Genomic DNA, 43,537 nt, shown 5'->3' on the forward strand with positions numbered 1-43,537 from the left:
CCCTCTGGTACGGATCGACGCTCGTGGTCGCGGACCGCTGGTATCCAAGCTCGAAGACCTGTTCCGACTGCGGCTGGCGAAACCCAGGCCTCACCCTGTCGGACCGTATCTTCGCCTGCCAGTCCTGCGGGCTGGTAGGCGGCCGCGACCTGAACGCCGCGGTCAACCTGTCCAACCTCGTCGCCGCCAGTANGTCGGAGACGGTAAACGCCCGTGGAGCCGACCGTAGGACCCCGTCCGCGGGGCGGGCGGCTGGGAAACGGGAACCCGGCACGGCTCGGGCCGGTCGGACCGGGAGTGCTTCACCGCAAGGTGAGGCGGCATGAGCGCCGCTATCAGGCGCTCTTATGCAACGGAAGGCCGCTGGAGTCGTTCCACGGGACGTTGCGTCTGCCGTGAGCAGATATGCCGCCAGCAGATCAGCGTCGTGGGCGCGGATTTCTCGGCAACGCTGGTGACGCCGGCCCATCGTGCTCGCACCCATTCCCGACGGCCGGCGGGAGGACGCACCATGATCGAATCTTTTTCGCGCCTCACGCAGGCCGGGCCGGGGAGTCCGCGCCGGGCTACCGTGCAGGCCGCCGCATCCGGGCTCGGCTCCGCGGACGACCAGGTGTTCAGCCGGCTCCTCGAGAACCGGATCGTGTTCCTTGGTTCCGTGGTCGAGGACGCGGTGGCCAACGCGATCAGCGCCAAGCTGCTGCTGCTCGCCGCCGAGGATCCCGCGGCCGACATCTACCTCTACATCAATTCGCCGGGTGGCTCGGTGTCCGCCGGCATGGCGATTTATGACACGATGCAGTACGTCGGAAACGACGTGGCGACGGTCGCGCTGGGCCTCGCCGGTTCGATGGGGCAGTTCCTGCTCTGCGCCGGCACGGCGGGTAAGCGCTATGCGCTGCCCCNTGCCCGGATCATGATGCACCAGCCGCACGGTGGCATCGGCGGTACCGCTGCCGACATCTCCATCCAGGCCGAGCAGATGCTGTACACCAAGCGCACGCTGCAGGAGCGAATCGCCTTCCACACCGGGCAGACCGTCGAGCAGATCGAGACCGACTCCGACCGGGACCGGTGGTTCACGGCCGAGGAGGCCAAGGAGTACGGCCTCGTCGATCATGTGGTTGTCCGGGCGGATCAGGTACCCAGTGTGGTCAGTGGAGCGGGCATGGGTTTGCGGCGGGCGGGCCGCACCGGTTTCGGCCCCGGCGGCGGGAGCGGGCGATGACCGGGCGGCCTCCCGCCGCGAGCGGGATCATGCTGGGTGGCGGTGCGCCGAGGGCCCGTCACGTCCTGCCGAACATCGTGGAACGGACCTCCCGCGGCGAGTACTCGATGGATCCGTATTCGAAGCTGCTCAAGGAGCGGATCGTCTTTCTCGGTGTGCAGATCGATGATGTGTCGGCGAACGACGTGATGGCGCAGCTGCTGTTCCTGGAGTCCGAGGATCCCGACCGGGACATCTCGATCTACATCAACTCGCCGGGTGGGTCGTTCACGTCGTTGACGGCGATCTACGACACGATGCAGTTCGTGCGGCCGGACATCTCGACGATCTGCATGGGTCAGGCGGCGTCGGCGTCGGCGGTGCTGCTGGCGGCGGGCACGCCGGGGAAGCGGTTCGCGCTGGAGAACAGCCGGATCCTCATCCACCAGCCGTCGGCGCAGGGCGAGGGCCAGTCGAGCGACATCGAGATCCAGGCGCGGGAGATCCTGCGCGTACGGGCGCTGCAGGAGACGATGCTCGCCCGCCACACCGGTCGTACCGAGACGGAGATCCGTCGCGACACCGAACGCGATAAGATCTTCAGTGCCGATGAGGCCGAGGAGTACGGCCTCATCGACGAGGTCATCATGAGCCGTAAGGCCGCCCGGCTTCTATCGGCACGCAGCGCCTGACCGGGTGCGATCCGGCGGTTGGCCGCTCCGGTCGGCCTGCCACACGTCGACTGGCCACAGGCCGACCTGTCGACGAGCGTGCCCGCGGCCGCCTTCCGGCCGACTATGCTGCGGCCGGAAGGCGGCCGCGGGCCGGGACCACCTGCCCGGCCCCTCCGATCTCCCCGATCCCCGCGGACCGGGAGCGACGGCGGCTCGCCGCGGGCTGGGCACCACCACCCGGCCGGTATGGACGGCGGCCCGGAAGCTCGGCGAGAGTCCCAGGTTCGGCGACACGCCGAAGGGCGACGCCGCGCCGACCGTTGCGCCGACACCGGTTGTTTCGATGCCAGCCGAGCCCGTGATGCTGGCGGTGGCCGCGGTGCCGCTGGCGGCGTGCAGGTCAGCGGAGATGACGCGGGCCGTGATCGGTGGTGTCGCCTGCCCGTGGACGGCGGACAGCGGCCCAGGCGATGTCACGGGGGTGACCTCGGGTTCGAGCCGGGCGAGCTCCAGACGCACCTCGTCCAGCAGATCGGACAGCCGGATGTGCAGCGCCCGGCAGACCGCGGCGAGGATCTCCGAAGACGCCTCCTTCAGGCCGCGTTCGATCTCCGAGAGGTAGGGCGTCGACACCCGCGCCGCGTCCGCCACGTCCCGCAGGGTGCGGCCCTGAGCGAGGCGACGTCGGCGCAGCGCCTGCCCGACCAGCCGGCGCAGCAACGGCATCTCGGCATCATCCGTCATCGCCATCAGGAACCTCCGGGGGACTGGTGCCTTGAAGGGTCAGGGAATCGGAGGGGCGCTCGCGTCCTGATAGATACACGCGTCCCGGATACTGATCACGTGGGTGGGAAGGCGACCGCTGCCGCAGCCACCCCCGGGTAAGTCGATGGAGGGCTAAGGCACCGAGCGTATCCGCTGCGCCCTCGCCGGAACCGCAAGTACCGCACCCGGCATTCCGCCCACACCTTTGCCGCGAAGTCGCCGACGGCCGCCGGAGTTGCCGACGGCCGCCGGAGTTGCCGACGGCGGACGAACCGTGCGGCGCCGATGCATACGGCGACAACGTGTGAGGAGACGGACGCCGAAAGTGGCACGAAGATGCACCAAAGGTCGGTATTTCTACATCATCCGCGCACTTAGCGTCGTTTCCNTCGTGATTCATCCTGACCGTCCGGTCTCCGGAACGGTCGTCGCGGTGGCCCGCTTAGCCGGGGCCGCCAGGGACAGGAGATCCGTGGAGGCTCCCACACACGTGCCCCGTGCCGTTGCCACGCCGATGGCCATACCCATGTCCATGTCCTCGGCCGCGTCGGTGCCGATGGCGGTCCTCGGCACCCGTCCCCACGCCCACCTTGAGCCGCCCGGCGCATCCCCGCGGGCGACGGCGTCCGGGTCGTCTACCCCGGCTCCGGCCCTCGACATGACCGGAGACGACCGCGTAGCCCTGTGGCAGCAGCGCCTGCTCGAGGCGGAGTCGGGGATGACGACGTTCCTGCTGGAACACCACGCCGATCTGCGTCTACTCGACTGGCTGCATACCCAGGCCGNGATCTTCGCCGACTTCCCGACGCCCGACGATCGTGATCCGACGGCCTGGCAGCGGGTGTTCTTCCGCGCGCAGGCACTGATCGAACGGTTCATCGTGTCGCGCTGGGGCGAGGCGGAGCTCGTCGACTGGGCGAGGGCCAATGCCTCGGTCTTCGGCAAGGTGGAGCCCGAGCCGACCGGCCGGCCCGCCGACGTCGTCCACCGGCTCGCACGCCAGGCGGATCTCTACTCCTCCCGTTACGCGGTCGACACCGACGAGCCCATGCAAGCGACCCTGATCATCTCGCACTGTGGCATCTGGGACTACCGCGAGCAGGCCCGCGCCCGGGGCGTGCCCCTCACCCTGGCCTCCCCCTGTTCGTTCTGCACCACTGCCCTCTCGGCGAACATCCGGGCCAAGGGATACGAACCGGCCTTCCGCCTGCTGCATGACGACCCCTCGGTCCCGTCAGCCGGCGTGGCCGTGCCCGCTCCGGGCGGCCAGCCTGCCGTCGTGGCCGGGTCGGTCGCCGGACCGGGGCAGGTCGACCGTGGCTGCGTCTGGACCGCCACCGGCACCACCGGCACCACCGGCACCACCGGCACCACCGGCACCACCGGCACCACCGGCACCACCGGCACCACCGGCGCCACCGGCGCCACCGGCGCCACCGACATTGTCCACAGAGCGGAGATCAGGCCATGACCCTCGTGACCGACAGCGGTCATCCCGGCGCCATCGACGATCCGGGCCGACCAGCCGCCGGTGACCNCCCCGCCGGTGCGACGGCCGATCCCCCGGCCGACTCGCCGCTGGGAACCCCGCCGCCTGCCGCGCAGGGGCTGATGACCGGGGAGCGGTACCGGGCGAGCCTCAACGACGGCCGCGAGGTGTGGCTCGACGGGGAGAAGGTCGCGAACGTGGCGACGCATCCAGCCTTCCGGGGCGCCGTTGACGAGCTGGCCCGGCTGTTCGACCTGCAGCACGACCCGGATCTGCGCGACGTGCTCACCGTCCACGAACCCGAGGCGGGAACCCGCGTCGGCTGGTCCTACCAGCTGCCGCGCACGCTGGACGATCTGCGGGCCCGGCGGCGCAGCACGGCCGTGTGGATGCGCGAGTCCTGGGGTCAGCACGGCCGGTCGCCGTCGTTCATGGCGAACGTGGCGGTGGGTCTGCTCGACTTCCGGGAGCATCTGGAGTGCAACCAGGCCGGCTTCGGCGCCAACGCGGTGGCCTTCTACCGGCACTGTGCGGCCAATGACCTGGTCCTCGGCCACGCTTTGGGCGACCCGCAGATCGACCGGACCACCAGCCCCGTGGACGATCCCGATCTCGCGCTGCGCATCATCGCCGAGCGGGACGACGGCGTCGTCGTCCGGGGCGCCAAGCAGCTCACGACGCTGGCCCCACTGGCCCACGAGGTGCTCGTGTACCTCTCGGCGAGCTTCGCGCAGCGCGAGGCCGAGCAGTTCGTGATCTGGTTCGGCCTGCCGCTGGCTACCCCAGGCGTGAAGATCCTCTGTCGGGAGCCGCTGGGGGCCCGGCCGTACGGGCACGCCCACGCGCTCGCGTCCCGGTTCGACGAGCAGGACGCCATGCTGTTCTTCGACGACGTGCTGGTTCCGTGGGACCGGGTGTTCCTGCTGCGCGACGGCAACCTCGCCCGGGTCGGACTCGGACGGATCAACGCCTGGAGCGCGGCCGCCGGCCACATCCGCTACCAGGAACGGCTGCGGACCCTGCTCGCCGTCGGCACGCTGCTCGCCGACGCGATCGGAGCCTCGGGGCTGCGTCACGTCCAGGAGGACCTCGGGGAGTTGGCGAGCTACGTTGACCTCGTCGGGTACTTTCTCGACGCGGGGGAGGCCAGGGCCGAGACGACGGACGGCGGCCTGCTCGCGCCGGGTAACACCGACGCGAGCCGCGTGTGGTCGGCGCAGGTCGCCGGCCGGGCGGTGGAGATCGTGCGGCGGATCGGCTCGTCGGGTGTCCTCATGCAGCCCAGCGAGCGTGACCTCGCCGCCGCCGACCTGCGGCCCTATCTCGATCGGTACATGCGGGGCGCGAACCTCCCGGTCGAGGAGAAGTCACGGCTGTTCCGGCTGGCCTGGGAGCTCACGGCGGACAGCTTCGGGCAGCGTCAGGACCTCTATGAGTTCGTCCACCGCGGGGACATCACCCGCAACCGGATCAACCTGCTCCGCCGGGATGACCTGGGACCTGTCACCGACCAGATCCGGGAGCTGATCACCCGTCCGCTCTGAGGCTTGACGGCAGGTGGCTGTCGGACCGGTGGCTGTCGGACCGGGCGGAGGGGTCCGGGGACGGTGTGCGCGGAGGGTGTTAGCGATACCACCGCCTACCTGGTTGAGCTACCCGAAGGTGCCTACGGTCAGGCCAGCCCCCTGCACGCGGGACGACGGGGTGATACCGCCGGCCCGCGTTCGCTCCTCGTGGTAAGGACCCGGAGTCATGACGATCGGAGCCGCCTCGCCCCCTCCCGTCCGNGCCGAGGTCTCCGGGTCCTCTGCGTCCTCCGGGTCCTCCGGGTCCTCCGGGGGTCCGCCGTGGGTCAGGGTTTCGGCCTGTCCTGGGGTTCCCGTTCGCGCCGAGGCGTCCGCGCAGCCCGAGTGTCCCGCGTACGCCAAGGATCTCAGGCCCACGGGAATCGACGGCGGCGTGTCGGTGTTTCTGCTGCACGCCCATCCGGTGACCGGGGCGGGGCTGCACCTGCTGCTCTCGACGATCTGCCGGCTCGACGTCGTCGGCCGCGGCCATCGGCTGGATGCCGCGCTGCCGCAGATCCGCCGCTCGCGTCCCCGGGTCCTGCTGCTCGGGCTCGCGGGGGATCTCGCGACCGACCTCGCGGCGGTGCGCCGGCTGCGCGTGGAGGGCGACCGGATCCCCACCACGCGCGTTCTGCTGTTGCGGCCGCTGGCCACCTGCGCCGAACTGACCCAGATCCTCACCACCGGGGCGTCGGGGGCGGTGCTGCCGGACGCCCCGCCTGCCGACCTCGCCCACGCGGTCACCATCGCCGCGCTCGGCGGCGTGGTCTTCCTGCCCGCGCCGCCGCCGACGGGGGTGCCGGGGCCGCCGGTCCAGGCCGAGCTGCCACCGCAGGCCCTCGGGCTGACCTCCCGGGAACGCGCGGTGCTCGGCCAACTCGCCCGCGGTCTGTCGAACGCGGAGATCGCTTGCGAGCTCGCCCTGGCCGAGGCAACGGTCAAGCGGTACCTCACCGGTGCGATGCGCAAGATCGGCCAGCCGGACCGGCTACGCGCCGGCCTCTACGCCTATCGGCACGGACTGCTGGACGGTCCGCATGCCGGCTGGACGGGCCGTGGGCGTGGGTCCGGCCGCGGATCGGCGCCGGACCGGATGATCGAATGATCGGGGTGGCCGCGGGCGCCATGGCGGGATGAACACGTTCCGCGAGTCGGTGTTTTCGATGATCCGGATTCCGGCTGATCATCACAGATCTATTACTTGTGGTTATTGATAGGTTGCTTCGGGTGTCGAAATTCGTGCTGACGTTATTCGATCATGTAAATGGCGCGATCTCTCCGGGTAAGCGCCGGACATGGCTGCCGGGCGATGCCACCATGGGGCTGTGTCCTCTTGCGTTGGACGGTCCGCTCGGCCGTTTCGGCCTGCGCTGATCCGGCGGCGGTGGCTGGATTTCAGCCATCACATGGGTGACTGCTGTTAGGCGTTGTTGGCGACTGAGGGTAGTAGCAGTCCTGCTGACCGCGTGTCCCTGTGTCGATGCTGTCCCGCCCGCCGGATGTGCCGGATGTGCCGGATGTGCCGGATCGGCGGTGTCGACCAGGCCGCCCGATCCGACTGGAACCGATGAGCGACGACGCCCGCCAGCGTGAGCTTGGATTCTTTCTTCGTGCCCACCGTGAGCGCCTGCGACCCGAGGACGTCGGGTTGCCCGCCACACCTCGCCGCCGCACCCCGGGGCTGCGCCGGGAGGAGGTCGCCGCGCTCTCCGGCCTCGGCCTCGCCTGGTACACCTGGCTGGAACAAGGCCGGGTCGCCGCGTCCCGGCAGGTCCTCGAGGCCGTCGCCCGGGCCCTGCGGCTCGACGACGACGGTCGTCGCCACGCCCTGGCGCTCGCCGGCCTGCACACGCCGCCAGCGGACCGCCACCACACCCTCGTCAAGGCGCTGCGTTCGGTGCTGGACAACTGGCCGAACTGTCCGGCGTTGCTGCTCGACCGGCGCTTCGACGTCACCGCCTGGAACGACGCCTACACCGTCCTGTGGGGGGATCCCGCCGACGTGCCCGAGCCCCAGCGCAACCTGCTGTGGCTGCTGGTGGCGCAGCCCCGGACCCGGGACGGGATGGGCGGGTCCGAGGACGTGGCCAAGGACCTGCTCGCCCAGTTCCGCGCCCAGATCGGTCATCATCCCGACGACCAGCGCGGCCGTGCCGTGCTGGAGCTGCTCGAACAGGCGCGCCCCGAGCTGCGTGCCTGGTGGCAGTGCCGGTCCGTGCGCGTGTTCACGGGCCGCACGGTCAGCGCGGCCACGCCGCTCGGCGACATTTCGCTGATGCTGTCGGTGCTGCGACCGGGTGATGATCCGGAGTCCACCATCTGGCTCCAGACGCCCGCGACGCCCGCGGACCGGGAGCTGCTCACCCGGCTGGCGGCCGAGACGCCGGGCGCGGCGGGGCGCCCGGACCCCGCCGCGCGGCAGCGGCTCTCGGCCTGACCGCGACCGGCGGCCCGGCCCGCCACCGGCGGCCGGCGGCCGGCGGCCGGCGCGCGATGGTGCTGCATCTGCACGGCGGCGGCCCTGCTGGCCGCACGGGACGCGGGGCTTCCGCCGCCGGGGGCCGTGTCACGTACCGCGCGTGGGCGGGCACCGGGCACTGCTGGCACATCGCGGTGCCTAGTTCGGGGGCTGCGAGGGAGGCGTTGGCGGAGGTCGTGGCGTTCCCGCGGGCGTATCTCGCCCGATGACGTCGTGGCGTGCCTGTGTATGTGTGACAGCTGCGCTGGCTGTGCCGACCGTGTCGGCCCTTCCTTCCTGCGGTCTACCTGGATCCACCAGCGCTGGTGGTGTGATCTTTCATAGCATGATCAGATATCTGTGATCTTCCCTGGTGCGCGGGTGAGTTGGCCTTTCGGCATGGTCCGCCGCCGGGATCGGGGGTCGGTGCAGATCTCCTCGGCGGGGACTTTAGTCCGCCGGATGGCCGGGGATGTGCCGGGCGGCCAGCCCGCCAGGGCGTAGTCGACCGCCATGACCTGGGGCCCGCATGTCGCGGGCATCGGTCCACGCCATCTCGGGTATCGGGGCGTCGCTACGACCGTTTGACCCCGCTCAGGTTACCTGAGGGTGCCTTTCGGCCGGGGTCGGTTCGGGCGGGGTCGGTTCGGGCGGGGCGGGCCGCGGGGCGACGCGCACGGGCTTGCGGCGATGTCTATGAGCCGCGATAACAGGATGAACCGCTGCCTGTCTGGGCTGGTACGGCAGTAGCACCATCGGCGACTACCTCCCCGTTCGTGCTGGTCCGTGCTCGTACGGCACGCGCCCGGGCCGCCGGCTGCGGCTCCCCGTGCCCCTCGGCCGCCGGGCCGCATGACCCGGTGAGGCCATCGTCGCGTCCGCCCTATCTGGAGCATCCATGAAACGCCCACGTCCCCGATTCCACCCCGCCGTCCGCGTCGCGGCCGTCGCGGCCGCCGCCGCCATGCTCGGCGCCTGCGCGTCCGATCCGGCACCCGCCGGCTCCACCAGCGCGAACGGGGCGGGCGGAACACCGCACCGGGGCGGCACGCTCACCTTCGCGGTGGCCACCGAGGGCGACTGCCTCGACCCGCACGTCAGCCCGGCCGACGTCACCGCCGTCATCCAGCGGGGTGTGTTCGACTCGCTCGTGACGCAGCAGCCGGGCGGCGGGGTCGGCCCGTGGCTGGCCACGTCGTGGACGGTCTCCGCCGACGCGAAGACGTTCACCTTCAAGCTCAAGGACGGCGTGACGTTCCACGACGGCACACCGTTCGACGCGGCGGCGGTGAAGGCGAACNTCGACCACATCGCGGCGAAGTCAACGAAGTCGCAGTACGCGGTGGCGCTGCTCGGCCCCTACGTCGGCACCGAGGTCGTCGACCCGCACACGGCCAAGGTCACCTTCTCCAAGCCGTACGCGGCATTCCTCGCCGCGGCCGCCACGACCTACCTCGGCATCGAGTCGTCGAAGAAGATCGCCGACGCGCCGGACACCCTCTGCTCGGGCGGGCCGAACTCGGTGGGTACCGGGCCGTTTCGCTTCACCCGTTATGTGAAGGGATCGGTCGCCGAGTTCACCCGCAACGACGGCTACACCTCGGCCCCCGGCGGCGCGAAGCACACCGGCGCCGCCTACCTCGACAAGCTGGCCATCCGCTTCCTGCCCGAGGACGCGACGAGGGTGAGCGCGCTGCGCAGTGGGGAGATCGACGCCGCCGACGGCGTGCCGGCGCAGAACGTCGCCGCGATCGAGGGCGATACCTCCCTGCGGCTACTCAAGGTGATTCCGCAGAACGCCAACTACTCGATCTACTTCAACACCAGGCGTGCGCCGTTCTCCGACGAGCGGGTCCGTAAGGNCGTCCAGCGCGCCGTCGACGTCGACACGATCGTGAAGACGGTCTACGCCGGCCAGTACGCCCGCGCGTGGAGCACGCTGACGCCAAAGAACATCGCCTACGATCGCAGCCTCGAGAAGGCCTTCCCCCATGACGTCACCGCGGCGAACAAGCTACTCGACGAGGCCGGCTACACCGGCCGCGACGCCGACGGCTACCGCACGAAGAACGGCGCGCGTCTCGTCCTCGACTGGCCCTACGTCGGCGCCTTCAACCGCGAGCAGCGCGACATCGTCAGCCAGGCGGTACAGGCCGACCTGAAGAAGGTCGGCATCGCCACCAAGCTCTACTCGATGGACTCGGGCGCCTACACCACCCAGCGCAACGCCGGCGGCTACGACCTGATCGCCTACAGCTGGGGCAAGTCCGACCCCGACCTGCTCCGTACACTGTTCGCCTCGAATCTGGCGTTCACCCAGGGCGGGGCGAACAGTTCCGGGATCGCGGTGCCGGAGGTCGACGACTGGCTCGCGACCGGCGCCGGCACGACGGATCTCGCCGCCCGCAAGAAGGCCTACGGGCAGGTGCAGAAATATGTGATCGACCACGCGTACACCCTGCCGATCTACGTGTTCACCCGGACCGTCGGCACGGCGTCGAAGGTCCACGACATCACCTTCGACGCGGACGCCTTCCCGCTGTTCTACGACAGCTGGGTGGGCTGATCTAGTGCGGGCTGTGGCGAGGTTCCTGCTGCGCCGGCTGGTCGTGGGCGCCGGGGTCCTATGGGGCGCGGCGACGTTGGCCTTCGTGACGCTGCACGTCGTACCGGGTGATCCTGTCGACACTTTGATCGGGCCTACGTTCGGGATCTCGCCGCAGCTTCGGGAGCAGATCAACGAGACGTACGGATTCCAGTCGCCGCTCGTCGTCCAGTACGGCACCTGGCTGCGCCGCCTGGTGACCGGCCATCTCGGCACCTCCTACCAGCTGCAGCGGCCGGTCGTGGAGGTGTTGTCCGGTCAGGTGTGGCCGACGGTGCAGCTGGCGCTCACGGCGTCCGCACTCGCCGCGCTGCTGGCGGTCGGACTCGCGGTGTCGACCGCCGGCCGGGGCGGCACCACCCACCGGCTCGGCCGGATGCTGGCGACCAGCGCCGAGCTGCTCGTCGTGTCGAGCCCGACGTTCTGGATCGGCATCCTGCTCATCACCCTCTTCTCCGCGCATCTCGGCTGGTTTCCCAGCGCCGGCGCCACTGGCCCGTCCGGACTGGTCCTCCCGGCGTCCGCGCTGGCCCTGCCGATCGCCGGGGTCCTTGCCCAGGTGCTGCGGGAGGGCCTTGACGCCGCGCTGGAGGCTCCGTTCGTCGTCTCGGTTCGCGCCCGCGGCATCGGCGCGGTGGGTGTGCTGACCCGCCATGCCCTGCGCCATGCCGCGCTCCCGCTCGTCACCCTGCTCGGCTGGGCGGTGGGCAGCCTGCTCGGCGGCGCCGTCGTCACCGAGGCGGTGTTCGCCCGGCCGGGGATCGGTCGGGTGACCCTCGTGGCGATCTCGGCCAAGGACATCCCGGTGGTCACCGCGGTGGTGCTGCTGTCCGCGGCGGTCTTCGTCGTCGTGAACAGCGTAGTCGACCTGCTCTACCTGCTCATCGACCCGCGACTGCGCGACGACGGATCCGGTGCCGGGAGGGCCACGGCGGTTGATCTGGCGGTGTCCCGGTGACCGCGGTCGGGGAAACCCGCCCCGGGACCGAGCCGCCCGCCGCCGGTGCCCTGGCCGGCACCGGCGGTGGCCGGCCGCGTCCCGGTTTGATCGCGGCCGGCCTGCTGATAGTCCTGCTTCTTGTCGCGACCGCCTGGCCGGGGCTGCTCAGCCGCCATCCCGCGGACGGGACGAACCTCGGCGAGGCGCTGCGCGGACCGAGCTGGGCACACTGGTTCGGCACCGACCAGCTGGGCCGGGACGTCTTCGCGCGGGTGGTCACCGGCGCCCGGCATTCGCTACTGCTCGGTGCCGGAGCGACCGCGCTCGGCGCGGGGATCGGGGCGACGGTCGGCCTCGCGGCGGCCCTCGGCGGCCGGTTCGCCGACGGGCTGCTCATGCGGCTCGTGGACCTGCTGCTTGCCTTCCCCGAACTGCTGCTCGCGCTGCTGGTCATCACCATCGTCGGTCCAGGATCGGTGAACGCGGCGGTGGCCATCGGCATCGCGGCGGTCCCCAGCTACGCGCGGGTTGTGCGGTCGCGTGCCCTCGTCGTCCGCCATGCCGGGTTCGTCGACGCCGGGGTGGCGCTCGGCCTGCCCCGGTCGGTGATCATGCTGCGCCACATCGTGCCGAACACGCTCGGACCGCTGCTCGTGCTGGCCACCGTCGGCATCGGGACGGCGATCATCTCCGGTTCGGCGTTGAGTTTCCTAGGCCTCGGTACGAAGCCGCCGGCCCCCGAGTGGGGGGCGATGCTCGCCGACGGCCGGGGCGTCATCGACACCGCCTGGTGGGTCGTGGTGTTCCCCGGGGCGGCGATCGCCGCCACGGTCGTCGCCGTGACCGTGCTCGGCCGCCATGCCCGCCTGCGGGTGGAGGGACGGACTCCGTGAACGACCAGCCGCAGGTCTCACCGCCGGCACCGCCGAACCTGGCACCGCCGAACCTGGCACTGCCAAACGTGGCATCGCCGAACCTGGCACCGCTGGGGTCGGAGCCCCCTGGTTCGATACCTCCGAGCGGGCGGGGGGCGAAGGAGCCGTCCGCGACCCTGCTGACCGTCGACGGGCTGCGGGTCTCCTTCGGCCGGGGCGCTCGGGCCGTCGAGGCGGTGCGGGGAATCTCCTTCGATGTCGGCGCGGGGGAGTGTGTGGCCCTCGTGGGCGAGTCCGGATCGGGTAAGAGCGTGACCGCCCGCGCCCTCGTCGGACTCGCCGGAGCGGGCGCGACGGTCCAGGCCCGGCGGCTGCGCCTGGGCGGGACCGACCTCATCGGGCTGCGGGACCGGGAATGGCGCGCCCTGCGTGGCCGCCGGATCGGCCTGGTGCTCCAGGACGCCCTCGGCTCCCTCGATCCGCTGCGGCGGGTCGAGCAGGAGGNCGACGAGGCGCTGCGGGCGCATGGCCCGGTCGCGCGAGCCGAACGTGGCCCCCGCGTCGTGACGCTGCTGGCGCGGGCCGGCATTCCTGATCCACAGGTCCGTGCCCGGCAGTACCCGCACCAGCTCTCCGGCGGGTTGCGCCAGCGGGTGCTGATCGCCGCGGCGCTGGCCGGCACCCCGGACCTGCTCATCGCCGACGAGCCGACCACCGCTCTCGACGTCTCGGTCCAGGCCCGGATCCTCGATCTGCTCGCCGGTCTGCGTGCGAGCGGGATGGGACTGCTGCTCATCAGCCATGACCTGGCGGTCGTTGCCCGGCTCGCCGATCGGGTCGCCGTGCTGCGCGACGGAGTGATCCTGGAAAGTGGCCCGACCGAGCGGGTGCTGGGCGATCCCACGCACGCCTATACCCGCGAGCTGCTTGCCGCCGTGCCCTCCGCACGGACCAGGGGCAGCCGGCTGGCCGGACCCGTCGNCGAAGCCGGGCTCGCGTCTGCCGGGCTCGACGCGGGCGGCTCGACCGGCGCCGAGATCCTTCTGCGGGCGACGGGACTGCGCAAGGCGTTCCGGACGACGGACGGAGAGCGACGCGAGGTGGTCCGGGACGTCTCCTTCGCGCTGCGCCGCGGGGAGACCCTCGGGCTCGTCGGCGAGTCCGGTTCGGGGAAGACGACGCTCGCCCGGATCATGCTGGGTCTGACCGAACCCGACGCGGGTGAGGTGCTGCTCGGCGGCGTTCCCTGGGTCGGTCCGTCGGATCCTGGGGGCGGCCGGGGCAGCTCGGTGTCGGAGCGTGAGCGCCGACCACGCCGTCGGCAGATCCAGGCGATCTTCCAGGACCCGCTGGGTTCCTTCGACCCACGACTGACGGTGGGCCGGATCCTGACGCAGGCGCTGCGGGTGGGTGGGGTCGCGCGGACCGAGCGCCGCGACGCCGCCGTCCGACGGCTGGAACAGGTGGGGCTCTCCGCGCGGGAACTACGGCGCAGACCGGTCGAGCTGTCCGGCGGCCAGCGGCAGCGGGTGGCCATCGCCCGGGCGCTGTCCGTGGAACCGCAGGTGCTGATCTGCGACGAACCGGTATCCGCGCTCGACGTGTCCATCCAGGCCCAGGTCTTGGACCTGCTTGTCGACCTGCGCCGGACCCACCGTCTGGCCATGGTCTTCGTCTCNCACGACCTCGGCGTCGTGCGGCACCTCAGCGACCGGGTCCTGGTGATGTACGACGGGCGGATCGTCGAGTCCGGGGAGGTGGAGACGGTCTTCACCGCCCCCCGGCACCCCTACACCGTACGGCTGCTCGCCGCGGTGCCCCGGCTCCCCGCACCGCCTACCCCCCTATCGGCTGCCGGGCCGTCTCCGCAGGCCGGGCCGTCTCCGCAGGCCGGGACGCCCGTGGCCGACAGCGCCACAGCCGTACCGGCATCTGGGTAATGTGCCCGTCGGTGTCGAGGCGGTGCTGCGCGACCTCCCCGATCGCCCGAAAATAGTCCTCCTGGCGATCCGCACCGACGAGCCGGCTGTAGTAGGTGCCAAAGGTCGCCGCGTGGAACCGCTGGTACTCTTCGCCGCTCGCGGCCCGCACGAGTGCCGGGCGTTCGTCGACGCCGTCGATGTCGAAGTACGCGTCGAGCAGGGTCGCGGTGTCGTCCACGGACAGGGTGCGTACGGCGATCGGAATGATCCCGGCCGCCGCCAGCAGCCTGGGTACGTCCTCGGCCGCATGGCCCAGGCGGACCAGGGCCTGCCGGGCGAGGTCGTCGCTGCCACCGAACCCGTACTCGTCGTGCTCGGGATGGTGGGTGGTGAGCAGGAAGGCGCCGCCGGGTCGCAGTCGCATGGAGATCCACCGCACCAGCTGCTCCTCGTCAGGGTGGATCCAGTGCAGGACCGCGGTGAGGGTGACCAGGTCGAACGCCGTGGAACCCGCATCGTCGGCCAGCTGCGGGGGCCGGCGCAGATCGGCCTGGACGAAGCGGAACCGTACCCGGGTCGCGTAGGGGGCGAGCTTGCGTCGAGCCTCGGCGAGCCGGGACTCCTCACGATCCAGGCCCAGGGCGTCGACGGCGTCGGGCAGGCGGTCGAGCGCCGCGGCGAGCAGGGAACCGATGCCGCAGCCGAGATCGGCGACGGACCGGGCGGTCGGATCGGCGAACCCGAGCACCCAGTCGGTGTCCTGAGCCTGCCGAAGCCGGCTGGCGTCGTCGTATCCGCCGAGTCGGGCCGCCTGTGCCGTGACGGTCTGCGTCATCTGCTTCTCCCCAGCCGAGGTATGTCAACCGATCCGACGTACTGACGGTCCGCCATCGTGCATCACGGGCTCGCGCCAAGCGCCGAGTTCCGTGCCATGAGTTTTGAAATTAGGCATCGTGTTCGTGTGGGGTCAAGGTAGCTTTCTGCGTCCATAGTCGACATCCTGTTAGTACTGGTAACAGCACCGTGATGCCTCTGGACCCGCCGCCGCGAGCCGACTGGAATGGGTCGCGGGCCGGGACGCGGAAACTGTTCGCGGCAGTGGAAGCCGCGACGGTGGAAACCAGGTACGACGGTGGAAACCAGGTACGACGGTGGAAACCAGGTACGACGGTGGAAACCGCACAGACATCGGTACCGCCGTGCCGGACCGGAGCTGGTCCGCAACCGGTCTGGGACTTGGCTGCGACCGCCCGGAGCCGGCCCAGAACCATGCCCAGGGGAGACGATGACCAGTACAACGGAATTCGATGCGGCTTTGGCGCCGGCGCGAGACGTGATCGCTGCACAGCGTTCCGAGCCCGACACGTCGGTCGGATACGTCCAGGGCATCCTCAGCCACGACATCTCCACGGAACTCGGTCGGCTGCAACTGCTGGAATCACAGGTGGACCCGGCCACGCACGCCGTTCTCGAGGCGCGGGGAATCGCAGACGGAGGGCGGTTCCTGGAAATCGGTGCCGGTGCGGGTTCGGTCGCCTACTGGCTGGCCGACCGGTTCCCCGGCGGGGAGGTGACCGCGGTCGACGTGAGCACGAGTTTCCTCGACGACACCGGCCGGTCGAACCTGCGGATCGTCCAAGCGGACGTGCGCACCCACGACTTCGAGCCGGGCTCCTTCGACCTCATCCATGCCCGCACCGTCCTCATGCACATCCCCGAACGTGAGGAGGTGCTGCGGCGGCTAGTCTCCTGGCTGGCCCCGGGCGGCTGGCTGGTCACTGAGGATCTCGTGCTGTCCCCGGTTGACTCGTCACCGCACGACGAATTCCGGCACGCCTTCGAGGCGATCGGCCAGGCAATGGCGTCGTCGATCGGGTCGGACCTGTGGTGGGGGCGAACGCTGCCGGCGCCGCTGACCCGAGCGGGCCTGGTCGACGCCGGTCTGCACGCCACGTACTACCCGGTTGGCGGCTCCAACGAGATCGGGCGCCTGTGGCGTGCGACGTTCAGCCAGTCCGCCGACTACCTTGTCGCCAGCGGCCTGCTCACCCGCGCCGATCTCGACTCGGCCCTGGCCCTGCTCGCCGATCCCGACTTCCTCGACCTCGGGCCCAGCATCATCGCGGCCTGGGGCCGGCGCCCCCCGGCCTGAGCTTACGGGCGCGGGAACTCCCGCCCTTCCGTCTCCGTCCTTCGTCCTCCGTCTCCGTCCTTCGTCCTTCGTCCTTCGTCCTTCGTCCTTCGTCCTCCGTCTCCGCGACGACCATCTGACCGAACACCGTCGACCACCCGTGAGGTACTCCCGTGACCACTCCGCGCTTCGGTGTCACCCTTCCTCTGCCCGGCATCCCGCTGCGGGACCATCGACGCATCGTCACGGGACTCGCTGACGCTGGCTACAGCGACGTGTGGACGGCCGAAGGCGGCGGCATCGACGCGTTCACCCCGCTCGCGGTCGCCGCCGCCTGGGATCCCCGGGTGCGCCTGGCGAGCGCGATCGTGCCCGTCCACACCCGCGGCCCGGCGGTGCTCGCCCAGACCGCGGCGACCCTGGCCGATCTGACGTTCGGCGGGCTTGTCCTTGGCATCGGTTCGTCGGTGCCCGCCCACGTGACCGACCTCAACGGCATCCCGTTCGACGAGCCCTTCCGCCGGACCCGGGACACGCTTCGTTTCCTCACCCGGGCGCTGCGCGGCGAGGTGGTCTCCGGCGCCTTCGACACGTTCGCGATCCGCGGCTTCGCCATACCGAATCCTCCGATCGAGACGCCGAAGGTCATCCTGGGAGCGCTGCGGCCCGGCATGCTCAAGCTCGGCTTCACCGAGGGGGATGGTGCCGTCACCAATCTGTTGTCCCCCGAAGATCTGATCAAGGTCCGCGCCGTCGTCGGACCGCAGCCAGCGGGCAAGGAGCTGGTGGTGAAGGTCTTCGTGAGCCCGAACGCCGATCCGGACGTCGCCCGCCGCGACAGCCGGCCGTTCCTCACCTGGATCCTCAACCAGACCCCCTACCATGCCTTCCACGAATGGCTCGGCAACGGCGAACGGCTCGCCGAGTCCCACGAGCGCTGGACCGCCGGGGACCAGCGTGGTGCCGCCCGGGCACTACCCGATGAGGTCATTGACGCCCTGTTCATCCACGGCACGCCCGAGCAGTGCCGCGACCAGATCGCCGCATATGTGCAGCCCGGGGTTACCGCGATCCAGCTCTACGTCCGCCTGACTCCGTCCTTCCTGCTCGGCTCGTGGGACACCGCCGGATCAGCTGGATCGGCCGGCGGGGGAGAGCAGGACCTGGCCGACCGGGTCCTCGGCCTGCTGAGCACGCTGCGCCCCCGCATCCCAACGCCGGCTGGCGTCGGCTGATCGATCTCGCCGGACGAACCGTGCCGGTTCCCCGACCACGGGCCGCGCCGCTACCTGACCACGGCCACCGGGCAGTGCGCGTGCAGGACGCACTGGTGGCTCACCGAACCGAGAAGCAGTTCGGCGAAGCCGCCGTGCCCGCGGCTGCCGACCACGAGCAGCTGCGCGTCAGCCGAGGCCCGCAGCAGCGCATGGGCGGGGCCATCGGCGACGGTCTCCTTCATAACGGGGATGGGTAGCCCGCCGGCGTGCTCGGTGACGATCGTGGAGACGGCCTGGTCGAGGGTCTGCTGGGCCTGCTCCGCCAGCACCGATCCGATATCGGCGTAGCTCCCCGGGTAGATCGGGATGTCCAGGTGCCAGGCATGCACGACGTGCAGGGCGCTCTTGCGGAGCATCGCCGCCTCGACGGCCCACCGTAGTGCCGTGAGCGAGAGGGCCGAGCCGTCCACGCCGACGACCACCGGCCGGTCGTCGACGCCGGCGGCCGGGGCGACCGGCCGTACCACGACGACCGGCAGGGAGGCATAGTGCACCACACCCTGGCTCACCGAGCCGCTCACCAGCCGGTGCAGGGCCCCGTGACCGCGCTCGCCGACGACGATCATCCGCGCGCCGACCGCGGCCCGCAGCAGCTCCGGGACGGGACTGCCCTCCTCGACCCGCCGGATGATCCGCACTGTCGGATCGCTGACCCGGGCGGCGGTCAGCGCGGTGTCCAGAACCCGCGTGGCGGCGTGCGCCAGACCCTCGCGGTCGGCGTTCGCCGCGGTCTCGAAGACCGGCCGCGGTTCGCCCATGACGTCCCATACCAGTACCGCGATCACCGGGACCAGGCGCCGGGCGGCCTCGTCACAGGCCCACCGGATCGCGGCGACGGACGCGGGTGAACCGTCGACCCCGACGACGATCCCACCGGCGGCGGACTCCGCGTCCGCCACCTCGACGGCCTGCCCGGCGGGGTTGCGGGCGTCCGCCGGCCCGGCGGGGCGCGCGTACCCCGCGCTGTTCGGCTGTGCCGCGCTGTTCGGCTGTGCCGCGCTGTCCGGCTGTGCCGTGGTGTCCGACATCGCCATCNCCCTCTCGCCGTGGTGTCCCCCGCCACCGCCATGGTTCCGCCTGAAGGTGACCCCCGCGACGTGACGCGCGGGGTGAGCCGGTGGGGCCTGCGGCCGGGTCATGACCCTGCCGGATGGCCCGCGGCCTGAGGTCGCAGAGGTGGTTGCTCGATGGAGCGCCGGGTGGTGTGCCGGCCGTCAGCGGCCGATGGTGCGGTGCAGAAACGCCAGAACGACGCCCATCCGTTCCCGGGTCGGGAAGGCACCGCCGTGGCCGGCGCCCGGCACGATCGTCACGTCCACTGCCGGCGCTCCGGCGGTGCGCAGCGCGTGGGCGAGTTCCAGCGACTGCTGGTGGGGGACCGTGCAGTCCGCGTCCCCGTGCTCGATCAGGAACGGCGGCAGCGGCCCGCGGCTCAGGTAGTTCAGGGGGCTCGCCACCCGTACCAGCTGGGGCACGGCTGTCACGGTGCGGCCGAGGAAGCGCGACTCCGGCGAGTGGGGCCGGTCGTGCTGGGCGTCGGCCACGGTGCACCGCTCGTTCGTGCGCAGCTGGGCGTCCATCGAGGCGAAGTTCACCGGGCCGTAGAAGTCGACAACGGCCTGGACGTCGCTGGACACCCCGGGGTTGCCGAGATCCGGGTCGTCGAACATCGCCACGCCGCTCGTCGTGCCCAGCATCACCGCGAGGTAGGCCCCGGCCGACGCGCCGGTCGCGGCGATGCGGGAGGGGTCCAGGCCATAGGTGCCCGCGTGGGCCCGCAGCCAGCGGACGGACGCCTTCACGTCCTGGACCGCGGCCGGGAACTTCGCCTCCCCGGACAGCCGGTAGTTCAGGCTGGCGACGGCGTATCCGGCGTGGACGAGTGCCCGGACCACCGGCAGGTCGTCCCGCTTGTCGCCGAGCATGAACGCGCCACCGTGGATCGTGAGCACCACCGGCAGGACCGTCCCGGGGACCACCCGGGCCCCCTCGGCACCCGCCGTCGGGGCCGGCGGGGAGGGGCGGTAGAGATCCAGCCGCTGTGCCGGCGAGACCGGCGCGTAGGGCACGTCGCGCAGGACCCACAGGCCGTCGGACTCCTCGGGCGTGCCGGCCTGCGCGAGTGTGCTGTTCGGGCCACCCGGGCCCGACGCTGTCGGCGACGAGGGGCGAGGGGTGGAGCCGTGCCGGGAGCACGCCGCCAGGCCCAGGCCGAGTGCGAGCATGCCGCCGGTGGCGGCAGCGGCGAGGAATCGGTGCTGGGCGGAGCGGATGATGACAATCTCCCTTCCGGAGGGCCGTCCGCGGGACGGGGATCGGCGGGACGGGGNTCGGCCGGGNAGGGGNCAGCGGGGNCGGNACTCTCGCCTCCGCCAGTCATCATGCCCTGCCGCTCTGACCGTTCCGAACGTCCGATCGCATGATGAATCCCTTGATCTTGGCGTTCACTGACATTCCAGACGGACGGCCCCGGGCGTTGTCCGTTCGGGACACCCGGATCACGGCCGGAGCCGGAGCCTGCGGCCGGAGCCTGCGGCCGGGGCCGGGGCCGGGGCCGACGCGGTGCGGGTGCGGGTACGGGTGTTGGTGACGGGTAGTGGATGTGACCAGCACCACACGGTGTGGGGAGCTGGTATTTTCAGTACAGTACGGTACTGTTTCTCTGGTCCAGGTAATGTTCATTACGCCTTCTCCTCGGCGTCGCGGCCATGCGCGTCGACTCCGGAGAAGCGTCCGAGACGGAAGGGCGAAAACCGATTTCCCCGCCGAGTGGCGCCGGGCGTGGCCGGCCCCGGGACGACGCCCGGGAACGGGCGATCCTGGACGCCGCGCTGGAACTGCTCGTCGAGGTCGGGTATGAGCGGATGAGCATGGTCGCCGTCGCGGCCCGGGCCCGAGCCAGCAAGGCGACGATCTACCGCCGATGGTCGTGCAAGGACGAGATGGTCGTGGAGGCCCTGCGCCGGCATGGTCCCGGCGACCGCGTTCCGGCTGACACCGGGTGCCTGCGGGACGACCTGGCCGCCGAGGTGCACCTCATGATCGACACGATTACCGGTCCCGACGGTGCGCTGCTCATCGGCGTGCTCCGGGCCGCGAGCGAGTCCCCGCGGCTGGCCGCGGTCGTGCAGGCCAACATCCTGCAGAACAAAGCGAAGATCGGCCGTTGCATGTTCGCTCGGGCCTCGCAACGGGGGGAGATCTCTGTGTCGGCCGATTTCGACGTGATTATGGAGATCGTCATGGCGATGATTTTCTGTCGCCTGCTCGTCACCGGCGAGCCGCTCGACGATGCGTTCGTCGATCATATGGTGGACGACGTGCTCATGCCGTTGCTGGCTGGCCGGCCCGGAACGACACTCCGGCCCGAAACACCCCCGTCCGGGGTCAACTCGAACGCCTGAGCTATTCTCTGCTCGAACTCCTGTTCGATGTCCCTGCCACTGCCACTGCCACTGCCACTGTCCCTGTCCCTGCCACTGCCGCGTCACCGACGCCGCCACGGACCGCCCGGTCCCGGGGGCGCCGTCCATCGGCACCATCCCCATCGGCACCATCCCCATCGGCACCATCCCCATCGGCACCATCCCCACCGCACCGGGTCGCCTCGCCCGAACTCGTGGCGTTCGTTCGTCCCCGTTTCAGGTCCGACCGGCTAGGAGCTTCCCTGTGACCACAACCCTCGACCACCAGGCGGAGGACCGTCCGGTGGACGCGGCTGACGGCTCGCCCGATCCACGGCGCTGGCTCGCGCTCTGGATCATCGCTGTCGCGCAGCTCATGGTCGTCCTCGACGCCGCGATCATGAACATCGCGATCCCGCACGCGCAGGCCGATCTCGACATCTCCACCGCGAACCGGCAGTGGATCATCNCCGCGTACACCGTGGCCTTCGGCGGTCTGCTGCTGCTCGGCGGGCGCGTCGCCGACTACCTGGGGCGCAAGCGGGCCTTCAGCTGGGGACTCCTCGGTTTCGCGCTGGCCTCGGCGCTGGGCGGCCTGGCCCCGAACGCCGGGCTGCTGTTCGCAGCGCGGGCGCTGCAGGGCGCGTTCGCGGCCCTGCTCGCGCCGGCCGCGCTGTCGCTGATCACCGTCGCCNTCACCGAAAGCCACGAGCGGGCCAAGGCGTTCGGCGTGTACGGAGCGATCTCCGGCGGTGGCGCCGCGATCGGTCTCATCGTCGGCGGCCTGCTCACCGAGTACGCCTCCTGGCGGTGGTGCCTGCTGGTGAACGTGCCGATCGCGATCATCACCGCGGTACTCGCGCTGCCGGTGGTGCGCGAGAGCCGGGCGGAGGGCGAGGCCCGCTACGACCTGCCCGGCGCGGTGACGGTGACCGCGGGCCTGGTGGCCCTGGTCTACGGCTTCACCGTGGCCGCCGAGGATGGCTGGGGCGACGCCCGCACCATCGGGCTGCTGGTTGGTGCGGCTGTGCTGCTCGTGGCCTTCGTCGTCGTCGAGTCCCGCACCAGCGCGCCGCTGCTGCCGCTGCGGGTGCCGTGGGAGCGCAACCGCGGCGGCTCGTTCCTGGCCTCGCTGCTGACCGGGGCCGGCCTGTTCGCGATGTTCCTGTTCCTGACGTACTACTTCCAGCAGACGCTCGGCTACAGCGCCCTGAAGACCGGCTTCGCGTTCCTGCCGTTCAGCGGCGGGATCATCGTCTCCGCGGGGCTTGCCAGCCAGTTCCTGCCGCGCGTCGGACCCCGGGTGCTGGCCGGCACCGGCACGACGCTCGCGGCGGTCGGGATGGCGCTGCTCCTCGGGGTTGGGACGGATTCGAGCTACGTCGTGCACATCCTGCCCTCCGAGCTGCTGATCAGCATCGGCATGGGCTTCTCGTTCGTGCCCCTGTCGAACCTCGCGCTGATCGGGGTCGCCCCGCACGACGCGGGGGTGGCCAGCGCGCTGGTCAACACGACCCAGCAGATCGGCGGGGCGCTGGGAACCGCGTTGCTCAACACCGTCTACGCGACGGCCGTCACCAACTACCTGGCCGATCACGGGCGGGGNGGGAAGGCGCTTCTCGACCAGGCGCAGATCGAGGGCTACACCACGGCGTTCCTGTGGGGCGCCATCCTCATCGCGCTCGCGGCGGTGGTGATCGTCGTGCTCATCCGGGCCGGGCGGGAGTCGACTACCAACGTCGAGGTCGTCCCCGCGCACGCCGGCTGAGACCCGGGCCGGGCCGGCGTGAGCGACCGGCCCGGCCCGCGCCCGGCTGGCCGGCCGCCGCTTCGGTCAGTCCGCGAGGGTGACCTCGGCGGCTTCAGTCCCCGGCGTGGTCTGCCTCGCCGCGGTCTTGACGGTGACCATTCCGGCCTTTATCAGCCGCTGCAGCAGCACCCGCTGACCGGGGGCGAGCCGCGAGCCGAGCTCGCCGTAGACGACCGGACCGCGGCTGAGTATCTCCCACAGCTGCGGTGCGCCGTCGTGACTGTCCACCCCGCGCACCGAAAACCCCGTCGCGCCTGAGCCGGAATCGACGAGTGCGTCGGAATCGAACTCGAAACGGTGGCACGGTACTGGGGAGGCGGTCGGAGAAGGCACGCCGAGGCCGCCGTTCGCCTCGGCCGCCACCGGATCGGTCCAGTACTCGGCGACGGCGGCCCGTACCGCGGCGGGCGTGTCCAGTTCGAGGTCGGCCGGTGGGAGCACCGCTTTGAAGCCGGGGACATCCAGCGCCACGCCGGCCCGCATCCGGACTCCGGGAGCGGCGACCAGCACGGCGTCCGGTTCCGGCTCCGTCAGCATCACGTGCGCGCGAGCCTGCTGGTACGGACCGTCGATCGCCAGGTCGGACATTCGGCCGGTGCCGCGCGTCATGATCAGGAGCAGGTCGGGGGTGAACGCCGTGTTGAGCAGCGCGTCGAAGGACCGATCGGGCATGTCCAGATGCGGACTCGAATTGCGCCGGTGCCAGTATGCGCTGCCCGGGTTGTCCGCGCCGATCATGTGATACCACTGATCAATCGAGAGCGCGAACACCTCGGCCATTCCGTGCCACTCGTGGTCGTAGTCCTGCCACAGATCTCTCACCAGACCCGGGGAGAGTTCGGCGNGCAGCGTGGTGCGCAGCAGCAGCGCCGCCGAGGCCGCCTGGTTGGCCGCGAACGCGACCCCGGACGAGAAGAGGGGGTCCACGAAGTAGGAGGCATCGCCGATCAGGATCCAGTGCCGGTCGAGGTCGGCGAAGCGCTCATTGACCCGGGAGTAGTTGGTGACCGTCATCATCTGGTCGGAGATCGGCGTCACCTCGGCCACCAGGTCGGCCAGCCGCGGCACGCCGCGGACGGTGCGCAGAAAGACCTCGGAGTCCGTGAAGTCCTTCCCGGGTTCCTTCAGCACCTCCGGGCTCGTCACGATGCCGATCGAGNGCGTGAGCACCCGCTCCCCGTTCACGATCCTGGGGACGGGGATGTACCAGCACCAGCCGTCGGGAAACGCGAAGCAACCGATCGGCGAGAGGTTCTTCTCCCGGAAGATGTTCCAGTCGCCGTCGAGCCCCTGGGCCGGCAGGCCGCCCAGGTAGTGCTGCCAGATCGCGATGTTCCGGTAGCCGGACAACCATTCGCGAGGCTTTTTGGTGACCAGGCTCTGCTGGCGACCGGAGGCATCGACGAAGTACGCGCCGGACACGGCGGTGCCGTCGGCGAGCGTCACCTGACAGCCGTTGGCGGCCGCGGCGAAGTCGGTGACGGCCATCCCGGTGGTGACGTCGACTCCGAGGTCCCGGGCGTGTTCCAGCAGGATCTGGTCGAACTCTGAACGGTTGACGTGCAGTGCCCATCGGTGTACCCCGTCCACCGCCCAGTTCGCGTGGTNGAAGAACGCCCGGCTCGGACCCTGCCGCGCCCAGCTGTAGATACCGCCAAATTTCTTTACCCAGCAGTTGCTGGCCAGCACCTTCGCGAGCGCTCCGCTCTCTGCCAGCACCGGGATCAACGGGTGCGCGAACGACTCGCCGATGTGCTCGCGCGGGAACTCATCCTTCTCGAAGATCGCTACTTTCAGGTCCGACGTGCGGGCGAGCAGCGCGGCCAGTGTAGAGCCCGCCGGCCCGCCGCCGGCGATAATAACGTCGTAATGATCCCGCATGTCTTCTCCATTTCCTCGAATCTTTGCTCAGATCACATGAATGCGTTGGAGTCGCCGCGAGGAGGCCAGTGAGTAAGACCGTCGACCGTGTAGCAGCGCATGGTTGTCCGCGATCACGACATCGCCGGAACGCCATGCGTGCGCGTAGCTGACGGACGGGTCGTAGAGCCGGGCCGACAGATCGTCGAGAAAGTCCTCGCGATCATTCCGTGAGACGCCGTGGATGTCGAGGAACAGCGGATTGAGATATTCGGCTGGGTCGAGCGCCTCGGCAAAACGAAGAGTCGGCACACCCGTCACGGCATGGGGCACCACGAGGTCCTGCACGATGTGCCCGCCGTAGTGCTTGATCTTTTCGGTCTGGTAGTCGATCCGGACGCCGGCCCAGGTGTCACGCAGGTGCGCAGGCGCGGCGGAAATAATGCGGGCGGTGTCGCAGAAAGTCGTCTCCCCGCCGCTATCCGGGTCGGGAGCGCGTAGGCAGCGGAACACGATGAAGCGTGGCGTGAGCCGGGCGAACGCGCCGTCCCAGTGGAAGGGCACCGGACCCGTGGTGAACAGGTAGTTCTGTGGGTCCTCGTGCACCGTCAGGTCCAGCACCTCCCCGAAGTCCCAGGTCAGGATCTCGCCCATTCGCCGGCAGTAGGCGACGAGATCGGTGGTCGAAGGAGATTGGAAACCTCGTAGCACCAGCAGCTTCGAATCCGCGACGAACCGGGTCAACTCCTCGGGTGGCACGGCGGTCAGATCCGTGTCACTGGATGATTCGATCAACAGTCCGAACGGATGCAGCGAACGCCGCGGCGCCGAGCTGGCGTCGACCAGTGCCCCGGCACTCACGAGACGGTCTCCTTCACCCTCGAATCCGTCCGCATGAGATGCGGAGCGACGAAGTGACTCGGTCGTCCATTGCGCCAGACCACCGACGCGTTCAGCTTTTCGGCGGTGCTGCGCTTTATCAGCGTGACACTGTTGCCGTCGTCCATGGCGACGCCATGCCAGGGAGTGAGCCAGTTGTCCCTGGTTCTGATCATATGGATGCCGATTTTCTCGGAATGGCAGGGCTGGGGGTGGATCGACAGGCGGACGGCGGACGGGAACTGCTCGGCGACGAGTCGGCTCCAGGCGTTGCTGCGGCGGACGATCTGGTAGGCGAGATCCTTGCTGGCGAGCCGGAGTTGAGTGCGGCTGGTCTCCGGGCGCAGCACCAGCAGATCCTCGAACACGAAACGGTGGATGCCGTTGAACTGCGTCTTCGTGGCTGGGCTCGTGGCGATCTGTTGGCGCAGTTCNGCCACCGTTGCGGCATAGTTTTCCTCCAGTTTCCTACGCAGCTCGGTGAAGTCACCGGCGCCGAACGCGTCGTCCAGTGAGTAGAGATCGATATTGTGTGCTCTGATGTCGACCAGCAGCGCCTCCAGGTCGCTGCGGTAGGACGAGATGGCCTCGTCGGAGACACTGATCAGATCCCCGAACACGTGCCCGTCCGAGCAGACCGTGATCCTGGCTCCGGGCTCATAGAAATGGCCGATGTGCTCACACATCGAGCGCAGAAAGTCGAGCGCGATGCGCTCGGCGAGATCCGGCAGCGAGCCGAGGACCTTCTGCCTGTTGGGTGACTTGGCCGGGAAAGCGAGGATCACGAAGTGGATCGGCTCGTTCTGGTTGATCCAGTACTCGATCTTTGGGCGATGGATGTCGAAGCAGAGCTCGCAGGGCTGGGCCGAGCAGACCTCCGTCGGATCGGAGAGCCGCCGGAACTGAAACAGCAGATCGATGATCTCTGTTGCGGTTTCGTTGGGCATGGCTGATTAAGACTCCCTCTTAGAGTCTGTTTTAGAAGTACTCCGGTCCGGTATTCCAGCCTGACAAAGAGGGCTGTGACCGGTCGGCACGCCGAGTACCGGGATTCGATCCCATGGTGTAGCGCCGTTCGCGGTCAAGACAAGATTCAAAGCGGGTTCTTGGAAGTCTTGACCTGTGGTGAGGGCAGATAGGCGTTGCGTCAGCTCAGGTGAGCGATTCGCTAGCCAATTTTCTTTTCCAGCGGCAGGCCCAGATCGCGCCAGCCGGCCCGGGGGGAATCGGGCACCGGGCTTTCACCCATGCCGTACTGAAGACCTGCGACGGTGAAACCCAGCAGACCGAGCAGGGCGACGAGCTGACTGGCCGTATGGCCCACCCAGCATACGATGACGATTGTCTTGTCCCGAGGGAGAAGAGCGAGGTTGCTGTCGGACAGCACGTCCTTGAACCACATGTTCACGGCACCCGGTATATGGCCCGCCGCATACGCCTCGGGGGTGCGGTTGTCAAGGACGAAGTATGCGTCCGGATGGGACTCCAGGGCTTTGGCCAGCTCGGGGGAAGTCATGTAGTTGAAGCGCGGCGGCATGTCGTCGACGTAGCGTCGACAACTCTCGAGCAGCCGTTGGTCAAGCACTACCATCAGCCAATCCTTTCTTCCTGAACAACTGGACATCACCACTCTGGGCGATACGTAGCAATTTAGCAACAAGGACTCCGCTGTCTCCTATGCGACAGACTGGAGGGAGATATCAGCGGGCACTACCGGCGGGCCGGGNTCACCCCTGACCCCACCGAACACGACAACAACCCCGTCCCACGGGGNGGGNAANGGGGNCGCGGACCTGCTCCTCAAGGAGCGATTCATTGAGGAGCGCGGGTACTGACGGGCTGGCCAGAAAGAAATCACTGGCCAGCGCCACTGACGCCGGATGTGCTGCGGGAGGAGGAAACGGCACGGCCCAGCGGAGGAGGCCGCGAGCGGGACGAGGGGAGCGGAGGCCTGGCAGGAGCAGCCGCATGGCCGCGGCCGAGTTCGATCCGATGAGAAGGCGGGCGGAACCCGCGCGACGATCTTCGGAAGTCCCGTCTAAGGCGACCGTGTCACCTTGAGGGCATTATCGAGGCTGGTTCCGCGAGGGGGTTTTCCGACACGCTGGCCGGGGGGATATCAACCCGCGTCGAGAGGGCGATCAGGGAAAGCAGGAAGGCGCCGGCAGCCATGCCCGCCGCGACGACGAAGGACACCTGAAAGGCATCGACCGTGCCGCTGAGCATCGCGGTCGGATCTCCGGGATGAGCTGCGAGATGATCGGAGATGACGCGGGCCGACACCGTCGAGAGAATCGAGACGCCGAGGGCCGCGCCGATCTCCTGGGAGGTGCTCAGGAGTCCTGCCTCAACCCCGGAGTCGTCGCTGTTGGAGCCGCTGAAGGCGGCCACGTTGAGCGCGGTGAGGGAGGTCGCGAGACCGGCGCCGCACAGCACGAGCGCCGGCAGCAGCACCGCCGTGTACCTGGTGTCGGCGTCGCCCCGGGACAGGAGGGCCACGCCGACAGTGAGGAGGACAAGGCCGACGAGCAGCGCGGGCTTGGGACCGCGCGCGGAACGACTCGCTGTCGCCTGNGCGACGTTGGCCGCGAGCGCGGCCGCGGTTGCCATCGGCACGAATGTCAGCCCGGCCTTCATCGGGCTGTAGCCGAGTACCTGCTGCACATACAGGGCCACCAGGAGGAAAGCCGACCCGAAGCTGGCCCACACGAGCAGGGTCGCGCCGTTGGCGACGCTGAGACCACGCCGGCGGAAGAGGGCCAACGGCATGAGCGGGTCGTCGCTGCGGCTCTCGATCACGATGAAGGCGATCAGAAGAACGGCGGCTGATCCGAACAGAGCAAGGATCGCCGGGCTGGTGAAACCGCGCTGCTCCGCCTGTGTGATGGCCACGACCAGCGAGAACATCGACCCCGTCGCGGTGAGCGCGCCGGCGATGTCGAAGCCGTGGTGAGAACGGGTGTCACGGGTTTCCGGCATGATCCTTCCGACCACGGCGAGCAGGAGTAGACAGAAGGGAATTTTGATCGCGAACGCCCACCGCCATCCCGGCCCGTCGGTGAGGACCCCGCCCGCCAAGACGCCCACCCCGGCCGCCGCGCTGGACACCGCACCGAACACCCCGAGCGCCTTGTTTCTGCTCGGCCCTTGCGGGTAGATCGCGTTGATCGTCCCCAGCGCGGCCGGGGCGAGCATGGCCGCACCGAGCCCCTCCAGGGCCCGCCCAGCGAGCAGCACGCCGGTCACGTTGGCGAGCGTGCACACCACGGTGCCGACCGCGAAGACCCCCGTGCCTAGCCGGAACAGTCGCCGTCGGCCGAGTAGATCGCCAGCCCTGCCACCCAGCAGGAGCAGGCTGCCCAGGGCTATCCCGTAGGCCGTGACCGTGTAGGGCTGGGTCTCGCGGCTCATCTGAAGATCGGCTGCCAGGCTGGGCAGCGCGACATTCACGCTGGACAGGCTGAACACGACCAGGAACTGGCCGAGGCACACGACCGGCAGCAGCAGTGGTGATGCCGCAGACTCCTTCGGCTGAGCGGACCTCGACATACGCGCCTCCACTCCCCCGAGACCGACTTCCATTTCGGAAGGGATCCTAGATGCTTCCGAAATGGAAGTCAACAGATACACTGGCCAGGTGCTTGACCAGCACGACGAGTCCGACTGCCCGGCCGCTCGCGCGCTCGGGCTGATCGGCGATCACTGGTCCCTGCTGATCATCCGAGAGGCGTTCGGCGGCGCTCGGCGCTACGACGACTTCCGAACCCGTCTGAAGATCTCCGATCACACCCTCACTCGGCGCCTCGACCGGCTCGTCGATCGAGGCATCCTGCAACGCAGGCTTTATCAGCCACGTCCACCTCGTTCGGAATACGAACTGACGTCGGCGGGCCGGGATCTCGCGCCGATCCTGATGGAACTCGGCCGATGGGGCTCCCGATGGACTACGGGAGCCGGCCCGGATCGATCGCTGCCCGCGAGCCTGCTCCGTGCCATGGACGAGTAACCCGGCCAGGAGCAGGAGCTTCCTGGAGCGGCTCCAGGTGTCAACGGCGGCGCGTCAGTGCGGCCGAAGGTCCAGGGCCGGCCCGGACGCCCGCGCGTGTCCCGTCGGACAAGGAGGCCGGTGGGGACCAGGCCGAGGCTCGTCGCGGCCAGTCTGATCATCCCCGGTATCCGCTGCCCGATCTCGACCGCGCCTTCACCGTACTGATCGACAGGCCGGCGGGATCCGCCAAAGCCTTGATCGAGATCTGTCGCGAAGAAGCATGACTGAAAACATGACTGCTATACGGACACATCATACGCCTATTATTGGCGTTTGGTGGCAAGTGATGGCAAACAAAGGATAAGCGCTAAATTAGGCATCAAGCTGTGCTAGAACCATCGCGGAGCGACGCCAGCCGAGGGGCGGGGCGTGNCCGTCGGCGCAGATGCACGGACGGCCACGCATCTGTCGTGACGCCGCGGCGCATCCCACCCGTGCACCTGGGCAGACAGGAGGATGGTCATGGCAGCGCCGCGCAGGAGATCTTCGTCGGGATCGGGCCGGACGTCCGCCCGCCGCCGGCAACCGACCCGGTCCCGCCGGGCCGCTTCACGGACGAGGAGCCGACGGGAACGCAAACATGTCCATCTCGCCTGCTATCTCGCCTTCGGTGCCGCCGGGCTGTGGCTCACCCTGCGGGGCACGTGGATCGCGCTGCCGGTGGCCCTGCTCGTGATCACCGTGATGTTGGGATTCCGTTGGCCGACGCTCTGCCGGGCCTACCGGACCGACGACGGCATCTGCGAGACCCCGGTCAACGGCTGGCTCACCGGATGCGCGAGTCACGCCCCCTTCAAACGGCGCGATCTGCGGGCGGTCGCCTGGCCGCCGAACCGCGTCTCGCCGTTTCACCCGATCGTGCTCGCCCTGCGGATTCCACCGCGCGAGCCCGAGGCGCAGCCGGACCTCGACGGCGCTCCCCGCCGAGTCACCATGCGTAATCTCGTGACCTCGCTGGTACTCGCCGTCGCCGTGTTGATGACCGGATTCGGCCTCCTGCTCGGTGCGGCATGACCGGCGGGAGCGGGCCAGCCGACGGCTCCACCGGCCGGAGAACGGTCGGAGAACGCGGCTCTACAGTTCGGATTCCCCGGCCAGCATCGCCCGGGAGCTGAGCCGGAAACCGATGGTCCCGTCCACGATCTTTCGGATCACGGTGGCTTTCGGATCCCTGCCGCCGACACCGTCGACACCCAGGGCGCCCGCCAGGGCCCGTAGCTGCGGGACCGGAATCCGGCCCAGGGCAGCCAGGTGCTCCCGGGCTTCCTCCCGGCTCGCGGCGGCGACCAGTGTCGCGTGCAGCTTCTCGACGTCCACGGACGCCGGGAGCCGGGAGCCGTCCGCCGCGGCACGACCGCCCGGGTCTGCTGCCGTGGCCGTGGCCGTGGCCGTGGGCGCTGCTGTGGGCGTGGGCGCTGCTGTGGGCGTGGGCGCTGCTGTGGGCGTGGGCGCTGCTGTGGGCGTGGGGACGACCGCGAGCCGCGCCCGACCCGCCACGAGATCGTCAAGCTGCCGGACGTCCAGGGTGTCGAGCAGATCGGACACCTGGCGCAGGAGAACAGCCCCGAGACGGGCCGCATCCCGACCCGGGTGGCTGGCGGGCCGACTGTCAGGAGCCATGGTTCGCCGTCCGGATGCGTTTGAGGAACTCCTCGACCAGGCTCTGCAGTTCCCAGGCGAGTTCCCGGCTGAGCTGCTCGGTGAGAATGGCGGGGAGCTGGGCGCGGGCCGCGCCGGCGAAGTGCTTGTTGCTCTCCCGAAGCATCGCATCGAAGACGGGCAGCCCGAGGCTTCTGGTCTGTGCTATGTAGGGCCGCAGCGCCGAGACGGGCTGACCACCGTAGTACTGGACCATCGTGAAGACGACGCCCAGAATCATCGGTTCCAGTTTCTTCACGGCCGGCCGGAGGTCGGCCTGCAGATCAGCGACCTGGTTGAATTCCCAGGTGAACCGGCGCAGCCGGGACTGCAGGTGATCGATTCCGAGGGTGGACAGCTCGTCCGGGCGGGCCGGGATGAGCAGCTGGTCGCTGGCCGCCACGGCGGACCTCGTGATGACGCCGAAGTTCGGCGGGCAGTCGATGAGCGCCAGATCGTAGAGCCGCCCGGGCAGGGTGGCAAGCCCGGCCGCGAGACGCAGATAGACGTCGAAGTAGTGGCGTGTCGACCGGTGGATCTGTGCCCCACCCAACCGCGCGGCGAGATCCATCTCGACGTCGCCGAGGGCAAGGTGGGACGCGATCAGGTCGAGCCGGCCACCGTTATGCGCGATGCGGGAGTTCGCCACCGTGGGGGCGGTGACGAGTACCTCGAGTCCCGGCACCGGCCCGTCCATCCGCCAGGCTTCGAACCACTGTTTGATGGNCCGGCCCTNGGNGNGGTGCGCCCGCCAGTCCTCCGGCCGGTAGAAGGAGAAGGTGAGGCTCGCCTGCGGATCAAGATCGATCAGAAGAACCCGTTTTCCCCAGCGGGCGATCTCCGCGCCGATGTTCGCCGTCAGAGTGGTCTTTCCGACTCCGCCCTTGTAGTTCATGACGGAGACCACTTTCACGGTGTCACCGCTCTTGTGGATGACCGCGATATATTAAGGTAGCCGTCAGGTTGGCTTCGTGGACTTCGATGATGTGTCATCCGGCGGTCCCCCTGTCGCGCACTGGCGCCGTCGTCCGTACGCGTAACCCGCGCCGGCCTTCTTCCTGCCAGCACACCACGTGCCGTTGACGCCACTTCCAGGATCCCCCGGACGGGTGAGTGCCGTGCGTGGACATTTGGCCGCCGATGACCATCGATCGTCCAGCTGATCGCACGTTGGGAGGGTCGTGGGAGAGGTCGTAGGGCGGCCAGCCGCGCACCGGCTCCGGACTGCCGCCACGCTGGACCTAGCCGACTGGTGGGTACACCATGGTCAACTCAAGCGAAGTGGGACGGTACCAAGACGAAGGCCCGCAAGTCCGGCCGGACACCCCAAGCCGACCGTCTTCCGTCAGTGCCCCTGCTCACCTAGTGCCCCCGGCCACCGTCTGCGGCATCGGGCCGAGACGAGAGGGTGAGTTTCGGGTGATGCTGGGTTTGACGCGGCGAGCAGGCGGTAGGTAATGGCTGTGGTAATCGGCGCACCCGACGCGCGCGGGGCCGGGAGGACCCGGTCCGGCTGTTGGCTCGGCGAGCGAGGAAGCGGTCCGCGGCTACATCCGCGCCGCGACCCGCGCGACCATTATTGCAGACGAGCTGGCCAAGCTCGGAGACCTGCACCGCCGCGGACTGCTCAACGACCAGGAGTTCGAGCGCGAGAGGGCTAGGAGTCTCGCGTGAATCAGCATGGTCAAGCGGTGGGGAGCATCCATGGACGGTCTCCAGATTCTCCCGCTGGCAATCACCATGATGATCGGACCGCAGATCATGTCGGCGATCATCTTCGTTACCACGCCACGAGCCGGGCGGGTATCCCTGGGGTTCCTGGCCGGTGTGGCGGCCGCGACAGCGGCCGGTGTGGCCGTCATGATGGGCCTCGCCGCCTTGCTGGACAGCGCCGTCGACCTGGGAAGTTCGAGGAGTAACGGTTCGGCCGGCCAGATCATCCAGTACGTACTGGTGGGCCTGTTGGCAGTCGCCGCCGTGAAGAACTGGGTGCGGCGCGAAACGGTGGAGCCGCCGAAATGGCTGACGACGCTGATGGCGGCAGATCTGATGAAGGCGTTCCAAGTCGGACTGTTCGTCATTCTGCTGATGCCCTCGGACATCGTGATTATGATGACGGTTGGAATACACCTGCAGCAGAACAACGCGTCCTATGCGGCAGCACTCCCGTTCATCGGGCTGACCGTTACGGTGGCGGCACTGCCGCTGCTTGCCCGACTACTGTTCCATAGACGGGCAGAAGTCGCCGCACCGCGCGTCCGAGACTGGATGAACACTCACAGCTGGCTCATCAACATAATCGTCTGCATCATTTTCATCGCCCTCATCATCGACTGAAGCGGCTGCCTGAGTCCCCGCCCCGGAGGGCGAGCGCCGCACACAGGGCATTCGGCGGATCCGGCGATGAACCCGGTGCTGTGGGGAGGACGCCATGCCCCGGAGCTGGCGTACGAGTAATAACAATCCTGCGTCGCGGCCGTCCGGCGGCGCTGGCGCTCACCGCAGCGGCGCGCCGTGGCGGCCGATCAGGACGCTCTGTGCGCGCGTCGGGACAGCCCGGGGGCGTGCGGGGCAGTCCCCGGTAGGAGACCTGGCGTCCAGACTACGTGAGGCGGATCTGATTAACAGGGCGATGAATCTCGCCGCGATGATCCTGATGATTTTCTTTCCTTTTGTCATCACGCTGGCGGCGCTGTCGCCACTGCGGCAGGGCGGTGCGGCGGACATAATCATCGCGCGCATGGGGTTGAGCCATGATGCGGCGATGGCCGTGGAACGACTCTTTACCCCGCGGAGCGGAACCGTCCTCACCGGCTGGACAGTACTGGGAGTGCTCTGGCTGATAATTGGCGGACTGAGTCTGGCCGCGTCCGTCCAGTCCATTTATGTGCGGGTCTTCAGACTGAAGCCATTCGGGCTACGCGGCCTACTGGCCCAGGTCGGCTGGCTCTGCGGATTGATCTTCTTTCTCGTCGCTACCACGAGTCTCGGGGCGCTGCTCACCGGCACCGTGGCTGGTCAGGTCTGCTACGGCCTGGTAGCCACCGTGATCCTGGCGCTCTTCTTGTGGGTCGGGGTCCGGGTACTCACCATCGGCCGGATGAGCTGGCGGGACTCGTGGCCGACAGCCCTGTTCACGACGATCGGCCTGACTGGTCTGGGTGTCGTCAGCCGGCTGGCATTCTCGGCTTCCATCGTGGCGAACGAGCGCAGCTATGGCGGGATCGGGGTCGTGTTCACCATCCTGTCGTGGCTGATCGGTTTCGGTGTCGTCCTCATCGGAGGGGTAATCGTCGGCACGTGGTATCTCGACACCGAGCTGTCGGTCGCCGGCATCCTCAGAAAGTTTCACATCGGGAGGAGGACGGGCCGAGACCAAGCCCGGAAATCATGAGCTGAGCCGGTGCGCGGATCGGCGCCGAGGGCCACAAGGGCCAATGACGTGTGACCTGGTGTTGATCGTGTCCGGCGGACAGCAGGAGGTGACGCTGTGTAAGCGGCTGATCTGGTTGACTGGCGTCCTGCCCGTCTTACCCTAGGTTCAGGGGCGTCAACGTCGCCTCCACAGGGTCCAAGCCGGCCACCCGCATCGGCCGCAATCCGAGCCGGGCCGGTAGTGCTCGTGGTCATGACGCGCATGGCCGCAGCGGCAGCGCAGGATGAGTAGACCGCGGATCGACCTCACAGGGTCACCTCCGTCCGGATGGGAGTAATAAGTGAGCTAGATAAGTGAGTTAACTGCCTAAATGTCGTATGTGAGCTGGTCTGCTGGGTGTGTCTAGACGTTCGGGCGGAGATCGTCCAGGTCGTCCTTCCCTGCCGGCCCGGGACGCCCGCCTGGCCCTCGTCCACGACTCGGCGCCTTCTGCGCGTGACCACCCCGCGACTCGGCCCGGCTACGATCGGGTGGCACGAGGAACGTCCGTGACGGGGCGGTTTATCGTCTCCAGGTCCTGAGCGCCATAGCAAGCGACCCATCGGGAGACGATAGGGATCATGAGAATCTCGAGCGGGACCGGGGCATCGGGCACCTCGGCCGGGCGCCCCGCCGACGGGCGGCGGGGGGGAAACGCGCCGCCCGAGGCGAACGAGCGCGCCGTCATCCGGCGCCGGTGGTGGCCACGCCCGGCGGTGCGGCCGGAACCCGGGCGGCCCGGCGCCCGCCGGGGCCTGTCCGCCCGGTCTGGTCCGGTCGGTCGGGGGTCCGCGGCCTCTCCCGTCCCTCCTGTCCCTTCCGCACAGCCTGCCCCCCAGGCACCGCGTGCCCCGTCTGCCTCACCGGCGTCGTCTGCCTCACCGGCGTCGTCTGCCTCACAGCCGTCATCTGCCCCGCCGTCGACGACATCACCCGGCGTCCGTCCCGGCAGGAAGAGCGGCCGGATGCCCGTGCTGCCCCCCTGGAAACAGCCGTGGGCGCCTCGGATCGCCGCGCTGCTGGCTCTGGTTGTCGGCCTGGTGGACGTCATCTCCGCGGTCACCCCGGAGTGGCGCTCCCGCCTGGAGGACCTGCGGGTGCTCCTGCCCCCCGCGGCCTCCCAGCAGGCCGCCGCGTTCACCGTCGTCGTCGGCATGCTGCTCGTGCTGCTGACGCCGGGGCTGCGCCGCCGCAAGCGGCGGGCTTGGCGGGCCGTGGTGGTCCTGCTCGGCGTGAGCATCGTGCTCCACGTTGCCAAGGGTCTGGACTACGAGGAGGCGGCCGGATCGGCCGCGCTGCTCATCGCCCTGCTGCTGGTCCACNGGGAGTTCCGGGCCAAGGGCGACCCGTCGACGCGTTGGCGGGCGCTCGGCGTCGGCCTGCTGCTCACTGTCGTCTCGATCGGGATCGGGTTCCTGCTGCTTTATGTGCGCCAGGACCGGATCGTCGGCCCGCATTCGCTGTCCGCCCAGTTCGAACAGATCGTCGAGGGACTCGTCGGGATCCCCGGTCCGCTACGGTTCACCTCCGACCGGTTCTCCGGCCTCGCCGCCCGCGTGCTGCTGACGATGGGCCTGTTGACCATAGTGACCACCGGCTACCTCGCGCTGCGACCGCCCGAGCCCCGGCCCCGGCTGACCGACTCCGACGAGGAACGGATACGTGCCCTGCTGGCCCGGCACGGCAAGGCCGACTCGCTGGGATACTTCGCGCTGCGGTCGGACAAGTCGGTGATCTGGTCACCGACCGGCAAGGCCTGCGTGGCCTACCGGGTGGTCTCCGGCGTGATGCTGGCCAGCGGAGACCCGCTCGGTGACCGGGAGGCCTGGCCGGGGGCCATCAGGGAGTTCCTGCGTGAGGCGGCCGATCATGCGTGGACGCCGGCGGTCCTCGGCTGCTCGGAGGCGGGTGGCTTCGCCTGGACCCGCGCCGGGCTGTGCGCGCTGGAATTCGGTGACGAGGCCATCGTCGACACGGCGTCGTTCACGCTGGAGGGCCGGGCGATGCGTAACGTTCGCCAGGCGGTCGCCCGGGTGGAACGCGCCGGCTACACCGCGGTCGCGCGGCGGGTCGGCGATCTCGCGCCGGCCGACATCGCCCGGCTGAAGGCACAGGCCGCTGCCTGGCGGGGTACCCAGACGGAACGGGGCTTCTCGATGGCGCTCGGCCGCCTCGGCGGCGGCGCGGACGGCGACTGCGTAGCCGTGATGGCGTTCTCCCATGACGCGGGTCCCCATGACGCGGGTCCCCACGACGCGGACGACCCGGTGAACGGTGCTCCGGGCCACCCGGCGAACGACACGACAAGCGGCATCGAGGACGGCACGTCGCATGCCGACGCGGCCGGCACCGAGCCCCGGCTGCGCGCCCTGCTGCATTTCGTGCCGTGGGGCCCCAACGGCCTGTCGCTGGACGCGATGACGCGGGACCGGACCGCCGACAACGGGCTGAACGAGTTCCTCATCGTCAGCGCCCTGCGCCAGGCCCGCGAGCTGGGCGTCGAACGGCTGTCGCTGAACTTTGCGTTCTTCCGGTCCGCGCTCGAACGCGGCGAGCGCCTGGGCGCCGGGCCGGTCATCCGCTGCTGGCGTTCCCTGTTAATATTCTTGTCCCGCTGGTTCCAAATCGATAGCTTGTACCGGTTCAACGCCAAATTTCAACCCACCTGGCAGCCCCGTTATATCTGCTNCCCCGCCAGTTCCGAGCTACCACGGATCGCCTTGGCGATGCTCGAAGCCGAGGCCTTCCTGGTCTGGCCCTGCTGGCGCGACCATCTGTCCGGGCTATCCCGGTTGTCCCGACTATCCCGGTTGTCCCGACTGCCCCGGCCTGGGACGGCCGGCCTCCATCACCGTGCCCGAAGAAAGGACACCTCGACCGGCCCCGGGCCGGACTGACCATCACCTTCAGTCTACGTCGTCCATATTGTCTACGTCGTCCATATTGTCTACGTCGTCCATATTGTCTACACCGTGGACACACTCGCAGGGGAGCGTGGATTTGGGGTCCCTGGTCGTCATCGGGAAGTGGTTCCTGCTGTCCCTGGCGGGAATGTCGCTCGCCTGCTGGGCAGGCTGCGGGTGGCTGGCCCACCGGCGCCGGGCGGGGCATCGGAACCGGGTGGGACGCCCCGCCGCGTTCGGGATGGGCGTCCTCGCCATGCTGCTCACGTTGGTGACGGCGGCGGATCTGGTCAATGCCTACTACGGCTACCTGCCGCGGGTCGACGACGTCATCGGGGTGAAGTCCTGGCCGACGGGGTCGGCGCGGGAGGCTGTGGCGCCAGCGCCGCCGCACCCGGACGGATCGGTTATCGACCTGTTGGTCCCCGGCACGCACAGCGGGTTCGGTGTGAAGGAGGCAAAGCAGGCACTGGTGTACCTCCCGCCCCAGTACTTCACCGAACCGCACGTCCGGTTCCCCGTCGTCTACCTTCTGCATGGCTCGCCGGGGGTGCCGGTCGACTGGTACCGGGCGGGCCGGGCCGCGCAGGTCGGCGCGCTGCTTGCCGGGGTCGGCCGGCCCGCGATCCTCGTCGCCCCGCGACTGAGTCACGGTTGGCTCGACGACAGCGAATGCGTCGACCGGCCCGGCGAGAACATCGAGACCTATCTGATCGACGACGTGATCTCGACGGTCGACCGGCGGTTGCGCGCCATCGCGGACCGAGCCGACCGGATCTTCGTCGGAATGTCCGCCGGCGGGTTCTGCGCGCTGAACCTCGGGCTACGCCACCGTGACCTCGTCGAGACGATCATTGATATGTCCGGGATGTCGAAACCGACCCACGACGGCGGGATGGTCGGCCTGTTCGGGAACCGGCCCGATCTCGCTCTGGTCGNGGCGGCGAACNCCCCGGCCCGGTACGCGGCGACGCTCCCACCATTCCCGCCGATGCGGGTGTGGCTGGACTGCGGACATGGCGATCATGAGGCGTTGGGCGACACGGAGGCGATGGCCCGCGCCCTGGGGGAGCGTCCGGGCTTCGACGTCGTGCTGCGGCTGCGCCCCGGCGGCCACGACTTCGGCGTGTGGCGTCCGGCGCTTCGAGACAGCCTGCTGTGGGCGGTACCGCCCGGCGTGACCATCCGCCCGGCGTGACTGTCGGCCCCGTCCGCCCGGCGTGACCATCCGCCCGGCGCGACCATCCGCCCGGCGCGACCATCCGCCCGGCGCGACCGTGGCACATCTGGTCGGCTGCCGCGGTGCCGGGAATGACAGCGCCGGGCGAAGACATTCTTCAGATGGGCCCTGCTTCTCGTCAGGCGGGAGTGTTCCGTGGCGTGCTCGATTCCAGGCCGGGGCGATCAGCGGGGATGGGCCGCGCCGGCGGAGAACATCCGAGGTGGACCGGGGGCCGGAGTCCCATGNCCGTCCGCACNCCGGCCCCCGCCGGAGGCGACGACGGTACCGCCAGAGGTGACGACGGCCCCGCCGGCGCGGAGCACGTTCACGGGGCCGAGGGCGCCGCCAGCCCGTGGTCGGGACGCCCGTGGTCGGTCGTGTGGCGGCTGCCGGTGACCGACTCCTTGCTCGGCGCCCTCGTCGCGGCGCGGGTGTTCCAGTACGTCGACCCGGCCACGGCGACCCGCTGGCAGTGGGCCATGAGCACAACCTTCGACCAGATGCGCCACCATCCCCTCGGGGTGCTTGTGGGCAGTATTCCGTGGCTGCCCGAGGGGCCGTTGGCGCCGTGGCTCATGTTCGCGGGCCTGGCCGTGGGCGGCTTGGAGGCGACGGCGGGAGGCGCCACCGCGCTGGCCGTCGTGCTGGGTGGGCACGCCGGGGCGACGTTGATCTCCCAGGGTGTGCTGGACCTGCGGGTCGTCACCGGCGGGTTGCCGCGGACCGCTCTGCACGTCCTGGATGTCGGGCCGAGCTATGTCGTGGCGACCGCCCTGACCGCGCTCGTGGTGCTGCCCTCCCGCCGGTCGCTGCGCGCTCTGGCGTCACTGACCTTCGTCGTCGTACTCCCCGTGATGATGAAGGGGGTGAGCCGTGGGGAGCTCGACGCGGTCGGCCATACGGCGGCCCTCGCCCTCGGTGCGCTCGCGGGGCTCGCGCCACCGGTGCGCCGCCGCGCCGCGGCGCGGCGGGACACCGCTCGGCGCGGCTGGTGGGACGTCGGGGGGAAAAGGAGGGCGAAGTCCGGCCACAAAGCGCGGTTTGGTGTGCGAAGATATCGTTGGATACGTGGACGGCGCGAGTCGGGTCTTGATCTGCATTTTTAGTGTGCGCCGCTGATCCGAAACGCCGACGCCAGCGGGCATGATGGTGTTAGCGTCCTGGCTGTCCGCTGCCACCACGGTCTGCTCGTCCAGTGCCCCATCGCAGAGCTTTCCTGGCTCATCGAACCGCCAAAAAGGGTCTCATCATGTCATCAAAGAGAAGATCTTCCTTCTGACTCTGGTGCAGGCAGCAACATTCTCAATCGCGGCTGGTTGCAACCGTGACCAGTTGTTCCTTTGACGGAAGAGGAGCCAAGCGTGGCAAGTGTGATCGACGGCATCTACCGGATCAGCATCGCCGGGCAGCAGACCCTCACCGACGTGGGCGGGGGCAACCTCGTCCTTCTGCCTGACGGCAACGGCGGCGGGCAGGTGTGGCAGGTGCGGCGCGCCAACGACGACACCTACACGATCCGCAAGCCGTCCGGCGGGGCTTTTGTGAGCTTCGATGGTGACCCGGACACATTCGAGCGGGTACGTGTGCTCCCGGAGCCGCGTGAATGGAAGATCGCTGATGGTCCCCAGTCGGGTACCTTCACCATCGGTGTCCCGGACAATGAACTGNCCCTGGGACTTCNCCCGGCGCTCATCTACCCGCCGCTGGTTGCCCTGTCACCTATCTTCAGGGAGGACAGGGGCTGGATTTTCGAGGGCGTCGAGTAGTCGAGTAACCCGTCCACCCGGGGCCCGGCCCGGCCGGTGAACGAGGCCCTGCGCCGATGGCACGGGGAGCCGGGCGCCGTGCCGCGGATGGCAGCAGTTCGACCATCCGCGGCACGGTGCATCGGTGCATCGGTGCATCGCGGCCGAGAGCGAATCGGGCGAACCGGATAGAAAGGATTGATCGGACAAGACCGCTGGTCGGTCACCTCAGTCGCATCCTCTCGGTGGCGGCGCCGAATGCGGGCCCGATCCGCGATACTTCTGTGGGATGACCAATTCTGTCCGGCCTGCCCGGCGGGGAATGCAGGCTATCCTCGGCGACCGTCTCTGGCAGGCGTTGTTGTCATGCGGTTCCCGGTGCCATTTCCGGTCGCGGCAGGTGCTGCTGCGTCAGGGCGATCCAGATGATTTCCTGCTTCTGCTGACCACCGGCCGGGTAAAGGTGGTGCGCGTGGACGCGGAGGGCTCGGCCCTCCTGCTGGCGCTGCGCTCGCCCGGGGACATGATTGGTGAGATGGCGCGAATCGGAACCGGACGCACCGCCACGGTGCAGGCGATCNATCGATGCGAGGCGCATCGGGTCTCCGCCGCCACGCTCGACTCCTTCCTGCGGCGGCACGGTGTTCAGGGAGCGCTGGCTGACTACGTGGTGAGCAAGCTGTCCGAAACGGTTCCCTATCAGCATCAGCTCGTGCATTTCTCGCCGCGGCAGCGGGTCGCCCGCCTGCTGTTGGAACTGGTCGCCCTCGCCGGACCGGAGCTGCCCGATCCGATGCGGGTGCCGTTCTCGCTCGATGCCGTCGCGGAGTCCCTGGGGCTCGCCCGGAGCACGGTGGCCGCACATGTGGCGGCATTGCGAGAGGAACAGGTGCTGAGGCCGGGGCCACGGCTCGCGGTGGCGGATATCTCACGGTTGCGGGCCGAGGTGGGCATCACGACCGGCTGAGCATGCCGGTCTGGCCCGGCGGGCTCCAGGTCGTCCGCTGGTTCTCCGTTGACGGGAGCCGGTGGGCCGACGAGATGTGGTCCGTGCCACCGTTGAACCGTCCGTCGATGGACGTTTTTGTCACTCTTCCGCCGCGACGCTGAAGAACACGGGCACGACATCCGTGCTCTCCCGCGAACGCGAAGGATTCAGCGATGGCCTCTACACCGGTCCATGGCGGCACCGACAGCATGGCAATGCCCCCTTACCGGGCCCTGCTCGTCGTCGACATCAAGGATTTCAGCGGCTACCCCGGACGCTGGCACGAGGACATGACGCGGGCGGTGCCGGACATCCTCACCGGAGCGTTCGCGCGTTCTGGCTGGTCCGAATCACCATCGATGGAACGTTTCTCCGACACCACCGGCGACGGGTACGTGCTCGGCTTCGAGCCCTCGATGCTGCCGTTGCTCGTCCACCCGTTCCTGGACAACCTCCAGCAGGAGCTGGAGTACCGGAACAAGGTCGCGCCCGTCGCACCTGCCGCGGCCGACCGGACGCTGCGGATGCGGGTGAGCCTGCACGTGGGATCGACGACCGATTCGGGGACGAACCGGCTGGGTGACGGCAGCGGTGCGGCCCGTATTGCCCTGCACCGCCAGCTTGACGCCGCCGCGGTACGACACCTGCTGGAAGAGTCGAATCCCCGGACGACCCTGGTGGCCGCGATCCTGTCGTCACGGGCCTACGAGNACGCCGTGCTCAGCGGTTACAGCGGGCTGGACGACTCCTTGTTCGTGAAGGCCCCCGTCGAGGTGAAGACATANCGCGACGAGGCGTACCTGTATGTGCCGAGACCGTCGGGCGGCCTGCTGCACCGCGGCTTCCGCGTTCCCGAGGTTCCAGCCGCACCGTCGCGGGCGGCGGCCGAGGCTTCCACGCCATCGGACCGTAGCCGAGCCGACCTTGGGCAGAGCGGCGCTACCAGAAATATCAGCGGCATCAGAAATATCGGTGGTATCAGCAACGTCGGCGGATCGGTCTTCGGGGATAATCGGCCGCAGACGCACGTGGGCATCGGTGACATCAACACCGCGTCTGGTCCGATCCGCACAACCCGTAGAGATACCCACGCCCCACGCGGCGACCAGCAGATCGGGCCGCGTACCGAGCACCATGGCCCGGAACACTATGGCCAGGGCCACCAGTTCGCCGCGCCGCTCGACCGCCCTAATTTTGGTGATTCTAACTTCACGCAGGGATCCCCGACCACGGCCCCGGACCCCGGAGCCGTGGACGAAAAGGGGACTTCGGGCGTGGAGGGCGCACACGATGACTGACATCCGGAGTCTTATGCCTGGCGCCAGTCCAGCGGATGAAACCTTGCCGCACGAACCGCCGGGTAATGTGCCCCCGGACGAGAAAGCAGCCGGCGCCGGCGCAGCGGCCGCCGCCGAACCACCGGGGGCCGGGAACACCGGTGTAAGTATTCGGCGATGGCGTGGAGGGGCTGGTTCCGCCGTGTGGCGGTGTCGTGGCTGTGGCGGGAGTCGGGCGGAGTGTCCGCGGGATGCTGGTGGGGGGTTGTGGGCTCTTCGTGATACGTCGGGTGTAGTTCCTGATACCGAGGACGCTGGTGATGTGTCCTGGGTGGTGTGTCTGTTCTGTCTGTCACCGATGATGTCACCGAGGTGGCGTACTGGCGTGGGCGTGCCGAGCGGGCCGAGGAGTGTGCGGAGAAAGCCGAGGCCCGTGT

The 43,537-nt window shown here is 69.3% G+C and carries 36 protein-coding genes; 25 read left to right on the forward strand and 11 right to left on the reverse strand.

Features of this window, described 5'->3' with window-relative positions; translation table 11 throughout:
• The 3 genes from ALLO2_RS19025 to ALLO2_RS19035 all read left to right on the forward strand — a co-directional run.
• The coding region (locus ALLO2_RS19025) for a zinc ribbon domain-containing protein (protein ID WP_035733941.1) at window positions 1-326 on the forward strand (326 nt) is incomplete at its 5' end.
• A 185-nt stretch (window positions 327-511) separates the two neighbouring features.
• Window positions 512-1,228, forward strand: coding sequence for an ATP-dependent Clp protease proteolytic subunit (locus ALLO2_RS19030; protein ID WP_035733958.1), 717 nt, complete (start codon window positions 512-514; stop codon window positions 1,226-1,228).
• On the forward strand, window positions 1,225-1,899 hold the full coding sequence (locus tag ALLO2_RS19035; protein WP_304413244.1) for an ATP-dependent Clp protease proteolytic subunit: 675 nt from the start codon (window positions 1,225-1,227) through the stop codon (window positions 1,897-1,899). The genes ALLO2_RS19030 and ALLO2_RS19035 overlap by 4 nt, the downstream gene beginning before the upstream one ends.
• Here the strand turns inward: ALLO2_RS19035 and ALLO2_RS27955 are convergent.
• Window positions 1,879-2,625, reverse strand: a complete 747-nt coding sequence (locus ALLO2_RS27955) for a helix-turn-helix domain-containing protein (RefSeq protein ID WP_277870096.1) — start codon at window positions 2,623-2,625, stop codon at window positions 1,879-1,881. The genes ALLO2_RS19035 and ALLO2_RS27955 overlap by 21 nt on opposite strands.
• A 1,488-nt stretch (window positions 2,626-4,113) precedes the next feature.
• Between ALLO2_RS27955 and ALLO2_RS19055 the strand changes: the two genes are divergently transcribed.
• The 8 genes from ALLO2_RS19055 to ALLO2_RS19085 all read left to right on the forward strand — a co-directional run bounded on the left by ALLO2_RS19055 (window position 4,114) and on the right by ALLO2_RS19085 (window position 14,521).
• Complete coding sequence (locus ALLO2_RS19055) at window positions 4,114-5,679, forward strand: 4-hydroxyphenylacetate 3-hydroxylase family protein (RefSeq protein WP_232235205.1); 1,566 nt, start codon at window positions 4,114-4,116, stop codon at window positions 5,677-5,679.
• A 415-nt stretch (window positions 5,680-6,094) separates the two neighbouring features.
• Window positions 6,095-6,808 carry a response regulator transcription factor gene (locus ALLO2_RS23580; RefSeq protein ID WP_049760940.1) on the forward strand — a complete coding sequence of 238 codons (714 nt, stop codon included), beginning with the start codon at window positions 6,095-6,097 and terminating at the stop codon, window positions 6,806-6,808.
• A gap of 122 nt (window positions 6,809-6,930) precedes the next feature.
• Entirely contained in the window at window positions 6,931-7,077 is a 147-nt protein-coding gene (locus ALLO2_RS26615) for a hypothetical protein (protein WP_157858560.1), read from the forward strand.
• A 193-nt stretch (window positions 7,078-7,270) separates the two neighbouring features.
• Complete coding sequence (locus ALLO2_RS19065) at window positions 7,271-8,140, forward strand: helix-turn-helix transcriptional regulator (protein WP_023842195.1); 870 nt, start codon at window positions 7,271-7,273, stop codon at window positions 8,138-8,140.
• Window positions 8,141-9,059: 919 nt separating this feature from the next.
• Window positions 9,060-10,727 (forward strand): ABC transporter substrate-binding protein, encoded by a 1,668-nt coding sequence (locus tag ALLO2_RS19070; RefSeq protein ID WP_035733946.1) that lies wholly within the window; start codon window positions 9,060-9,062, stop codon window positions 10,725-10,727.
• A gap of 4 nt (window positions 10,728-10,731) precedes the next feature.
• A complete protein-coding gene (locus ALLO2_RS19075; RefSeq protein WP_011437156.1) occupies window positions 10,732-11,724 on the forward strand; it encodes an ABC transporter permease in 993 nt (330 codons plus the stop codon).
• Complete coding sequence (locus ALLO2_RS19080) at window positions 11,721-12,599, forward strand: ABC transporter permease (protein WP_023841765.1); 879 nt, start codon at window positions 11,721-11,723, stop codon at window positions 12,597-12,599. Before ALLO2_RS19075 ends, ALLO2_RS19080 begins: the two co-directional genes overlap by 4 nt.
• Window positions 12,596-14,521 carry an ABC transporter ATP-binding protein gene (locus ALLO2_RS19085; protein WP_035733948.1) on the forward strand — a complete coding sequence of 642 codons (1,926 nt, stop codon included), beginning with the start codon at window positions 12,596-12,598 and terminating at the stop codon, window positions 14,519-14,521. Before ALLO2_RS19080 ends, ALLO2_RS19085 begins: the two co-directional genes overlap by 4 nt.
• Here ALLO2_RS19085 and ALLO2_RS24935 read toward each other — a convergent pair.
• Window positions 14,418-15,338, reverse strand: a complete 921-nt coding sequence (locus ALLO2_RS24935; RefSeq protein ID WP_011437153.1) for a trans-aconitate 2-methyltransferase — start codon at window positions 15,336-15,338, stop codon at window positions 14,418-14,420. The two genes, ALLO2_RS19085 and ALLO2_RS24935, sit on opposite strands and share 104 nt — an antisense overlap.
• 450 nt (window positions 15,339-15,788) lie before the next feature.
• Here ALLO2_RS24935 and ALLO2_RS19095 point away from each other — a divergent pair, with 450 nt between their 5' ends.
• Both ALLO2_RS19095 and ALLO2_RS19100 read left to right on the forward strand, forming a co-directional pair.
• Window positions 15,789-16,655 (forward strand): class I SAM-dependent methyltransferase, encoded by an 867-nt coding sequence (locus ALLO2_RS19095; RefSeq protein ID WP_011437152.1) that lies wholly within the window; start codon window positions 15,789-15,791, stop codon window positions 16,653-16,655.
• Window positions 16,656-16,807: 152 nt separating this feature from the next.
• Entirely contained in the window at window positions 16,808-17,869 is a 1,062-nt protein-coding gene (locus tag ALLO2_RS19100) for an LLM class F420-dependent oxidoreductase (protein WP_011437151.1), read from the forward strand.
• 50 nt (window positions 17,870-17,919) lie between these two features.
• Here ALLO2_RS19100 and ALLO2_RS19105 read toward each other — a convergent pair whose 3' ends face one another.
• Complete coding sequence (locus ALLO2_RS19105) at window positions 17,920-18,939, reverse strand: universal stress protein (RefSeq protein WP_011437150.1); 1,020 nt, start codon at window positions 18,937-18,939, stop codon at window positions 17,920-17,922.
• 186 nt (window positions 18,940-19,125) lie between these two features.
• Window positions 19,126-20,136 carry an alpha/beta hydrolase gene (locus tag ALLO2_RS19110; protein WP_011437149.1) on the reverse strand — a complete coding sequence of 337 codons (1,011 nt, stop codon included), beginning with the start codon at window positions 20,134-20,136 and terminating at the stop codon, window positions 19,126-19,128.
• A 483-nt stretch (window positions 20,137-20,619) separates the two neighbouring features.
• Here ALLO2_RS19110 and ALLO2_RS19115 point away from each other — a divergent pair, with 483 nt between their 5' ends.
• Entirely contained in the window at window positions 20,620-21,315 is a 696-nt protein-coding gene (locus ALLO2_RS19115; RefSeq protein WP_011437148.1) for a TetR/AcrR family transcriptional regulator, read from the forward strand.
• Between the two features lie 265 nt (window positions 21,316-21,580).
• Complete coding sequence (locus ALLO2_RS19120) at window positions 21,581-23,083, forward strand: MFS transporter (RefSeq protein WP_035733951.1); 1,503 nt, start codon at window positions 21,581-21,583, stop codon at window positions 23,081-23,083.
• A gap of 66 nt (window positions 23,084-23,149) precedes the next feature.
• On the opposite strand, the gene ALLO2_RS19125 is transcribed toward ALLO2_RS19120, so the two are convergent.
• The 5 genes from ALLO2_RS19125 to ALLO2_RS19145 form a co-directional block, all read right to left on the reverse strand.
• A complete protein-coding gene (locus ALLO2_RS19125; RefSeq protein ID WP_051875424.1) occupies window positions 23,150-25,006 on the reverse strand; it encodes an NAD(P)/FAD-dependent oxidoreductase in 1,857 nt (618 codons plus the stop codon).
• Window positions 25,007-25,033: 27 nt separating this feature from the next.
• A complete protein-coding gene (locus tag ALLO2_RS19130) occupies window positions 25,034-25,846 on the reverse strand; it encodes a TauD/TfdA family dioxygenase (protein ID WP_011437145.1) in 813 nt (270 codons plus the stop codon).
• Window positions 25,843-26,811, reverse strand: a complete 969-nt coding sequence (locus tag ALLO2_RS19135; protein ID WP_011437144.1) for an L-tyrosine/L-tryptophan isonitrile synthase family protein — start codon at window positions 26,809-26,811, stop codon at window positions 25,843-25,845. The genes ALLO2_RS19130 and ALLO2_RS19135 overlap by 4 nt, the downstream gene beginning before the upstream one ends.
• Window positions 26,812-27,032: 221 nt before the next feature.
• On the reverse strand, window positions 27,033-27,455 hold the full coding sequence (locus tag ALLO2_RS19140) for a rhodanese-like domain-containing protein (RefSeq protein WP_011437143.1): 423 nt from the start codon (window positions 27,453-27,455) through the stop codon (window positions 27,033-27,035).
• Between the two features lie 461 nt (window positions 27,456-27,916).
• A complete protein-coding gene (locus ALLO2_RS19145) occupies window positions 27,917-29,413 on the reverse strand; it encodes an MFS transporter (protein ID WP_011437142.1) in 1,497 nt (498 codons plus the stop codon).
• A gap of 88 nt (window positions 29,414-29,501) precedes the next feature.
• Here ALLO2_RS19145 and ALLO2_RS19150 point away from each other — a divergent pair, with 88 nt between their 5' ends.
• Both ALLO2_RS19150 and ALLO2_RS19155 read left to right on the forward strand, forming a co-directional pair.
• A complete protein-coding gene (locus tag ALLO2_RS19150; protein WP_157858561.1) occupies window positions 29,502-29,870 on the forward strand; it encodes a helix-turn-helix domain-containing protein in 369 nt (122 codons plus the stop codon).
• A 504-nt stretch (window positions 29,871-30,374) separates the two neighbouring features.
• The gene (locus ALLO2_RS19155; protein WP_011437140.1) at window positions 30,375-30,926 is read left to right on the forward strand and encodes a hypothetical protein; all 552 of its coding nucleotides are present in this window, start codon (window positions 30,375-30,377) and stop codon (window positions 30,924-30,926) included.
• 60 nt (window positions 30,927-30,986) lie between these two features.
• Here ALLO2_RS19155 and ALLO2_RS19160 read toward each other — a convergent pair whose 3' ends face one another.
• Window positions 30,987-31,532, reverse strand: coding sequence for a hypothetical protein (locus ALLO2_RS19160; RefSeq protein ID WP_023841768.1), 546 nt, complete (start codon window positions 31,530-31,532; stop codon window positions 30,987-30,989).
• Complete coding sequence (locus tag ALLO2_RS19165) at window positions 31,522-32,463, reverse strand: ParA family protein (protein ID WP_035733953.1); 942 nt, start codon at window positions 32,461-32,463, stop codon at window positions 31,522-31,524. The genes ALLO2_RS19160 and ALLO2_RS19165 overlap by 11 nt, the downstream gene beginning before the upstream one ends.
• 677 nt (window positions 32,464-33,140) lie before the next feature.
• On the opposite strand from ALLO2_RS19165, the gene ALLO2_RS28385 reads away from it, so the two are divergent.
• The 8 genes from ALLO2_RS28385 to ALLO2_RS19200 all read left to right on the forward strand — a co-directional run bounded on the left by ALLO2_RS28385 (window position 33,141) and on the right by ALLO2_RS19200 (window position 41,802).
• Window positions 33,141-33,224 (forward strand): SHOCT domain-containing protein, encoded by an 84-nt coding sequence (locus ALLO2_RS28385; protein WP_368671127.1) that lies wholly within the window; start codon window positions 33,141-33,143, stop codon window positions 33,222-33,224.
• 30 nt (window positions 33,225-33,254) lie between these two features.
• Window positions 33,255-33,887, forward strand: a complete 633-nt coding sequence (locus ALLO2_RS19170; protein ID WP_011437137.1) for a GAP family protein — start codon at window positions 33,255-33,257, stop codon at window positions 33,885-33,887.
• 295 nt (window positions 33,888-34,182) lie between these two features.
• Complete coding sequence (locus tag ALLO2_RS19175) at window positions 34,183-34,944, forward strand: ribonuclease BN (RefSeq protein WP_232235207.1); 762 nt, start codon at window positions 34,183-34,185, stop codon at window positions 34,942-34,944.
• A gap of 986 nt (window positions 34,945-35,930) precedes the next feature.
• Entirely contained in the window at window positions 35,931-37,862 is a 1,932-nt protein-coding gene (locus tag ALLO2_RS19180) for a phosphatidylglycerol lysyltransferase domain-containing protein (RefSeq protein ID WP_051875426.1), read from the forward strand.
• A 97-nt stretch (window positions 37,863-37,959) separates the two neighbouring features.
• Window positions 37,960-39,066, forward strand: coding sequence for an esterase family protein (locus ALLO2_RS19185; RefSeq protein WP_232235208.1), 1,107 nt, complete (start codon window positions 37,960-37,962; stop codon window positions 39,064-39,066).
• Window positions 39,067-39,332: 266 nt separating this feature from the next.
• Window positions 39,333-40,196, forward strand: coding sequence for a rhomboid-like protein (locus ALLO2_RS28390; protein WP_051875431.1), 864 nt, complete (start codon window positions 39,333-39,335; stop codon window positions 40,194-40,196).
• A 255-nt stretch (window positions 40,197-40,451) separates the two neighbouring features.
• Window positions 40,452-40,856, forward strand: coding sequence for a hypothetical protein (locus ALLO2_RS19195; protein ID WP_035733955.1), 405 nt, complete (start codon window positions 40,452-40,454; stop codon window positions 40,854-40,856).
• 268 nt (window positions 40,857-41,124) lie between these two features.
• Complete coding sequence (locus ALLO2_RS19200) at window positions 41,125-41,802, forward strand: Crp/Fnr family transcriptional regulator (RefSeq protein WP_035733957.1); 678 nt, start codon at window positions 41,125-41,127, stop codon at window positions 41,800-41,802.
• The last annotated feature ends 1,735 nt before the right edge of the window (window positions 41,803-43,537 follow it).

Origin of the sequence: Frankia sp. Allo2, from assembly GCF_000733325.1 — a bacterium.
In the GTDB taxonomy this organism is placed as follows: domain Bacteria; phylum Actinomycetota; class Actinomycetes; order Frankiales; family Frankiaceae; genus Frankia; species Frankia casuarinae.

Coding starts and splice junctions, on each gene's coding strand:
- ALLO2_RS19175 (WP_232235207.1), top strand. CDS start 34,183: ATGAATCTCGCCGCGATGATCCTGATGATTTTCTTTCCTTTTGTCATC.
- ALLO2_RS24935 (WP_011437153.1), bottom strand. CDS start 15,338: ATGACGCAGACCGTCACGGCACAGGCGGCCCGACTCGGCGGATACGAC.
- ALLO2_RS19095 (WP_011437152.1), top strand. CDS start 15,789: ATGACCAGTACAACGGAATTCGATGCGGCTTTGGCGCCGGCGCGAGAC.
- ALLO2_RS19065 (WP_023842195.1), top strand. CDS start 7,271: ATGAGCGACGACGCCCGCCAGCGTGAGCTTGGATTCTTTCTTCGTGCC.
- ALLO2_RS19170 (WP_011437137.1), top strand. CDS start 33,255: ATGGACGGTCTCCAGATTCTCCCGCTGGCAATCACCATGATGATCGGA.
- ALLO2_RS19105 (WP_011437150.1), bottom strand. CDS start 18,939: ATGTCGGACACCACGGCACAGCCGGACAGCGCGGCACAGCCGAACAGC.
- ALLO2_RS19155 (WP_011437140.1), top strand. CDS start 30,375: ATGGCAGCGCCGCGCAGGAGATCTTCGTCGGGATCGGGCCGGACGTCC.
- ALLO2_RS19160 (WP_023841768.1), bottom strand. CDS start 31,532: ATGGCTCCTGACAGTCGGCCCGCCAGCCACCCGGGTCGGGATGCGGCC.
- ALLO2_RS19140 (WP_011437143.1), bottom strand. CDS start 27,455: ATGGTAGTGCTTGACCAACGGCTGCTCGAGAGTTGTCGACGCTACGTC.
- ALLO2_RS19110 (WP_011437149.1), bottom strand. CDS start 20,136: ATGCTCGCACTCGGCCTGGGCCTGGCGGCGTGCTCCCGGCACGGCTCC.
- ALLO2_RS19035 (WP_304413244.1), top strand. CDS start 1,225: ATGACCGGGCGGCCTCCCGCCGCGAGCGGGATCATGCTGGGTGGCGGT.
- ALLO2_RS27955 (WP_277870096.1), bottom strand. CDS start 2,625: ATGACGGATGATGCCGAGATGCCGTTGCTGCGCCGGCTGGTCGGGCAG.
- ALLO2_RS19115 (WP_011437148.1), top strand. CDS start 20,620: ATGCGCGTCGACTCCGGAGAAGCGTCCGAGACGGAAGGGCGAAAACCG.